The organism is Microvirga sp. KLBC 81 (assembly GCF_003075415.1).
Lineage (GTDB): Bacteria > Pseudomonadota > Alphaproteobacteria > Rhizobiales > Beijerinckiaceae > Microvirga.
Genome location: NZ_QDAH01000005.1, coordinates 1 through 57,671, shown reverse-complemented (window position 1 = coordinate 57,671; position 57,671 = coordinate 1). Strand labels below are relative to the sequence as shown.

At 63.0% G+C, this 57,671-nt stretch carries 50 protein-coding genes and 1 other RNA gene (1 of these 51 running past the window's edge); 5 read left to right on the top strand and 46 right to left on the bottom strand.

Annotated features, from left to right (window positions below; genetic code table 11):
* The 20 genes from DC522_RS05440 to DC522_RS05345 form a co-directional block, all read right to left on the bottom strand.
* On the bottom strand, positions 1 to 763 hold the 5' portion of the coding sequence (locus DC522_RS05440; protein ID WP_116527685.1) for an outer membrane protein assembly factor BamD. The gene continues 134 nt to the left of window position 1, outside the view; only the first 763 of its 897 coding nucleotides appear in the window; its start codon is at positions 761 to 763; its stop codon lies beyond the left edge, outside the window.
* A 178-nt stretch (positions 764 to 941) separates the two neighbouring features.
* Positions 942 to 1,886: a UDP-3-O-acyl-N-acetylglucosamine deacetylase gene (gene lpxC, locus DC522_RS05435; protein ID WP_116527684.1), complete on the bottom strand. Its 945-nt coding sequence runs from the start codon at positions 1,884 to 1,886 to the stop codon at positions 942 to 944.
* A 269-nt stretch (positions 1,887 to 2,155) separates the two neighbouring features.
* Positions 2,156 to 3,814 carry a cell division protein FtsZ gene (gene ftsZ, locus DC522_RS05430; RefSeq protein ID WP_116527683.1) on the bottom strand — a complete coding sequence of 553 codons (1,659 nt, stop codon included), beginning with the start codon at positions 3,812 to 3,814 and terminating at the stop codon, positions 2,156 to 2,158.
* Between the two features lie 102 nt (positions 3,815 to 3,916).
* On the bottom strand, positions 3,917 to 5,239 hold the full coding sequence (ftsA, locus tag DC522_RS05425; RefSeq protein ID WP_116527682.1) for a cell division protein FtsA: 1,323 nt from the start codon (positions 5,237 to 5,239) through the stop codon (positions 3,917 to 3,919).
* Positions 5,236 to 6,198 carry a cell division protein FtsQ/DivIB gene (locus DC522_RS05420; RefSeq protein WP_116527681.1) on the bottom strand — a complete coding sequence of 321 codons (963 nt, stop codon included), beginning with the start codon at positions 6,196 to 6,198 and terminating at the stop codon, positions 5,236 to 5,238. The genes ftsA and DC522_RS05420 overlap by 4 nt, the downstream gene beginning before the upstream one ends.
* Complete coding sequence (locus tag DC522_RS05415; protein ID WP_116527820.1) at positions 6,165 to 7,088, bottom strand: D-alanine--D-alanine ligase; 924 nt, start codon at positions 7,086 to 7,088, stop codon at positions 6,165 to 6,167. The genes DC522_RS05420 and DC522_RS05415 overlap by 34 nt, the downstream gene beginning before the upstream one ends.
* Positions 7,089 to 7,221: 133 nt before the next feature.
* Positions 7,222 to 8,136 (bottom strand): UDP-N-acetylmuramate dehydrogenase, encoded by a 915-nt coding sequence (murB, locus tag DC522_RS05410; protein WP_116527680.1) that lies wholly within the window; start codon positions 8,134 to 8,136, stop codon positions 7,222 to 7,224.
* 159 nt (positions 8,137 to 8,295) lie between these two features.
* Positions 8,296 to 9,711 (bottom strand): UDP-N-acetylmuramate--L-alanine ligase, encoded by a 1,416-nt coding sequence (gene murC, locus DC522_RS05405; RefSeq protein WP_116527679.1) that lies wholly within the window; start codon positions 9,709 to 9,711, stop codon positions 8,296 to 8,298.
* Complete coding sequence (murG, locus tag DC522_RS05400; protein ID WP_116527819.1) at positions 9,708 to 10,829, bottom strand: undecaprenyldiphospho-muramoylpentapeptide beta-N-acetylglucosaminyltransferase; 1,122 nt, start codon at positions 10,827 to 10,829, stop codon at positions 9,708 to 9,710. Before murG ends, murC begins: the two co-directional genes overlap by 4 nt.
* On the bottom strand, positions 10,826 to 11,968 hold the full coding sequence (locus tag DC522_RS05395) for an FtsW/RodA/SpoVE family cell cycle protein (protein ID WP_116527678.1): 1,143 nt from the start codon (positions 11,966 to 11,968) through the stop codon (positions 10,826 to 10,828). The genes murG and DC522_RS05395 overlap by 4 nt, the downstream gene beginning before the upstream one ends.
* A 2-nt stretch (positions 11,969 to 11,970) precedes the next feature.
* On the bottom strand, positions 11,971 to 13,362 hold the full coding sequence (gene murD / locus DC522_RS05390; RefSeq protein WP_116527677.1) for a UDP-N-acetylmuramoyl-L-alanine--D-glutamate ligase: 1,392 nt from the start codon (positions 13,360 to 13,362) through the stop codon (positions 11,971 to 11,973).
* 6 nt (positions 13,363 to 13,368) lie between these two features.
* Entirely contained in the window at positions 13,369 to 14,454 is a 1,086-nt protein-coding gene (gene mraY, locus DC522_RS05385; RefSeq protein WP_116527676.1) for a phospho-N-acetylmuramoyl-pentapeptide-transferase, read from the bottom strand.
* A gap of 5 nt (positions 14,455 to 14,459) precedes the next feature.
* A complete protein-coding gene (locus DC522_RS05380; protein ID WP_116527675.1) occupies positions 14,460 to 15,890 on the bottom strand; it encodes a UDP-N-acetylmuramoylalanyl-D-glutamyl-2,6-diaminopimelate--D-alanyl-D-alanine ligase in 1,431 nt (476 codons plus the stop codon).
* Entirely contained in the window at positions 15,887 to 17,353 is a 1,467-nt protein-coding gene (locus DC522_RS05375; protein ID WP_116527818.1) for a UDP-N-acetylmuramoyl-L-alanyl-D-glutamate--2,6-diaminopimelate ligase, read from the bottom strand. Before DC522_RS05375 ends, DC522_RS05380 begins: the two co-directional genes overlap by 4 nt.
* 2 nt (positions 17,354 to 17,355) lie before the next feature.
* Positions 17,356 to 19,119 (bottom strand): penicillin-binding protein 2, encoded by a 1,764-nt coding sequence (locus DC522_RS05370; protein ID WP_116527674.1) that lies wholly within the window; start codon positions 19,117 to 19,119, stop codon positions 17,356 to 17,358.
* A gap of 5 nt (positions 19,120 to 19,124) precedes the next feature.
* A complete protein-coding gene (locus DC522_RS05365; RefSeq protein WP_116527673.1) occupies positions 19,125 to 19,520 on the bottom strand; it encodes a hypothetical protein in 396 nt (131 codons plus the stop codon).
* The gene (rsmH, locus tag DC522_RS05360) at positions 19,517 to 20,566 is read right to left on the bottom strand and encodes a 16S rRNA (cytosine(1402)-N(4))-methyltransferase RsmH (protein WP_116527672.1); all 1,050 of its coding nucleotides are present in this window, start codon (positions 20,564 to 20,566) and stop codon (positions 19,517 to 19,519) included. Before rsmH ends, DC522_RS05365 begins: the two co-directional genes overlap by 4 nt.
* On the bottom strand, positions 20,563 to 21,060 hold the full coding sequence (gene mraZ / locus DC522_RS05355) for a division/cell wall cluster transcriptional repressor MraZ (protein ID WP_116527671.1): 498 nt from the start codon (positions 21,058 to 21,060) through the stop codon (positions 20,563 to 20,565). The genes rsmH and mraZ overlap by 4 nt, the downstream gene beginning before the upstream one ends.
* A gap of 311 nt (positions 21,061 to 21,371) precedes the next feature.
* An RNA gene (rnpB, locus tag DC522_RS05350) (RNase P RNA component class A) lies at positions 21,372 to 21,751 on the bottom strand.
* A 41-nt stretch (positions 21,752 to 21,792) separates the two neighbouring features.
* Positions 21,793 to 22,545 (bottom strand): transglycosylase SLT domain-containing protein, encoded by a 753-nt coding sequence (locus tag DC522_RS05345; protein WP_165820059.1) that lies wholly within the window; start codon positions 22,543 to 22,545, stop codon positions 21,793 to 21,795.
* Between the two features lie 329 nt (positions 22,546 to 22,874).
* On the opposite strand from DC522_RS05345, the gene DC522_RS05340 reads away from it, so the two are divergent.
* The 3 genes from DC522_RS05340 to DC522_RS05330 all read left to right on the top strand — a co-directional run bounded on the left by DC522_RS05340 (position 22,875) and on the right by DC522_RS05330 (position 24,742).
* Entirely contained in the window at positions 22,875 to 23,153 is a 279-nt protein-coding gene (locus tag DC522_RS05340; protein WP_116527669.1) for a glycine zipper domain-containing protein, read from the top strand.
* Between the two features lie 85 nt (positions 23,154 to 23,238).
* A complete protein-coding gene (locus tag DC522_RS05335; RefSeq protein ID WP_116527668.1) occupies positions 23,239 to 23,964 on the top strand; it encodes a TerB family tellurite resistance protein in 726 nt (241 codons plus the stop codon).
* Between the two features lie 4 nt (positions 23,965 to 23,968).
* Positions 23,969 to 24,742 carry an N-acetylmuramoyl-L-alanine amidase gene (locus DC522_RS05330; RefSeq protein WP_205769511.1) on the top strand — a complete coding sequence of 258 codons (774 nt, stop codon included), beginning with the start codon at positions 23,969 to 23,971 and terminating at the stop codon, positions 24,740 to 24,742.
* Positions 24,743 to 24,748: 6 nt separating this feature from the next.
* Here DC522_RS05330 and metH read toward each other — a convergent pair whose 3' ends face one another.
* The 5 genes from metH to DC522_RS05305 all read right to left on the bottom strand — a co-directional run bounded on the left by metH (position 24,749) and on the right by DC522_RS05305 (position 33,042).
* Positions 24,749 to 28,504: a methionine synthase gene (gene metH / locus DC522_RS05325; RefSeq protein ID WP_116527667.1), complete on the bottom strand. Its 3,756-nt coding sequence runs from the start codon at positions 28,502 to 28,504 to the stop codon at positions 24,749 to 24,751.
* A gap of 91 nt (positions 28,505 to 28,595) precedes the next feature.
* Positions 28,596 to 29,501, bottom strand: coding sequence for a methylenetetrahydrofolate reductase [NAD(P)H] (metF, locus tag DC522_RS05320; RefSeq protein ID WP_116527666.1), 906 nt, complete (start codon positions 29,499 to 29,501; stop codon positions 28,596 to 28,598).
* On the bottom strand, positions 29,501 to 30,514 hold the full coding sequence (locus DC522_RS05315; protein ID WP_116527665.1) for a metalloregulator ArsR/SmtB family transcription factor: 1,014 nt from the start codon (positions 30,512 to 30,514) through the stop codon (positions 29,501 to 29,503). The genes metF and DC522_RS05315 overlap by 1 nt, the downstream gene beginning before the upstream one ends.
* Before the next feature lie 155 nt (positions 30,515 to 30,669).
* Positions 30,670 to 31,551, bottom strand: coding sequence for a DMT family transporter (locus tag DC522_RS05310; RefSeq protein WP_116527664.1), 882 nt, complete (start codon positions 31,549 to 31,551; stop codon positions 30,670 to 30,672).
* 12 nt (positions 31,552 to 31,563) lie between these two features.
* Positions 31,564 to 33,042, bottom strand: a complete 1,479-nt coding sequence (locus DC522_RS05305; protein ID WP_116527663.1) for an AMP nucleosidase — start codon at positions 33,040 to 33,042, stop codon at positions 31,564 to 31,566.
* A 203-nt stretch (positions 33,043 to 33,245) separates the two neighbouring features.
* On the opposite strand from DC522_RS05305, the gene DC522_RS05300 reads away from it, so the two are divergent.
* Entirely contained in the window at positions 33,246 to 33,488 is a 243-nt protein-coding gene (locus DC522_RS05300; protein ID WP_116527662.1) for a hypothetical protein, read from the top strand.
* Between the two features lie 93 nt (positions 33,489 to 33,581).
* Here DC522_RS05300 and ettA read toward each other — a convergent pair whose 3' ends face one another.
* From ettA to pobA, 17 genes are all read right to left on the bottom strand, one after another.
* On the bottom strand, positions 33,582 to 35,234 hold the full coding sequence (gene ettA, locus DC522_RS05295; RefSeq protein ID WP_116527661.1) for an energy-dependent translational throttle protein EttA: 1,653 nt from the start codon (positions 35,232 to 35,234) through the stop codon (positions 33,582 to 33,584).
* 202 nt (positions 35,235 to 35,436) lie between these two features.
* Positions 35,437 to 36,780 carry an erythromycin esterase family protein gene (locus tag DC522_RS05290; protein WP_205769509.1) on the bottom strand — a complete coding sequence of 448 codons (1,344 nt, stop codon included), beginning with the start codon at positions 36,778 to 36,780 and terminating at the stop codon, positions 35,437 to 35,439.
* A 68-nt stretch (positions 36,781 to 36,848) separates the two neighbouring features.
* Complete coding sequence (locus DC522_RS05285; RefSeq protein WP_116527660.1) at positions 36,849 to 38,597, bottom strand: M14 family zinc carboxypeptidase; 1,749 nt, start codon at positions 38,595 to 38,597, stop codon at positions 36,849 to 36,851.
* Between the two features lie 13 nt (positions 38,598 to 38,610).
* Complete coding sequence (locus DC522_RS05280; RefSeq protein ID WP_116527659.1) at positions 38,611 to 40,488, bottom strand: ABC transporter ATP-binding protein; 1,878 nt, start codon at positions 40,486 to 40,488, stop codon at positions 38,611 to 38,613.
* A 60-nt stretch (positions 40,489 to 40,548) separates the two neighbouring features.
* Positions 40,549 to 41,811 (bottom strand): aminopeptidase, encoded by a 1,263-nt coding sequence (locus DC522_RS05275; protein ID WP_116527658.1) that lies wholly within the window; start codon positions 41,809 to 41,811, stop codon positions 40,549 to 40,551.
* Between the two features lie 77 nt (positions 41,812 to 41,888).
* Positions 41,889 to 42,995: a molybdenum ABC transporter ATP-binding protein gene (gene modC / locus DC522_RS05270; protein ID WP_116527815.1), complete on the bottom strand. Its 1,107-nt coding sequence runs from the start codon at positions 42,993 to 42,995 to the stop codon at positions 41,889 to 41,891.
* Positions 42,995 to 43,690, bottom strand: a complete 696-nt coding sequence (gene modB, locus DC522_RS05265; RefSeq protein ID WP_116527657.1) for a molybdate ABC transporter permease subunit — start codon at positions 43,688 to 43,690, stop codon at positions 42,995 to 42,997. The genes modC and modB overlap by 1 nt, the downstream gene beginning before the upstream one ends.
* Complete coding sequence (modA, locus tag DC522_RS05260) at positions 43,687 to 44,487, bottom strand: molybdate ABC transporter substrate-binding protein (RefSeq protein WP_116527656.1); 801 nt, start codon at positions 44,485 to 44,487, stop codon at positions 43,687 to 43,689. Before modA ends, modB begins: the two co-directional genes overlap by 4 nt.
* 55 nt (positions 44,488 to 44,542) lie before the next feature.
* Entirely contained in the window at positions 44,543 to 45,187 is a 645-nt protein-coding gene (msrQ, locus tag DC522_RS05255) for a protein-methionine-sulfoxide reductase heme-binding subunit MsrQ (protein ID WP_116527655.1), read from the bottom strand.
* Entirely contained in the window at positions 45,187 to 46,131 is a 945-nt protein-coding gene (msrP, locus tag DC522_RS05250) for a protein-methionine-sulfoxide reductase catalytic subunit MsrP (protein ID WP_116527654.1), read from the bottom strand. Before msrP ends, msrQ begins: the two co-directional genes overlap by 1 nt.
* Before the next feature lie 80 nt (positions 46,132 to 46,211).
* Positions 46,212 to 47,282, bottom strand: a complete 1,071-nt coding sequence (locus DC522_RS05245; RefSeq protein WP_116527653.1) for an ABC transporter ATP-binding protein — start codon at positions 47,280 to 47,282, stop codon at positions 46,212 to 46,214.
* A gap of 11 nt (positions 47,283 to 47,293) precedes the next feature.
* The gene (locus DC522_RS05240) at positions 47,294 to 47,974 is read right to left on the bottom strand and encodes an N-acetylmannosamine-6-phosphate 2-epimerase (protein ID WP_116527652.1); all 681 of its coding nucleotides are present in this window, start codon (positions 47,972 to 47,974) and stop codon (positions 47,294 to 47,296) included.
* 1 nt (position 47,975) lies between these two features.
* Positions 47,976 to 48,839, bottom strand: a complete 864-nt coding sequence (locus DC522_RS05235) for a carbohydrate ABC transporter permease (protein ID WP_116527651.1) — start codon at positions 48,837 to 48,839, stop codon at positions 47,976 to 47,978.
* Positions 48,836 to 49,807, bottom strand: a complete 972-nt coding sequence (locus DC522_RS05230) for a carbohydrate ABC transporter permease (protein WP_245443983.1) — start codon at positions 49,805 to 49,807, stop codon at positions 48,836 to 48,838. The genes DC522_RS05235 and DC522_RS05230 overlap by 4 nt, the downstream gene beginning before the upstream one ends.
* A gap of 22 nt (positions 49,808 to 49,829) precedes the next feature.
* On the bottom strand, positions 49,830 to 51,080 hold the full coding sequence (locus DC522_RS05225) for an extracellular solute-binding protein (protein ID WP_116527650.1): 1,251 nt from the start codon (positions 51,078 to 51,080) through the stop codon (positions 49,830 to 49,832).
* A gap of 154 nt (positions 51,081 to 51,234) precedes the next feature.
* Positions 51,235 to 52,113, bottom strand: a complete 879-nt coding sequence (locus DC522_RS05220; protein ID WP_116527649.1) for a protein phosphatase 2C domain-containing protein — start codon at positions 52,111 to 52,113, stop codon at positions 51,235 to 51,237.
* A 69-nt stretch (positions 52,114 to 52,182) separates the two neighbouring features.
* Positions 52,183 to 53,352 carry a 4-hydroxybenzoate 3-monooxygenase gene (pobA, locus tag DC522_RS05215; protein WP_116527648.1) on the bottom strand — a complete coding sequence of 390 codons (1,170 nt, stop codon included), beginning with the start codon at positions 53,350 to 53,352 and terminating at the stop codon, positions 52,183 to 52,185.
* Positions 53,353 to 53,488: 136 nt separating this feature from the next.
* On the opposite strand from pobA, the gene DC522_RS34650 reads away from it, so the two are divergent.
* Positions 53,489 to 53,653, top strand: a complete 165-nt coding sequence (locus tag DC522_RS34650) for a hypothetical protein (RefSeq protein ID WP_165820058.1) — start codon at positions 53,489 to 53,491, stop codon at positions 53,651 to 53,653.
* On the opposite strand, the gene DC522_RS05210 is transcribed toward DC522_RS34650, so the two are convergent.
* The 4 genes from DC522_RS05210 to DC522_RS05195 are packed head-to-tail and all read right to left on the bottom strand — an operon-like array spanning position 53,650 to position 57,577.
* Complete coding sequence (locus tag DC522_RS05210; protein ID WP_116527813.1) at positions 53,650 to 54,714, bottom strand: 3-carboxy-cis,cis-muconate cycloisomerase; 1,065 nt, start codon at positions 54,712 to 54,714, stop codon at positions 53,650 to 53,652. The genes DC522_RS34650 and DC522_RS05210 overlap by 4 nt on opposite strands.
* Positions 54,715 to 54,732: 18 nt before the next feature.
* Positions 54,733 to 55,938 (bottom strand): 3-oxoadipyl-CoA thiolase, encoded by a 1,206-nt coding sequence (gene pcaF / locus DC522_RS05205; protein WP_116527647.1) that lies wholly within the window; start codon positions 55,936 to 55,938, stop codon positions 54,733 to 54,735.
* 2 nt (positions 55,939 to 55,940) lie between these two features.
* Positions 55,941 to 56,729, bottom strand: coding sequence for a CoA-transferase subunit beta (locus DC522_RS05200; RefSeq protein WP_116527646.1), 789 nt, complete (start codon positions 56,727 to 56,729; stop codon positions 55,941 to 55,943).
* Between the two features lie 2 nt (positions 56,730 to 56,731).
* Positions 56,732 to 57,577 carry a CoA transferase subunit A gene (locus tag DC522_RS05195; protein ID WP_116527645.1) on the bottom strand — a complete coding sequence of 282 codons (846 nt, stop codon included), beginning with the start codon at positions 57,575 to 57,577 and terminating at the stop codon, positions 56,732 to 56,734.
* Positions 57,578 to 57,671 lie beyond the last annotated feature (94 nt).

Genomic DNA, 57,671 nt, shown 5'->3' with positions numbered 1-57,671 from the left:
AATTGTGGCCGAGAACGGCGGCGGCAGTCTGCGCCTCGCTGACGATGCCCATGGCCATGTAGGCCTCGGTGAGACGCTCGAGCGCCTCTTCCGTGTGGCGGGTCGTCTGGTAGCGCGAAACCACGGTGCGGAAGCGGTTGATGGCGCCGGAATAGTTGCGCTTCTGGAGGTAGAAGCGGCCGACCTCCATCTCCTTGCCGGCGATCTGGTCGGCGGCAACCTGGAGCTTCTTCTTCGCGTCCGCCGCATATTCGGAGCTCGGATAACGCTGGATCAGGTCCTGCAGCGCGGAAATAGCGCGCTCGGAGGCAGCCTGATCGCGGGTGATGTCCGGAATTTGATCGTAATAGGACGACGCCAGCAGATACTGGGCATAAGCCGCATCCGCAGTGTTCGGATGCTGCTGCAGGTAGCGCTTGGAAGCGGTGATCGCCTCCTCGTACATGCCGCCCTCGTAATTGGCGTAGGCTTCCATGATCAGCCCCTTACGCGCCCACTCGGAATAGGGATACTGGCGGTCGAGGCTGTTGAACTTCTTGGCCGCGCCTTCGAAATCCCGCTTCTGGATTCGGGCGAGACCGTCGTTGTAGATCTCTTCGGCCGGAACGTCGGCGACGATCTCCGGCTTATAGGTTTCGCTCTTGTCGAAGGGGTTGATCGACGACAGGGTATCGCAGCCAGCGAGCGCCAGGCCGCAGGCGCCAACCAGCAGCGCGCGCCCAGCAGCGGCTCTCAAGCTCAAGTAAGCCTTCGCGAAAGACATGGCTTCGCGGTCCTCCAAAATCCGTGCTCGGTGATTTTCTAGCGATGCACCAAGGTTCTTTAACCTATGCGGGGGGCAAGAGCCAACCCCATCCGAGAGGCTTTACCCAGCTGGATAAGGCAAAGCCGCCCGAAACCATGCGGCCAATAGGCGCTCGATGATCTTTACAAGAAAAGTCTTAATGGACTTCGGGAGCGAAGGCCGTCATGGCCGCGCTGCTGACCTCCGCATAGCCCGTCTCGCGGCGCGGAATGGCATCCACGATGGCGTAGTTCGAGCGGCTCGAGAAGAGGGCCTCGAGCACGGAGAAGTTCAGGCGGTGGCCTCCGCAATAGGAGCGGTAGGTGCCGAGCAGCGGCAGGCCGGCGAGCGACAGATCGCCGACCGCATCGAGCAGCTTGTGACGCACGAACTCGTCGCTGTAGCGCAGGCCTTCCGGGTTCATGATGCCATCATCGCCGATGGCGACCGTGTTCTCGAGCGAGGCGCCGAGAGCAAAGCCGGCGCCCCAGAGCTTCTCCACGTCGCGCATGAAGCCGAAGGTGCGGGCACGGGAGATGTCGCGGCGGAACACGGAAGGCGAAAGATCCACAGCCTTGCGCTGACGGCCGATCACCGGGGTGGGAAAATCGATTTCGACGTCGAGGCGGAAGGCGCGCTCGTTCGGGAGAAGCTCGGCGAAAGCCCTGCCCTGGGTCACGCGAACGGGCTTGAGAACCTTGAGATAGCGGCGGGTCGCGTTCTGGACGGCAATGCCGACCTGATCGATCGCGTCGATAAAGGGGGCCGAGCTGCCGTCGAGGATCGGCACTTCCGGCCCGTCGATCTCGACGAGGACGTTGTCGATTCCGAGGCCCGTCAGGGCAGCCATCAGATGCTCGATGGTGGCCACTGCCCCGCTCTCGCGATCACCGATCACGGTGCAGAGCTCGGTCGCGGTCACCGTCAGGTGGCGGGCATCGATGAGACGGTCGAGGCCGCCCGGCAGGCCCGTGCGCAGGAAAGCAATGCCATGGTTCACCTCCGCCGGGTGGAGGATCATCTTCACCTCATCCCCGGAATGGACGCCGATACCTACGAGCGTGACGGCGGCGCGGAGCGTGGTTTGATGACTTTGCTTCATTATCTTTGAACCTCGAACATGATCGCCGCTTGGAAGAACCGCTGCGCGATGCGTTCGCTGCAAATTACTTTGACGGGCGGGATCGAAATGGAACCAGCCCTTTCGACATGGGCAACATAGTCTCCACCTCAGGCTAGGCCAAATCACGCTTTTTTACGATCTGTTACAAACTCGGCAATTCTTAAACCTTTGTTAATAAACGGCTTTACGCAGAAAGGCCCCAGCCGCGCGTGCGGCCAGGGCCTCGCTTTGTAACAGTTCTAACAGGCTTAGTTGGCCTGGCGACGGAGGAAGGCGGGAATCTCCAGCTGATCGTCCTCCATACCCCTCTGGGCGGGAGCCGGACGCTGAGCCTGCGGAGCCGGACGGCGGGCATACTCGGCATGCACCGGCGACATCTGCTGGCGCGGAGCCTCCTGGCGGGGAGCCTGCTCCACAGGAGCGTGCTGGGGTTCCTCGCGGCGGCCGAAGCCCATGGTGGCCAGACGCTGGATCAGAGACGGCTTGTGCTCCTGAACCGGGTCGATCTCGCCACGGCTGGCGCGGATCTGATTCTGGGCCGGGATCGGCAGCTCATCGATCCGCGGCATCCGGGCCGGACGCATGGCGCGCTCGGCCTGCGGCGGAATGAACGAGTCTTCCATCGCCGGCTCTTCATAGACCGGCTGCTTGGGAGCCGGCTCGTAAGCCATGGCAGGCTTGGGCTGGGCCGGGGTAAGAACCACGTCGTCGCGGATCACCGGCTGGGGAGCCGGTTCCATGACCTGAGGGGCCGCGGCGGTCGGAGCCGATGCGGAGTCGGTCAGGATCGGAGCCGCCTTCACCGGTTCGGCTTGGGCGGTGGCGCGAAAGGCGGGGCCGGCCGGGGTCTGCGTGGCACGGGCCCGGGCCTCGGCACGCAGGCGCTCGGCCACCTCGGAGATCCGCTGCTCGGTGGCAGAGAGATCGCCGCCGTTCTCCATGATCGCCTGATCGATGCCGGTGGCCACCACGGAAACGCGGATGATGCCTTCCAGGCTCTCGTCGAAGGTGGCGCCGAGGATGATGTTGGCATCCTGGTCCACTTCCTCGCGGATGCGGGTGGCTGCTTCGTCGAGTTCGTAGAGGGTGAGGTCGTTGCCGCCGGTGATCGAGATCAGCAGGCCGCGAGCGCCCTTCATCGACACGTCGTCGAGGAGCGGGTTGGCAATGGCGGCCTCGGCGGCGCGGATCGCGCGCTTCTCGCCGGAAGCCTCGCCCGTGCCCATCATGGCCTTGCCCATCCCGCGCATGACGGAGCGCACGTCGGCGAAGTCGAGGTTGATGAGACCTTCCTTCACCATCAGGTCGGTGATGCAGGCCACGCCCGAGTAGAGAACCTGATCGGCCATCGCGAAGGCATCCGCGAAAGTGGTCTTCTCGGTGGCGACGCGGAAGAGGTTCTGGTTCGGGATGACGATGAGGGTATCGACCGCCTGCTGCAGCTCGGCGATGCCGGCCTCGGCCAGACGCATGCGGCGCACGCCCTCGAACTGGAACGGCTTCGTGACGACGCCGACCGTCAGTATACCGAGTTCGCGGGCAGCGCGAGCCACGACAGGAGCAGCGCCCGTGCCGGTGCCGCCGCCCATGCCGGCGGTGATGAACACCATGTGAGAACCGGCGAGCTGGTCGCGGATCTCGTCGATCACCTCTTCAGCGGCCGCGCGGCCCACTTCCGGCTGCGATCCTGCGCCGAGGCCCTCGGTGACCTGAATGCCCATCTGGATCACGCGCTGAGCCTTGGAGGAGGCAAGCGCCTGTGCGTCGGTGTTCGACACCACGAACTCGACGCCCTCCAGACCCGACTCGATCATGTTGTTCACGGCGTTGCCGCCGGCGCCACCGACACCGAAGACAGTGATGTGCGGCTTGAGTTCCCGGATGTCCGGAGTGTGATTGATTGCCATGACCTGTGCCTCTTTGGCCTTTAAACTGACAGCGTTTGGCCGACGCTTACCCTGGTTGACTTGAACTCCCGCGATGACCCGCCGCGTCACCGCGTTACGCATTTAAAAACTATCGCGAATCCACCGGCCCACCCGCGAGAAGTAGCCGTCAGTTCCCGTACTCTGAAACAAGCCGCTCGAGCGCGGCTCGAAATACTCGATGTGCGCCACCTGGGGATAAACCAGGAGGCCGACCACCGCCGAAAAGGCAGGGCCCTTTGCCGCCTCAGGCAGACCCTTGATGCCGAGCGGACGCCCGACACGAACCTGGCCCTGCAGAATGCGGCGTGCCGTTTCCGGCAGCCCGACAAGCTGGCTCGCGCCACCCGTCAGCACGACGCGCCGTCCGGCTTGGGCCGCGAAGCCCGCGCTCTTCAGGCGATCGCGCACGAGTTCGAGGATCTCCTCGACCCGCGGCTTGATGATGCGAACGAGGTGCGACTTCGGCAGATGGTTCGGAACGTCCCGTTCGTCCTCATCGACCTGCGGCACCGCGATCATGTCCCGGTCATCCGCGCTCGACGTGATTGCGGAACCGTAGAATGTCTTGAGCCGCTCGGCAGCGGAGACGCGGGTCGTGAGACCGCGCGCGATATCCATGGTCACGTGGTGGCCGCCGACGGCGATGGCATCCGTGTGCACGAGATGCCCGTTGGAGAAGATGCCCACGCTCGTGGTGCCCGCACCCATGTCGACGACGGCACAGCCCATATCGGCTTCATCATCGACCAGAGCCGAGAGGCCCGAAGCGTAGGGAGACGCGATCACCGCCTCGATGCCGAGGTGGCAGCGCTCGACCGCGAGCATGAGGTTGCGCGCAGCCGCGGCTTCCGTGGTGACCACATGCAGATCGACACCGAGCTGCTCGCCGATCATGCCTGCGGGATCCACGATGTGATTCTGCGCATCGAGCGAGAAGCCCGTGGGCAGCGCATGCAGAACCGCCCTGCCCCGGCGCAGATCGTATGAGGATGCCGCATCGAGCACACGATGAACGTCTCCGTTGTTCACCGCGCCGCGCACAGGCACATGCGCCTCGAAGTGCTCGGAGGCGAGACGGCCGCCGGTGAGGCTCACGATCACCGATTGGATCTCGACCTTCGCCATCCGTTCGGCCGCGTGAACGGCCTGGCGGATCGCGCTTTCCGCCGCTTCCAGATCGACAACGACGCCGCCCTTCAAGCCCGCGGAGCGATGATGACCGATGCCGAGGATGCGCGCCACATGGGTGCGGCTGCGCAGGGATTCCACTTCATCGGACGGCTTCAGCTCCGCCACGACGCAGACCACCTTGCTCGTTCCGATATCGAGGACCGAGAGAATGGCGCTCTTGCGCGCGGACAAAGGCTTGAGACGCGGCGTTAGCCCGTGACCGGAGAGACTCATGTATCGACCCCCTTGCCGCGCATTGGTTTCTTCTTGAGCGACTCGGCGCGGGCCAGAGCCGCCTCTTCCGTGAGGCGCACCACGACCCGATCAGCCATACGCAGATCGATCGCGAGCACGTCTTTTTCCAGGATCTTCTGTTCGTTCTCGAGCTTCACGAGACGGGCCAGCGCGTCGGCCGCGCCCTGCTCCGGCAGGCGCACGTCCATGCCGTTGTCCATCTTCAGCGTCCAACGGCGGCCCGACACGAGCGTGCCCGCGCGGATGCGAGTCCTCAGAGGACCAGCGGCGTCGAGAAGCGCGAGATATTCCTTGCTGCGGGTATTGGCGTTCTCGCCCACCACGAAGGGCAGATCGACGAAGCGCTCGTCCTGCATCAGATCGATCACGGTGCCGTCGGCGGCGATGATGAAGAGCTCGCCGTTGTTCTGCCAGATCGCATAGGGCTCGCGTTCGGTGAGCGTGATCACGAGCTCGTTCGGATAGAGCTTGCGCACGGTGGCGCTCTCGATCATCGGCACGTGTTCGAGGCGCTCACGCAGCGTGTTCACGTCGAGGAAGACCAGCGACAGCCTGGAACTAAGACCCGCCGCAGCCAGCACCTCGGTTTCGCGCATCTGTGCGATGCCGGAAATCGTGACCTGCTCGAGACCGAGGCCAAGGGCGCGCGCCAGGGCATGATGCGGCTGTCCGTTCTCGCGGATGAAAGCGTCGAGATGGCCACCCTGCCAGAGACCCAGGGTCACGACCCCGGAGAAGAACCCGAGAGCGAGCCAGGTGCCGAGATAACGAGGGATACGCTTCTCGATCGGAGCGCCCGAGGACCGCCGCCGGACGCTCTTCGAGGAGCCGAAAAACTTTCTGATTTGGGGCGGCTGCCTGTCGGAGGCAGCGCGCGTCGCAACAACGCCGGCCTGATAGGCCGTCATCGATTGCAGGTAGCGTCCTCCACCATCCATTGCACAAGCTCGCCAAACGAATAGCCCGCGTGGGCTGCCAGTTCTGGCACCAAGCTCGTCTCGGTCATGCCGGGTTGCGTGTTGACCTCCAGGACCACGAGTTCCCCGGTTCCTCCGGGTGTGTCGTCGTACCGTAAGTCGGCGCGGCTGATTCCCCTGCAGCCGAGCGCTTGATGCGCCGTTAACGCCAACTCTTGGACCTTTTGGTAAATATTCGGTTTAATTTCTGCCGGCAGGACGTGAATGGACCCGCCCTTCACATACTTTGCGTCGTAGTCGTAGAAGACCCCGGTCGCAGGGCGGATATCGATGACCCCAAGGGCCTTGTCGCCCATGACCGCGCAGGTGAGTTCGCGGCCCGCAACATATGATTCGACAAGGATTTGGTCGCCGAACGCCCAGTCTTCCCGGAGCAGCTCCTGGGGCGGGTGGGTGCGGTCCTCGCGGACGATGATGACACCCACCGAGGAGCCCTCGTTCACCGGTTTGACCACATAGGGAGCGGGCAGGACGTGGCTTTTGGCCGCTTCCAATCTGTTAACGACCACGCCCTTCGGCACCGGCACGCCGGCGGCGGCCATGATGATCTTCGCCTTGTCCTTCTGCATGGCGAGCGCCGAGGCCAGGATGCCGGAATGGGTATAGGGAATCCTTAACACCTCCAGGAGCCCCTGGATGGTGCCGTCCTCCCCGACGCGGCCGTGAAGGGCGTTGAACACCACATCCGGGGCTGTCGCCTGGAGCACGGTGGCGATGTCGGGCTGCACGTCGATGGGGGTGACCTTGTACCCCCGCTCCTCCAATGCCTTGCAGCAGGCCCGGCCGGAAGCGAGGCTCACCTCGCGCTCCGCGGACCAGCCGCCATAGAGAACGGCAACGTGCTTCGCCATGACATGCTCCTCGAGCTGCGCCCGTGTCCAGTGAAGCATCCGGGCGTTAACAAAGTGATTCGCGCTGCATTTCCAGGCGAAGTGGACACCGGTTCGCCGTGAAGGAAATGCAGTCCGCCTTAACCTTTACGCGTTACGCGCGGCCGACCCGCTTGATTTCCCACTCGAGCTCGACGCCCGACGTTTCGCGAACCCGGCGGCGTACTTCCTCACCGAGCGCCTCGATGTCCGCGGCCGACGCCGAGCCGTGGTTGATGAGGAAGTTGCAGTGCATCTCGGAGACCTGGGCATCCCCGATCCGAAGGCCCCGGCATCCGGCGGCGTCGACCAGTTCCCAGGCCTTGCGACCTGGAGGGTTCTTGAAGGTGGAGCCGCCCGTGCGGGTGTTGACCGGCTGTGTCGAGGAGCGTGCCTCGGTGATGGCGTTCATCTCCGCGAGGATCTCATCCGGGTTGCCGGGCCGGCCCTCGAAGACAGCTTCCGTGAAGATCACATCCTCCGGCACGCTCGAATGGCGATAGGTGAAGCCCATCTGAGCATTCGTGAAGCTCACCACCTCACCGGTGCGGGTCACCCCCTTGGCCTCAACGAGAACATCCTTCGTCTCGCCGCCATAGGCGCCGCCATTCATGCGAAGCGCGCCACCGATGGTGCCGGGAATGCCACGCAAGAAAGAAAGGCCCGCAATGCCCGCTTCTGCCGCCGCACGCGCCACCTTCACATCGGGAGCACCGGCACCTGCGCGCACGCGAAGACCCGGCTCGACGGAGACTTCAGAAAAGCCTTTGCCCAGGCGGATCACGATGCCTTCCCAGCCGCCATCGCGGATGAGCAGGTTGGAGCCGAGACCCACGACGAGCACAGGGATGTGCCGATCAAGATGCTGCAGGAAGTAAGCGAGATCGTCCGTATCGACCGGCGAAAACAGCACCTGCGCCGGACCGCCTGTACGAAACCACGAGAGCGGCGCTGTCGGCGCATTCGCGTCCAGCTTGCCCCTGAGTTCGGGCATGGCCGCTCTCAGTTCGGCTGTGATATCAGAAAACATGGACACCCCCTCAGCCCTCATCCTGAGGAGCGAGCTTGTCTCGCGTCTCGAAGGACGAGGGCGTTTCCAGAGACCACTGGAAGCGGTTTCCTCGTCCTTCGAGACGAGCGCATTGCGCTCTCCTCAGGATGAGGAAACCTGGAGCCATTTCGCGATTCATCAAGCCGCCTTCTCGCCCAACGCTTCGAGTTCACCCGGCAGCGAATAAGCCCACTGCGTGATGTTGCCGGCGCCAAGGCAGATCACGTAGTCGCCCGGTTTCGCCACCCCCCTGATGAGACCCGCGAGATCCTCCGGCTTTTCGAGCGCCATCACGTTACGATGGCCGCGCGCTTTGAGGCCGGAGACGAGGCTGTCGCGATCGGATCCCGGGATCGGCTGCTCGCCCGCGGCATAGACCGGCGCGACGATCACCGCATCCGCATCGTTGAAGCAGGTGCAGAACTGATCGAAGAGAGACGACAGGCGCGAGTAGCGGTGCGGCTGCACCACGGCGATGACCTGACCGTCCGTCGATGCGCGTGCGGCCTTGAGCACCGCGGCGATCTCGATGGGATGGTGGCCGTAATCGTCAAACACGGTGACGCCGTTCCACTCGCCCGTGCGCGTGAATCGGCGCTTCACGCCGCCGAAGCCTGCGAGCGCCTTGCGGATCGCATCGGGCGAAACGCCGAGTTCATGCGCAACGGCGATGGCTGCCGTGGCATTGAGCGCATTGTGCGCGCCGGGCATCGGCAGAACGAGATCTTCGAGTTCGAGACGGAAGCCTGGACGACGGTCACGGATCATCACGCGGAAGCGGTTCTGACCTCCGCGCGAGTCCACGTCCATCAACCGCACATCGGCCTGCGGGTTCTCGCCATAGGTGATGATGCGGCGATCCTCGATGCGACCCACGAGATCCTGCACGGTCGGGTGATCGATGCACATCACCGCGAAGCCGTAGAACGGGATCGAGTCGATGAAGGAGCGGAACGCGTCCTTGATCGCATCGTAGGTGCCGAAGTGATCGAGATGCTCGGCATCGATATTCGTGACGATGGCAACGTCCGCCGGCAGCTTGAGGAAGGTGCCGTCTGATTCGTCAGCCTCCACCACCATCCACTGGCCGTCGCCCATGCGGGCATTGGTGCCGTAGGCGTTGATGATGCCGCCGTTGATCACTGTCGGGTCAAGGCCGCCTGCATCGAGCAGAGTCGCGACGAGCGATGTCGTCGTGGTCTTGCCGTGCGTGCCTGCCACGGCGACACATGACTTGAAGCGCATGAGTTCGGCGAGCATTTCCGCGCGACGCACGACGGGCAGGCGCTTCTCGCGGGCGACGATCAACTCCGGGTTGTCGCGCCTGATCGCGGTGGAAACCACGACGATCTCGGCATTCTCCACGTTCTCGGCCTTGTGGCCAATGAAGGTCCTGATGCCTTTGTCGGCAAGGCGCTTGACGTTGTAGTTGTCGGCGGCGTCCGAGCCCTGAACCGTGTAGCCCAGATTGTGCATGACTTCGGCGATGCCCGACATGCCGATGCCGCCGATACCGATGAAGTGAATGGGACCTAGCTTCGGCGGCAGTTTCATGAAGGCATTCCGTTCTTGTTAAGATGTATCAGGTTGAGGACAGCGTGAGCCAAGCGCTCGGCCGCATCCGTGATGCTGGCGCTATGTGCAGCGGCAGCGGCTTTGGTCAAGCGGTCAGGCTCTTGAAAATAGGAACGAATCTCGCTCGCCAGGCGCTCAGGGGTGAATTCCGTTTGTGGGCAAACGATGGCAGCGCCCAGATCGCCAAGGGTTTTGGCGTTGGCGGCCTGGTCCTGATCGAGCGAGCCCGGCAGCGGCACGAGGATCGAGGGGCGACCGATCACCGCAAGCTCCGCGACCGTCGAGGCGCCGGAGCGGGAGATGACGAGATGCGCGTCTCCCAAGCGCTTCGGCAGGTCCCTGAAGAAGGGCTCGGCCTCAAACTCCACGCCCAGACGCTGGTAATGCGCGCGTACCCGCTCCAGGTCCTCTCCCCTCGCCTGCTGGGTGATGGTGAGGCGCGCGCGCAGTTCCGGCGGCAGCAACTCGATCGCGGGCGGAACGACATCGCTCATCACCCGCGCACCCTGGCTGCCGCCCACGACGAGAAGGCGCATCTTTCCGCCCGGCTCGAGCGTGGAGTAGGCTTGCTGAGAGGCTTTCAGCACCGCCGGACGGATCGGGTTGCCGGTCTGGATCACATGGCCCGGGACATTCTCCGGGATGCCCTTGATATTGGCAAAGCCGGTCGCGATCACCGTGGCGCGACGTGCGAGCAGCCGGTTTGCGCGGCCCATCACGCCATTGGCCTCGTGGATCACCGTCGGCACTTTAAGGAGCGATGCGGCAACGACCGGCGGCACGGTGGGATAGCCGCCGAAGCCGACAACCGCATCCGGCTTCAACTTGCGAATGACGCCCATGGCTTTCAGAGTCCCCTGAGCGAGCAGCAGCGCGGCCTTCGCAATCTGCGGCACGGAACGGCCCGAGGGTGTGGCGGACGGAATCTCGATGATCTCATCCGCCGGGAACGAGCCGGCATAGGCATTGGCGCGCTTGTCGGTGGCAAGCACCACGCGACACCCGGATGCCTTCAGCACATTGGCGAGCGCCTCCGCCGGAAAGAGATGGCCGCCGGTGCCGCCGGCGGTGAGAAGGACGAGGGGCTTTTTTGTCACCGCTGCCAATCCTGGTTGAAATGCTCCATCATCTCCGCGCGCGGACGGCGGCGGGTGAGCGCGATGAGGAAGCCCATGCCGAGCGCCAGCGACAGCAGCGAGGAGCCGCCATAGGAGATGAACGGGAGCGTCATGCCCTTGGCGGGCATGAGATGCACATTCACCATCATGTTGATGGCAGCCTGCAATCCGAACATGAGGACGAGGCCCGTGGCGGCGAGACGGCAGAAGGTGTCCTCGTTTCGCTTGGCGAGCATCAGGCCGCGCAGCACGATGAAGGCGAAGAGCACAAGCAGACCAAGGCACACGATGATGCCGAACTCTTCCGCCGTCACGGCGAAGAGGAAGTCGGTATGCGCGTCGGGAAGGATGCGCTTCACCGTGCCCTCGCCCGGGCCGCGCCCGAGCCAGCCGCCGCGCGAGAAGGATTCCATGGCCGTATCCACCTGGAACGTGTCTCCCGAATCCTTGTCGAGGAAGCGCTCGATACGGGCACGCACGTGCGGCAGGAACTCGTAGGCCGCGACGATGCCGACAAGACCCGCACCACCAAGGCCCATCACCCAGAACCAGTGCAGGCCCGCGACGAAGAACAGACCGCACCACACGATGGTGACCAGCATGGTCTGGCCGAAATCGGGCTGCAGGATGAGCGGGATGATCGTGGCCGGCAGGAGCATCAGCGCGAGTAGCGCGCCCGGCATGTCCTTGCGCCGCGCCCCCTCGGAGAAGGCCCAGGCGGCAAGAACGACGAAGGCCGGCTTCACGAATTCGGAGGGCTGAATGCCGAGCGGACCGATCATGATCCAGCGATGAGCGCCTTTGATTTCAGGCCCGAACTGGAAGGCGAGCCCGATCAGCACCATGCCGCCGAGATAAACCAGCAGCGCCAGGCGACGGATGTGGCGCAGGGACAGGAACGAGACCGGCAGCATGATGAGGAGCGCCGGAATCAGAAACAGCACCTGACGGTTCACGAAGTGGAAGGTCGAGAGCCCCAGACGTTCCGCGACGGGCGGACCGCCCGCCATGAGAAAGACGAGGCCTGCGAGCATGAGAATGGCAAGCGCCGCCAGCAGCAGCCGGTCGACGGTCCACCACCAATCGCTGAAAACCGAGCGTTCCGCGCGCGACACCATCTTCAAGCCCCCTTGGCTTCAACGCCCGGCAATGCCCGGACCAATTCGCGGAAATGGTTTCCGCGCACTTCGTAATTGGGAAATTGATCGTAGGAGGCACAAGCCGGCGACAGGAGAACGACCGAAGGGCCGTTCATGGCCGCCGCATCGGCGGCTGCCTGCTCTACCGCTTTGTCGAGCGTGCCGCTGGGGACATAAGCAACGTCGTTCCCAAGCGTCTTTGCGAATTCTTCCGTTGCCGCGCCGATCAGATAGGCTTTGCGGATCTTCGGGAAATACGCCCGCAACGGCTCGATGCCGCCTTCCTTCGCCTTGCCGCCGAGGATCCAGAGAATGTTGTCGAAGGACTTGAGCGCCTTCTCCGTGGAGTCGGCATTGGTGGCCTTGGAGTCGTTGATGAAGAGCGCCGAACGAATACGCCCGACTTCTTCCATGCGGTGAGGAAGGCCGGGAAACGTAGAAAGACCAGACCTGATCGTTTCTCCAGAGACACCGAGCGCCATGGCGACAGCAAAAGCCGCTGCTGCATTCTGGGCATTGTGAGAGCCGCGCAGTGAACCGATGCCTGCCAGATCAGCCACGGCGACCGCATCGGAGGGGGTGACTTGAACCAGGGTGGTACCGTCAGCAAAGAAACCTTCCGCATCCATCGGCTCGATGGAGATGCGTGTCACTTTCACGCCTTTTGCAGCGCAGGTGTCCGCAATCGCACGGCTCAAGTCATCATCGATTCCGATGACCGCCTGCTCGGCCTTAGCGACTAGCCGCTCCTTGATGGCTGCATAATCCTCCATCGTCCCATGCCGGTCGATATGGTCTGGCGACAAATTGAGGAGGACACCGATTGTCGGCGCCAGCGACGGTGCGAGGTCGATCTGGAACGAGGAGCACTCGATCACGTGGATGCGGCTGTCGGACGGCGGCTCGAGCGAGAGGATCGCGGTTCCGATATTGCCGCCCATCTGCACATCGCGGCCTGCTTCACGCAGGATATGCGCGATGAGGGCGGTCGTCGTCGACTTTCCGTTAGTGCCGGTGATCGCAATGAAGGGTGCGTTCTGCGCAATCTTCGCACGCTCGCGGCAGAAGAGCTCGATGTCGCCGATGATCTCGACGCCTGCCTCCTTCGCGAGCTTCGCCGACCAGTGCGGTTCAGGGTGCGTCAGGGGAACGCCGGGCGAGAGGACAAGTGCCGATACCTTCGACCAATCGATCTCTCGCAGATCGCCCGTCTCGATACCCTTGGCGGCAGCTTCCGTCATCTTCGCCGGATTGTCGTCGCAGGCCACGACACGCGCCCCGCCCTCTTTCAGGGCAAGCGCCGTCACGAGCCCCGATCCGCCCAGGCCGAAGAGAGCGACTGTTTTGCCGGAGAAGGTCGTGACGGGCGTCATCGGATGTTACCGCAGCTTGAGGGTCGAGAGGCCGACGAGGGCGAGCACCACGGCGATGATCCAGAAGCGGATGACCACCTGAGGCTCGGTCCAGCCCAGCTGCTCGAAGTGATGGTGGATCGGCGCCATCTTGAAGACGCGCTTCCCCGTGAGCTTGAACGAGGCCACCTGGATGATCACGGACATGATCTCCAGCACGAAGAGCCCGCCGACGATGGCGAGCACGATCTCGTGCTTCGTCGCCACCGCGATGGTGCCGAGAAGGCCACCGAGCGCGAGCGAACCCGTGTCGCCCATGAAGATCTGCGCCGGAGGCGCATTGAACCAGAGGAAGCCAATGCCGGCACCGATCAGCGCGCCGCAGATCACAGCGAGCTCGCCGGTGCCGGGCACGAAGTGGATCTGCAGGTAATTGGCGAAAACCGCATTACCGGCAAGATACGCGATGAAGCCGAAGGTTCCGGCCGCGATCATCACCGGCACGATGGCAAGACCGTCGAGACCATCCGTGATGTTCACCGCATTGCCTGCGCCGACGATCACGAAGCCCGCGAAGACGATGTAGAACCAGCCGAGATTGAAAATAAGATCCTTCGAGAAGGGCAGCGCGAGCTTATTCGCGAGACCGGGAGTCGCCATGTAGGATATGGCGATGCAGGCGACAGCCGCGATGATTGCCTCGATGGCAAGACGCGATTTGCCGGAAAAACCCTTGTGCGACTGCTTCGTGACTTTCAGGTAATCGTCGTAAAAGCCGATGGCGCCGAAGCCGACGGTCACGAACAGCACGATCCAGACATAGTGGTTTTCGAGATTGGCCCAGAGCAGCGCCGAGACCAGCACGCCCGCCAAGATCATCAGGCCACCCATGGTCGGCGTGCCGCGCTTTGTCAGCAGGTGCGATTGCGGCCCGTCCTCCCGGATCGGCTGTCCCTTGCCCTGGCGTACGCGCAGGAGCGAAATGATCGACGGCCCGAACAGGAACACGAAGAGCATGGCTGTCGCCGTCGCGCCCCCGGTGCGGAACGTGATGTAGCGGAAGATATTGAGGGGGCTGAAATAGGGGCTGAGCTCAGCCAACCAGGTCAACATTCGGTTTATCCTTTCAGCGCGTTCGCCGTTGGGCTCGCGCCGTAACGTTCTTTCAGAGCCTTGACGACCAAAGCCATCTTCATGCTGAGCGATCCCTTGACGGTCACCGCATCGCCGGGACGGATCGCGGCGCAGACCGCATCGACGAGCTCGGCGGAGGTTTCCGCATGAGCCGCCACCTTCGCCTCCGGCAGGCGCTCGACGAGATTCTTCATCAGAGGCCCTGCCGCGAAGACGAGATCGATGTCGTTGGCCTCGATCGCCTCTGCGAGCCCCTCGTGAAGGGCCGGACCTTTCTCGCCCAGCTCCTTCATGTCGCCCAGCACAGCCAGACGCCGAGCCTGGCCGTTCAGTTCCACCGCGCCGAGATTGGCAAGCGCCGCACGCATGGAGGCTGGATTCGCATTGTAGCTCTCGTCAATGAGCAGCGCCTCGTCTCCGTCGATGGAGAGCATCGTCCGCTCGCCGCGCCCCACGGGGGGCTTCAGATCGGCAAAGGAAACAGCAACCTGCGCCAGATCCACGCCAAGCGCATGGCATGCGGCAAGCACGCTCAGGGAGTTGAGGGCGATATGCCGTCCTGCCGTGCCGATCCTGTAGCTCAGAAGCTGGCCGAAGACGCGGGCCTCGACGAGCGACTGGTCGGGCTTCACGACGATCCGCTCGGCGCGGATATCGGCAGCCTGATGCTCGCCGAAGGAGATCACACGGCCTGCGGCGGAGGCGAGCGCGTGCGCCTTCATGCGCTCGAAATACGGGCTGTCGCGGTTGATCACCGCCGTGCCGCCGGGTTCGAGACCGGAGAAGATCTCGCCCTTGGCATCGGCGATGCCCCAGAGCGACGGAAAGAACTCGATATGCACCGGCTCGATGGTGGTGATCACGGCCACATGCGGGCGAACCATCGCGGTGAGCGGCAGGATCTCGTGGGCGTGGTTCATGCCGATCTCGAACACACCGAATTCGGTCTCGCGCGGCATCCGGGAGAGGGTGAGCGGAACGCCCCAATGGTTGTTGTAGGAGGCGACTGACGCGTGTGTCGCGCCCTGACGGTAGAGCGCAAGGCGCATGGCTTCCTTCGTGCCGGTTTTGCCGACGGAGCCCGTGATCGCGACGATCTTGGCATCCGTGCGCTCTCGCGCCGCACGGCCCAACTGGCGCATGGCCTCGAGAACATCAGGCACGACGATGAGCTTGCCGGATGCGAAGGCAGGAGCCTTTTCCTCGGACACGACGGCACCCGCAGCGCCCCTCTCGAGAGCGACCGGCACGAAGTCGTGACCGTCATGCACATCGCCCTTGATGGCGAAGTAGAGATCGCCCGGCTCCAGCGTGCGCGTGTCGATGGAAGCGCCGGTCGCCTGCGCGACGTCGCCGCCAACGCGAGCGCCGGTGGCGGCTACGATCTCATCCAAGGTCCACAAGGGTGAACTCATCCCTGCCTCTCCGCAATAGCCGCCCGGACCTCGTCGTGGTCCGAGAACGGCAGGGTCCGGTCGCCGATGATTTGGCCCGTTTCATGGCCTTTGCCCGCCACGACCAATATATCGCCCGGTTGGAGCTCTTTCACGGCGGTGCGGATAGCCAAAGCCCGGTCTCCGATCTCCCGGGCGCCGGGAGCGCCTTTCAACACCTCGGCGCGGATCGCCGCCGGATTTTCGGAGCGAGGATTATCGTCCGTGACGATGACAATATCCGCCTTGTCGGCGGCGATGCGGCCCATGAGCGGACGCTTGCCTTTGTCGCGATCCCCGCCGCAGCCGACGATGCAGACGAGACGGCCTTTGGTGAAGGGACGCAGGGCATCAAGCACATGGGCCAGGGCATCGGGCTTGTGCGCGTAATCGACGATGCAGATCGCACCATCGACCTCGCCCACCTGCTCAAGTCGGCCCGAGACGCCTTTCAGCGTCTTGAAGCCCTCAAAGACTTCAGCCGCCCTGCCCTCGCCTTCCACGGAGAGCACGAGGCCGGCAGCGACGAGCGCATTCTCGACCTGGAAGGCACCGAGAAGCGGCAGGGTCGTTTCGAACTCCTTGCCGACCGCTTCGATGGTCAGAGCCTGCTTGAAGCCATCCGGGCGCGCTTCGACAAGACGCAATGTCTCGCCCATGCTTCCGGTGGTCAGCATTGTCAGACCGCGATCGCGCACACCGTGCCGGAACACATCAGCATAGGGGCCGTCAGCATTGATGATGGCGGGAGCATCGGCGGGCAGAAGCGTATCGAAGAGGCGCAGCTTCGCGGCGGCATAAGCCTCGGTGGTGTTGTGGTAATCGAGGTGATCGCGACCGAGATTGGTGAAACCCGCAGCGCTCAGGCGAACGCCGTCGAGGCGGCGCTGATCGATGCCGTGGGAAGAGGCCTCCATGGCCAGACGAGTCACGCCATCTTTTGTGAGCTTGTCGAGCGTCTGATGCAGAGAGATCGGATCAGGCGTCGTGAGCGAGCCATAGGCTGCACCATCCGACGTGATCACGCCGAGCGTGCCGAGGCTTGCCGATTTGTAGCCGAGCGACGCGAAGAGCTGGCGTGTGAAATCGGCCACCGAGCTCTTGCCGCTCGTGCCTGTGACCGCAACCACCTTCTCCGGCTGCTGCGGATAAAACCGGGATGCTGCGAGCGAGAGAGCCTCCCGCACGTCACCTACGCGGACATACGCCACATCGGCAGCCAAGGCGGAAGGACGCTCCGCCTCTCCCACAATGGCAACCGCGCCGGCGGCCGCTGCCTGCGGCACGAAGCTCATGCCGTCCACCTTCGTGCCCGGCACGGCGAAAAACACGCTGCCGGGCCCGACCTTACGGCTGTCGGAGGCGATGCCGGTCACTGACAAGGATGCTTCCGGAAAGCCCTTGGCCTCCGGAAGCAGATCGCTCAATTGAATGGGGTTCGTCATGGTCACCGGGTGCCCCATGCGTTGAGGCGCGACATGAGTGGGAAGGGTTGCGCCGGCGGCTCGAACCGAGGTGGAACTCCCAGGAGCGGCGCGACGCGTTCGATGATGTTTCCTGTCACGGGACCTGCATTCCAGCCGGCTGTCGAGAAGCCATAGGTGCCCTCGACCGCCTGCGGCTCGTCCATGATGGTCAGGAACACATATTTCGGCTTGTCCGCCGGAACAACGGCCGTGAACGTGGTGAAGTTCTTGTTCTTGGCATAGCGGCCGTTGATCACCTTCTCGGCCGTGCCGGTCTTACCGCCGACGAAGAAGCCCGCGATCGACGCTGAACCCGCCGAGCCTTCCGGGGTCGAGGCATTGAGGCGCATCACATAGCGCATGGCCTCGCTCGTCTCAGGCTTGAGTACCTGCAACGCGTTCTGCCGTGCCTCGGCCTCGGCGCGTTTCAAAAAGGTCGGCTTGATCAGCACGCCGCCATTGACCAGCGCTCCGACGGCCATGAGCGCTTGGAGCGGCGCGACGGCAAGGCCGTGGCCGAAGGCGATGGTCATGGTGTTGAGCTCGCCCCAGCGGGGCGGAATGATCGGCAAGGCGTTTTCCGGCAGCTCCGTTTCGAGGCGGGACAACTGGCCCATCTTGCGCAGGAACGTCTTGTGGCCCTCGACGCCGATGCCGAGCGCCATGCGCGCCGTGCCGATATTGGACGAGTGAACGAACACTTCCGGTGTCGTCAGAATGCGGCGCGTGGGGTGATAGTCGCCGATGGTGAACCTTCCGTAGCGCAGACCGGACCGGGCATCGAAGGTCGAGTTGATGTTGTACTTTCCGGAATCGAGCGCCATCGCCACGGTGAGCGCCTTGAAGGTGGAGCCCATCTCGAACACGCCGACATTGATGCGGTTGATCCGATCCTTGTCGAGCGCGTCGACAGGGTTGTTGGGATCATAGTCGGGCAGCGAGACAAGGGCAATAATCTCGCCGGTGTTCACGTCCAGGATGGCCCCGGCAGTGGCCTTCGCCTTGAACTTCGCCATGCCCTTCGCAAGCTCGTCACGCAGAGCATGCTGCACGCGCAAATCGAGCGAGAGCTGAACGGGCTTCAAGTCGGCGGCGGAGATGTTGAAACCCGCACCGTTGAGATCCTGCAGGCCCATGCTGTCGATGTATTTCTCGATGCCGGCGATGCCGACATTGTCCACATTGGCAAAGCCCAGCACGTGAGCCGCAGCCTCGGCATTCGGATAGACACGCTTGTTCTCGGGCAGGAACCCCACACCCGGAATGCCGAGGCGATGCACCTCGGCCTGCTGGCGCGGCGTGATCTCGCGCTTGACCCAGACGAAGCCCTTCTTGGTGTTGAGCTTGTTGCGCAGCTCCGTGGCATCGAGATCGGGCAGAACAGCGGTGAGCAGCTCCACCGCCTCGTCCTTGTCGATGATGTTGCGCGGCTCCGCGAAGACGGAGACCATCTTCACATCGGTGGCAAGGATTTCTCCATTGCGGTCCACGATGTCGGGACGAGCCGCGGAGATTTCTGAAGACGCCGCGCGCCGCACCTCGCTCGTGTTCTCGCTGGTCACGGCGAGCTGAACGAGACGGCCACCGATCACACTGAAGAGACCGACGAAGCAGAAGGCGGCGAGTCCGACACGGGACGTGCTCTTGTCGAGACGCAACCGGAACAGTTCTCGCGCATACGAGAGAATTCCTGTCTTGGGCGGAGGGCTCTTAGCCTTCAGTTCGAGTTGAGGCTCGTGCAACACGGGGCTTACCGGTTCGGGGTTTGGGTCGATGGGATACGGGCTTGGTTGCTCTTGTCCTTCGGCGTTGCCGTCGGTTCGAGCAGGCCAAGCGCTTCGAGCTTACGGCCGATCTCATCCTCGCGCGTCGGACGGTTCGGCAGATCGGACAGACGCGCCAGTTGCTGGATCTTCAGAGCCTGAAGATCGAGATGATGATCGGCAGCGGCCTGCAGGCGGTCCGGGCGGTCCAGATATTGCCACTCTGCCTGCAGCACGGCGATGGCTTCGCGCTCGCGCTGCACCTTGGATTTCAGCTTCGCCACCTGCTCGGCATAGTAGAGCGTGTCGTACTTGATCGAATAGGCATAGCCCGCCGAAGCGATGAGGGCGGAGATCGCGACGAAATGGAGCAGCTTGGTCATCGCCGCCCTCCCTTTTTATCCGCCGTCTGCGGCAGTTCGGCTAACATCGTGATGGCGCTGAGCGGTTCCTGCGGAGGCTCGCTCGTGCGCGCCCCGGCCCGCAGCTTGGCCGAGCGCGCGCGCGGGTTACGCGCCATTTCCTGCTCGCCCGGACCGACCGGGCCTTTCGTCACCGCGTGAAATGTCGGCTCCGGCGCAGCCATTGTCGGCATGTGGCGCGAGCCGCTCGGCATGCGTCCGGTGCGAGCCGCGAAGAACTGCTTCACGATCCGGTCTTCGAGCGAGTGGAAGGTGACAACCACGAGCCGCCCGCCGGGCTTGAGAATGCGCTCGGCGGCGTGCAGCGCGCGCACCAGTTCGCCCAGTTCGTCATTGACCGCGATACGAAGCCCCTGGAACACGCGAGTTGCCGGATGAATGCCGCCCGGCTCCTGACGGATCAGCGAGGCGACGAGATCGGCAAGCTGACGCGTCGTCTGGAACGGCTCCCGACGACGTGCCTCGATAATGGCGCGAGCGACCGCGCGGGCACGGCGCTCCTCGCCGTAATGATAGAAGATGTCGGCAAGCTCGGCCTCGGAGGATTCATTGATGATGTCGGCCGCGCTAGGGCCTTGCCTCTCCATGCGCATGTCGAGCGGGCCATCGCTGCGGAACGAGAAACCGCGCTCGGCCTGATCGAGCTGCATGGACGAGACGCCGATATCGAGAACGACACCATCGACGCTGTCGAACCCTTGAGTGCGTGCAATCTCGTCGAGATCGCCGAAGCGTCCCGGCACCAGCATCAAGCGCTTCTTGAATTTGGCCGTCAGCGCAGCACCGCCCGCAATCGCATCCGGATCGCGGTCGACGGCAATCACTTTGTTCTGAGGATGAGCATCGAGAATGGCGCGCGTATATCCGCCCGCGCCGAACGTGCCATCGATGAAGAGGCCGCCCCGCGTCACATCGAGCGCATCGCACACCTCCGCCAGGAGCACAGGAACGTGACGGGTCGGTCCGCCAGCGGCTCCGGCTCCTGGGCCGTCGCCGCGTCCCATCATTGCTCCCGCACTCCTGGTGAGGTGTTCTGCACCATACGTGGCTCCACAACCCGGGCTCCCAGCGCCTTCTTCAGGTCTCGTACCTTCGTGCGCGCCCCCTCCAAGTGCGCACGGAAACGCTCGGGCTCCCAAATCTGGAACTTGTGACCGAGTCCGACGAACGTCACCGTATCGCCAATCCCGGCATGTACTTTCACTGAGTCCGTCAGGATGACACGCCCCTCCGGATCGACCTTTAAGATTTCGCTGGTCCCGAACAATGCGGTCGACAGCTGATCCCGTTCGTCCGAATAGGGCGACAGCGTCGACAAGAACGCATCGATTTCGTTCAGAAGCGTGTTGCCACCTGCGTCCAAGGCCTGCGCATCGAGCGCGGGATGAACGTAGAGACCCTCGAATCCATCCCTGGCCAAGACGGCCCGAAAGGATGCGGGGATCGAGACGCGACCCTTCGAATCCAACCTGTTGGTGAAATTGGACACGAAGCGGTTCATTGGCCGCAGCTCGCAAGCTCCCGATTGTCAGCCCCCCGGCAGACCTGGACGGCCTGCCACCCGCAGCCGGTGATAACGCTACTGTCCGAAACGAGATGTCAGCGTTTCTGATGCGCTTGACGTCCCCTTCGGAAGACACCGTCGACGGGATGATTTGGGATAACATGGGATAATATGGTCGTCAACGGAACGAGGGTGGGACGCAGGCCTTGCAACCTGCACCCTCCATGAGACGCATTTAGGGTTAATGAATCGTAAGCAGACCAATGGTTTGGTCCGCTTTGTCGCAGTTTGGGGCCTGTGGAAAAGAAGGGGTCAGCCGGCCTGTAAGCCGGGTTCTGTATGGCCCAAGGTCTAACCCTTGAACGTGGCGGCCATTCCTCTGGGACGATCATTGCTGACCGCCTCAAGCAACCAACCCGGACGACCAGCCTGGAAGCAGGCCTGGCGCGAACGCCTGTCGTCCCTATTCGGTTTTGCTCCTGGTGGGGTTTACCGTGCCGTCCGCATCACTGCGTCCGCGGTGCGCTCTTACCGCACCCTTTCACCCTTACCCTGCCAAGCAGGGCGGTTTGCTTTCTGTGGCACTATCCCTGGGGTCGCCCCCGCCGGACGTTATCCGGCACCTTGCTTCCATGGAGCCCGGACTTTCCTCCCCGAGCAAGCTCGAAGCGGCCGCCCGGCCAGCTGACAGAGGGGATGTGGTGTGAAAGGCAGGCCTGCGTCAAGGCCTTAAGACGCATTCGCCGCGGCCGTGAGCACCTTGACCTTCGCACAGTAAGCCCGTGAGGCACCGGTCATCGTCGTCGTGCGGAGGCCGAACTGATAGCGCAGGATCGTGCCGCAGGTGTCCCCGCCGGCAAGCTTGTGGGCGATCGCGAGATATTTCAGCCCAAAACGCAGATTGGTTTCCGGATCGAGCAGGCCAGCGGCATCGCCCTTGTACCCCAGGGACTGAGCCGTGCGGACATTGATCTGGGTGAGACCCACATTCGGGCCATTGCGGGCACCGGGATTGTAGCGGCTCTCGACCCGCACCACCGCATCGGCCAGCTCGTAGGACAAGCCGTTCTCGGAGGCATAGCGAGCAATCAGAGGCTTCAGGGCATTGGCCTTGACGGCATCAGCCCGCTCGGAGCGGGAGCGAACGTGGAGCTCTACCGGCAGAGAGGCGGTTTCCTCGACATTGGCCTCATGTGCCGCCTCCTGGGCAGCCGCCGCAGAAGCCTTTGTCTCGGCCTTCGCAACAACTTCCTTAGCCTTCTTGTTGTCCGTGCTTTTTCCGGCCTTGCCGGACTTTGCGGCCTTGGCGGCTTCCGCAGCCTCGGCAGCCTCCTGCTCCTCTTTGAGCGCTGCCTCAGCCGCCCCTTGCTCTTCGAGCTGAGCACGCACGAGCCGTTCAGCATCCTGCGGGGAGATCAGGCTGTTTTCCGCCCTCGCCTGTGACCCAAGGGCAAGTGCAACTGCGCCAAGAATCGCGACCACCAACGTTCTCAAATAATGCTGCCAAGTCATACAAAAACTCCAAATGGCATAGGTCGCGGGGCCGCGGTGGGTGGAGTCCAAATAAGGCAAAGTTGTGACTTAACAAGTCGCAATCGTGTTCGACGAATGCTCAAGCTCGACACTGATTCTTCGTAGAACCAAGGCGCAGAAAGGCGGGAAATAGCCTCAACGCCTTAACAAAAAATTTTTCTACAGCTCATTTGAGGAACAAGGAACTTCTTCCCCAAGTCAGGAGTTGGCGTCAGCGTAAGGTCAAGCTAAGGATTAAGCTGGGCAGCCTACAGCCCGCTAGATACAGGGAAGCCTCCATGAAGAAGATCATTACAGCGATTGCCGCGGGTGCTCTCACCCTCTCGATGGCAGCCTGCACCACTCCCGGCGAGCGTGCAGTCGGTGGCGCCGCCGTCGGCGGTCTGGCTGGCGCGGCTATCGGTGGCGCAGCAACCGGTCGTGCAAGCGGCGCTCTCGCCGGTGCAGCTATCGGCGCTGCTGGCGGCGCTGTCGTGGGTGCAGCAACGGCTCCTCGCGGCCCGGCCTGCCCGTACGGCACGTATCAGGACATGTACGGCAACATCTACTGCCGCTAAGACAGTCCTTGAATCTGAATTCAGGGGCCGAGGTCTTCTCGGCCCCTTTCCTTTTGCCTGTTGTTGAGCGTACCACTAGATCAAGATGATTCAGTCGATTTGGGGTAAGCTCGGTGGTGCCGGTATCGGCCTGGCGCTCGGAGGGCCGATTGGCGCTCTCCTGGGCGGCGTTGCCGGCCATGTGCTCATTGATCGCGAGGGCGCTCCGTTCGGAAAGCCGCCGCGCGATGTGCTGTTCACCATGGGCCTCGTGGCCCTCGCCGCGAAGATGGCCAAGGCCGATGGCGTGGTCGTCGACGTAGAGGTCAAGGCCTTCGAGCAGATCGTGGAGGTGCCGGAGAGCGAACATCCGCGGGTCAAACGCCTCTTCGAACTCGCAATGCAAACCTCTGAGGGGTTCGAAGCTTACGCCCAGCAGATCGGCACGGAGTTCAAGGAAGAGCCCGCCCTGCTGGAGGACGTGCTCGACGGCCTCTTCCACATCGCCAAGGCCGACGAGGCCGTTCACGAAGCCGAATATCTTTACCTCAAGAACGTGGCGGGGATCTTCGCCCTCCCGGAAGCGGAGTTCGAGCGCATCGCCGCGCGCCACGTGAAGCGGGCGGACGATCCTTACCTTATCCTCAAGGCTGACAGGGCCATGAGCAACGAGGATCTGAAACGGCACTATCGCAAGATCGTTGCCGAGAACCATCCCGACCGGGAGATCGCCCGCGGCCTGCCGCCGGAGGCGGTGAAGATCGCAACGGAACGGCTGGCCGCGATCAATGCCGCTTGGGAGCGCATCGCCACCGAACGGAACCTCAGGTGAGAGTATGAGCGTGTCGCTTTCCCCCGAAAGCCCTGTTGCCGCGAAGGTGTTTCCTTCACCCAATCACGGGGAGCGGAAAGACGGACAGCGCCCGAACATGCTGATCCTGCACTACACGGGCATGCCGGACGAGGGCGAGGCCCTGCAATGGCTGTGCAATCCGGTCTCCCAGGTCTCGGCGCATTATTTCGTCTTCGGCGACGGACGCGTGCTGCAGCTCGTACCGGAGTCTCGCCGCGCCTGGCATGCGGGCATGTCCAATTGGAATGGCGAGACGGATATCAATTCCTGCTCCATCGGGATCGAGATCGCCAACCCCGGCCATCCCGGCGGCCTCCCTCCGTATCCCGACGTGCAGATCGAAAGCGTGATCGCGCTCGCGAAGGACATCGTAACCCGCTGGCGCATTCCGGCGACCCGCGTGCTCGGTCATTCGGATGTCGCGCCCGGCCGCAAGGTCGATCCCGGCGAGGTCTTTCCCTGGAAGCGCCTGCACGAGGCCGGCATCGGCCATTGGGTGTCGCCAGCCAGCTTGAGCGACGGACGCTTTTTCTCGCGTGGCGATCAGGGCATGCCCATCGAAGCGCTTCAGGCGATGCTCGCCATGTATGGTTATGGCCTGAAGATCAATGGCGTGTTCGATGAAGACACGGAAAAGGTGGTCGCCGCGTTCCAGCGCCATTTTCGCCCCGAGCGCGTGGATGGCGTGGCGGATGCCTCCACCATCACCACCCTGCGCGATCTGATCGCGAGGCGGCCTTCTGCGGCCGCCGCCTGATCAATCCTACTCCGCTGCCATCGGCCTGTAGCTTGCCGGATCGTAGTTGAGGATTGGGCCGAGCCAGCGTTCAACCTCCTGTACGCTCATGCCCTTGCGCATCGCGTAATCCTCCACCTGATCGCGCTCTACCTTTGCCACGCCGAAATAATAAGCCTCCGGGTGCGCGAGGTAGAGACCCGAGACGGAAGAGCCCGGCCACATGGCGTAGGACTCGGTGAGGCTCACGCCGATACGGCGCTCCGCTTCGAGCAGATCAAAGAGCGTTGCCTTCTCGGTGTGATCGGGCTGCGCAGGATAGCCGGGAGCCGGACGGATGCCACGATATTCCTCACGGATCAGCTCTTCGTTGTTAAGGTTCTCATCCGGCGCGTAGGCCCAGAACTCCTTGCGCACGCGCTCATGCATGCGCTCGGCGAAGGCTTCTGCGAGACGATCCGCAAGTGCCTTCACGAGGATTGAGCGATAATCGTCGTTCGCACGCTCGAACTTCTCGGCAATGCGCACTTCCTCGATGCCTGAGGTCACCACGAAGGCGCCGATCCAATCCGGCTTGCCGCTTTCAGCGGGCGCGATGAAATCGGAAATGCAAAGGTTCGGTTTGCCGTCACGCTTGGAGAGCTGCTGACGCAGGCCATGGAAGGTGGCGAGCGTCTCGCTGCGGCTCTCGCCCGTGTAGAGGCGAATGTCGTCGCCCACCGCATTGGCAGGCCAGAAGCCGATCACGGCCTTCGGATTGAACCAGCGCTCCTCGACGAGCTGCTTGAGCATCGCCTGGGCGTCCTCCCAGAGCTGGCGCGCTGCTGGACCCTGCTGCTCGTCTTCGAGGATCGCCGGAAAGCGGCCCTTCAGCTCCCAGGTCTGGAAGAAGGGCGTCCAATCGATATACGGGACAAGCTCGCCGACATCATAGCTGCGGAACACCCGCGCGCCCGTGAAGGTAGGCTTGGGCGTGGAGTAAGAATCCCAATCGAGCCTCAGCCTGTTAGCGCGGGCCTTCTCGATCGGCAGGCGCTGCTTGTCGGCCTCGGAGCGCGCATGAGCATCGGCGACCCTGCGGTACTCGCTGCGCAGCGTCTCGATGTAAGCCTCGCGCATATCAGGCGAGAGCAGCGACGAGACGACACCCACCGCGCGGCTTGCATCCGTCACATAGACGGCCTGCCCTTTATGGTAGTTGGGGTGGATCTTCACCGCCGTGTGCACGCGGCTCGTGGTGGCGCCGCCAATCAGGAGCGGAATATCGAAGCCCTCCCGCTCCATCTCGCTCGCCACGTTCACCATCTCGTCCAGCGAAGGCGTGATGAGGCCGGAAAGGCCGATCACATCCACCTTCTCCTTGCGCGCGGTCTCCAGGATCTTTTGGGCCGGCACCATCACGCCGAGATCGATGACCTCGTAATTGTTGCAGGCGAGAACCACGCCGACGATGTTCTTGCCGATATCGTGCACGTCGCCCTTCACGGTTGCCATCAGCACCTTGCCGGCAGCGGAGCGCTGGTCGAGGCCCGAGGCCTGCTTCTCCGCCTCCATGAAGGGCATGAGATAGGCCACGGCCTGTTTCATCACGCGGGCGGACTTCACCACCTGCGGCAGGAACATTTTTCCGGCGCCGAAGAGATCGCCGACCACGTTCATGCCGGCCATCAGCGGCCCTTCGATCACGTGCAGCGGACGCTCGGCACACTGGCGCGCCTCTTCCGTATCCTGCTCGATGAACTCGGTGACACCATTGACGAGCGCATGCTCGATGCGCTTCTCGACGGGCCAGGAGCGCCATTCGAGATCAGCCGCCTTCGAGGCACCGGCTCCATCGCCCTTGAAGCGAGGTGCTGCTTCCAGCAGACGCTCCGTCGCATCGGGACGGCGATTGAGCACAACGTCTTCGCACAGGTCGCGAAGCTCGGAATCAATCTCGTCATAGACCGCAAGCTGGCCCGCATTCACGATGCCCATGTCCATGCCAGCCTTGATGGCATGGAAGAGGAACACCGAGTGCATCGCCTCGCGCACCGGTTCGTTGCCGCGGAACGAGAACGAGAGGTTCGACACACCGCCCGAGATATGGGCATGCGGCAGCGTCTCACGAATGATGCGCGTTGCCTCAATGAAGGCAACGCCGTAACCGTTATGCTCCTCGATGCCGGTCGCGACAGCGAACACGTTCGGATCGAAGATGATATCTTCCGGCGGGAACCCGACCCTCTTGGTGAGGATCTTGTAGGCACGGCTACAAATCTCGACCTTGCGCTCCAGCGTATCCGCCTGACCCTGCTCGTCGAAGGCCATGACGACAACGGCTGCGCCATAGGATCGGCAGATCTTCGCGTGCTCGATGAAGGCTTCCTCACCCTCCTTCATGGAGATCGAGTTCACGATGGCCTTGCCTTGGAGACACTTGAGACCGGCCTCAATGACGTGGAACTTGGACGAGTCCACCATCACCGGCACGCGGGCAATGTCGGGCTCGGCAGCAACGAGGTTGAGGAACTCCACCATCGCCTTCTCGGAATCGAGCAGGCCCTCGTCCATGTTGACGTCGATCACCTGCGCACCGTTCGCCACCTGATCGCGCGCCACATCGAGCGCAGCAGCATAATCGCCATTGGTGACGAGCTTGCGGAATTTGGCGGAACCCGTGACGTTCGTGCGCTCGCCGACATTCACGAAGGGAATGTCGGACGTGAGCGTGAACGGCTCGAGGCCCGAGAGGCGCATCAGGGGCGCCATCTTCGGCAATTGCCGCGGAGCCTTTCCGGCAACGGCCTCGGCAATGGCGCGGATATGCGCGGGCGTAGTGCCGCAGCAGCCGCCGACCACGTTGACGAGGCCGGCATCCGCGAATTCCGCGATCATGCGAGCCGTGGCCTCGGGACTCTCGTCGTAGAGGCCGAACTCGTTCGGCAAGCCCGCATTGGGATAGGCACACACGAAGGTATCGGCGATCTTGCCGATCTCCTGAATATGCGCGCGCATCTCGCGCGCGCCGAGCGCACAGTTGAGGCCGATGGAGAACGGCTCCGCATGGCGCACCGAATACCAGAAGGCGGTCGGTGTCTGGCCCGAGAGCGTGCGGCCGGAGAGATCCGTGATCGTCCCCGAGATCATGACCGGGAGTTTCACGCCCTTCTCTTCGAAGACCTGCTGCGTGGCGACGATGGCGGCCTTGGCGTTCAGCGTGTCAAAGATGGTTTCGATGAGGATGATCTCCGCCCCGCCATCGACAAGTCCCCTCACCTGCTCGGCATAAGCATCGCGCACCTGATCGAAGGTCACGGCGCGATAGCCCGGATTGTTGACGTCCGGCGAGATGGAAAGCGTGCGGTTCGTGGGGCCGATGGCTCCTGCCACGAAGCGGCGGCGACCATCCTCCCTCTCGACGATCGACGCGGCCTCACGTGCGATCCGCGCGCCCTCATAGTTCAACTCATAGACGATCTCCTCCATCCCGTAATCGGCCTGGGCAATGGAGGTGCCGGAGAAGGTGTTGGTCTCGACGATGTCGGCGCCGGCCCGGAAGTAATCGAGATGCACGTTGCGCACGGCATCCGGCTGCGTGAGGATCAGGAGATCGTTGTTGCCCCTGACATCCTGCTTCCAGTCCTTGAACCGCTCACCCCGGAAATCCTCCTCCGAGAAGCGCGAGCGCTGAAGCTCCGTACCCATGGCGCCATCGAGCACGAGAATGCGCCTGGAGGCTGCTTCACGAAGTGCCCGGAGGATTTCTGCTCCATTGGCAGGACGAGGTTCAAAAACGGTCATTGCAGTCTCTTTCAATCCGGCCGGATTGTCGTCCGGCCATCCATGCAGCGCATGGCAAATACAAATGCCCGGCTAAGCCGGGCATGAAAACTTAAGCCGCCACCTTCACACTCTGATCGCGCAACCCGAGGAGATGGCAGATCGCATAGACGAGATCGGCGCGGTTCATGGTGTAGAAGTGGAACTCGTTCACGCCGCGATCGACGAGGTCGATCACCTGCTCGGCCGCAACGGCGGCGGCCACGAGCTTGCGGGTCTCCACATCGTTGTCGAGCCCTTCGAAGCGGGCCGCGAGCCAATCGGGAACGCTGGCGCCCGTCTTGGCAGCGAAATTCGCCGTCTGCTTGAAGTTCTGCACGGGCACGATGCCGGGCACGACGGGAATGCCGATGCCGCGCGCGCGAACGCGGTCGAGATAGCGGAAATAGTGATCGTTATCGAAGAAGAACTGGGTGATGGCGCGATCCGCGCCGCAATCCACTTTCGCCTTCAAAACATCGATGTCTGCGTCGAGCGAAGCGGCTTCGGGATGCTTCTCGGGGTAAGCGGAAACCGAAACCTCGAAATCGCCGATGGCCTTGATGCCGGCCACGAGATCACAGGTCTGCTGATAGCCACCAGGATGCGGCTCATAGGCCGTCCCGATGCCGCTCACCGGATCGCCGCGCAAGGCCACGATGTGGCGCACGCCTGCATCCCAATAGGAGCGGACGACGTCATCCACCTCATCTTTGGTCGCCGCCACGCAGGTCAGGTGCGCGGCGGGCTTGAGGTGCGTTTCCTTCACGATGCGCGAGACCGTGGCATGCGTGCGTTCGCGCGTGGAGCCGCCCGCGCCGTAGGTCACGGAGACGAATTGCGGATTGAGCGGCGCGAGACGCTGGATCGACGCCCAGAGAGTCGTTTCCATCTCCGGTGTCTTCGGCGGGAAGAACTCGAAGGACACATTGATGGGCGAAGAGGCTTGCCTGCTGGGACGAAGGGCCATGGGCGACATCAGGCAACCTCTTTGTTGGGCTCGGAGAGAGGCCAATCCGTCGCGACACGGCGGTCCTGTCCAAGCCAAAGGGAAACGGTCAATTGGTCATCGCCCTTCCTGGGCGGTGCAATTTCTTTCGTGAGCGTGCAATCAAGGCCCGCCCCATCGAGCCAGCCTGCGACCTGCGACGGCGCGAAGCCGAGACGGCGATGAGCCTGCGCCTCGCGCAGGAACTCCAGCTTATGCGGCGCGAAATCCACCACGAGGATGCGCCCGCCGGGAGCAACAAGACGCGCCGCCTCGCGGATCGCGCGGGCGGGATCGTCGAGGTAATGCAGCACCTGATGGATGATCACGAGATCGAAGGTGTCGCGCGGGAACGGCGGCGCATAAATATCACCCTGTCGCAGCTCGATGCCGCGCAGGCCCGCCTTTTCGAGATTGGCGCGCGCAACGGAGAGCATCGCGTGGCTCGCATCCAGACCGACCGTGCGGCTTGCGCGCGGCGCAAGGAGCTGCAGCATGCGGCCGGTGCCTGTGCCGAGATCGACGAGGTTGCGGATCGGCCTCTGACCGAGGGCGTCGAGCACCGCGGCCTCGACCACGGTTTCCGGTGCGTGGAGCGAGCGCAGACGATCCCATTCGGGAGCAAGCCGCGAGAAGTAAGCCTGGGCTGCCTGAGAGCGCTGGGCGCGCACGGCCTCAAGGCGGGTACGGTCCTCCAGCAATTGCGGATCGGACCGGTCCAGGCTCTCGAGCGTCGGGCGGATGATCTTCAGGGCCGTGCCGCGGTCCGTGAGCCGGAAGAAGGCCCATGCCCCTTCCCTGTGCCGCTCCACGAGCCCCGCTTCCACGAGCAGCTTCAGGTGACGGGAGATGCGCGGCTGGGACTGGCCCAGAATGTCGGTGAGGTCGGAAACGGAGAGTTCGCCCTCTGCCAGCAGGGCCAGAATGCGCAGGCGCGTCTCTTCGGCGGCTGCCCGGAGGACATCCAGCGTCAAATCCAGAGATGGAGCTTCCTTGTCAGCCATGAGCCAAAACTCGCTCTTACATATAAAGATATATTTATATCTTTTTTGAAGCAAGAGCAAGCAAGGGCTTAAAGCCGCTCCACAGCCGTGAAAGCGGCTCTCTCTGGCTTAGCCATCTTTTTCGACAGGAAACCGGATCACGCGCCCAAGATGCTCTAGGTCTTGGATTCCCTGACCTTGGCTTTGTTGGCTGCAACCACGAGGAGGAAGACGGCCCCCGCGACGAACCAGGCCGAGAGGGCAATGGGCTCCCGGTTCAGGACGGCCGCGATGAGGAGCGTCACGAAGGTCTGAAGCAATTGCACCTGGCTGACATGGGCGATGCCGCCAAGCGCCAGCCCGGCATTCCAGGCGAAGAAGCCGAGATATTGGCTCATGAGAGCCACATAGACGAAGCCGATCCAGCTCCAGGCCGGGACGGCTGAAGAATCCTCCGGCATGGTCCAGAGCGCCACGGGCACCGTAACCGGCAGGGCCACGACCAGCACCCAGGAAATGACCTCCCACCCGGCCATCCCTTTGCGCACGAGCTTGCCGGAGATCACATAGCCCAGCGCCGAGGAGAGTGCCGCCGCGAGGAGAAACAGATCCCCCTGCCCCAGCGAGCCGCCGCCCTCATGCAGCGTGAAGCCGATCACGAGGCCCGCGCCAGCCAAAGCAGCAAGCCAGAAGGTCGGGCTCGGCCGCTCGCCGGCAATCAGCGTGCTGATGGCGGAGGTCGCGAGCGGCAGGATGCCAAGCACGACACCGCCATGGGAGGCCGGAACGGTCTTCATGGCGAGCGCCGTGAAGCCCGGGAAACCTCCAGTGAGACAGAGCGCCACGAGCGCCATGGTCAGAGCAAGCCGCGGCGTCGGCCATGGCTTGCGCAAGACGAGCAGCGTCATCAACGCGAACAGGCCCGCGAGCGCCGCCCGCCCCGCAGTGACGAAGAGCGGGCTCAAATGCTCGACAGCGATATGGGTGAAGGGCAGCGTGCCGGCGAATATGCACACGCCGACAAAGCCCAAGACAAGGCCGAAGGTGTCGCGAGACATGGAAGGCGCGGCTTAACGGAACGGAGGCTCGTCGAAGCTGCGAAGCTTTCGCGAATGCACGGAGGCCCGCTGGCCACGCAGGATATCGACGGCGGCAAGGCCAATCATGAGATGCTCGCTGACTGCACGCTCATAAAAGGCATTGGCAGCGCCCGGCAGCTTGATCTCGCCGTGCAGCGGCTTGTCGGATACGCAAAGCAGAGTGCCATAGGGCACGCGCAGGCGATAGCCTTGCGCAGCGATCGTGCCGCTTTCCATGTCCACTGCGATGGCGCGGGAGAGATTGATCTGCCGCCGCTCCTGGCTCCAGCGGAGCTCCCAGTTGCGATCGTCATAAGTCACGACCGTGCCGGTGCGCAGCCGGCGCTTCAGCTCGTCGCCGCGCTCGCCCGTGACCTGCACGGCGGCCTCCTGCAGGGCGACCTGGATCTCGGCAAGAGCCGGCACTGGAATTTCCGGCGGCACGGCGCCGTCGAGAATGCGATCGCGGCGGAGATAGCCGTGAGCAAGAACATAATCACCGATCGATTGCGACTGACGAAGTCCACCGCAATGGCCCACCATGAGCCAGCAATGCGGGCGCAGAACCGCAAGATGATCCGTGATGTTCTTCGCGTTCGACGGGCCGACGCCGATATTGATGAGGGTGACGCCCTGCCCGTCCTTTCGCATCAAATGATAAGCCGGCATCTGGAAGCGATGCCAGGGTGAAGACGCGATCAATTCCTCGACAGCCCCTTCGTCCAAACCGCGCTCGACGGCAATGCCGCCGGGCAGCACGAGTTTGCTGTAGGGCCCGTCCTTATGCGCCAGCTCCTTGACGGCCCAGCGAATGAACTGATCCACGTAGCGGTGGTAGTTGGTGAGCAGGATCCAGGGCTGCACCGAGCGCCAGTCGCTGCCGGTATAGTGCACGAGGCGGCGCAAGGAATAGTCGACGCGCGCGGCGTCGAAGAGCGAGAGCGGGCGCGGCTCGTTCTCGTGGAAGATCCAGGTGCCGTCGGCAATCTCATCGCCGACCTTGGCGAGAAGCGGCGTCGGGAAATGTTGCGCGAGTTCAGCGGCCGAATGCGCGCCGCGGCCCAGTTCATCGCCGCGCTCGAAGATGTAGGGATAGGGAATTTCCTGATCGCTGATGCCGACCTCGAGAGTGGCCCCATAATCGCGCACAAGATAATTCAGCTGTTCCAGCAGATAGTTCTTGAAAAAGGACGGCTGTGTGATGGTCGTTGCATAGACGCCAGGCCCCTGGAACTTCGCATAGGCGCGCTGCTTCACCGGCGGGAGGGAGCTCGCCCGGTAATCGAGTCTCAGCTCGGGATAGCGGAAGCGGGAGCGCTCAAGCGGCGTGGGAGGCGTGCCTGTGGAGAAGAAATGCTCCAGGCAATGGCGCTGCGCCTCGACGGCGCTGTCATGGAGCTGGATCAGCCGCTCGACGGCTTCTTCGGGCGTTGCAACGGGTTGAAAAGCTGCAGTTTGATCGGCTGGCACGTGAACGTCTCTACCTTTTGTCTCGTGCCTCAAGGGTCATACACGCTTTAGGCGACGAACCCAAGCCTTGCGGAGCCCGAAACGAGTATTAGACGCAAAAAACCCCGAAAGGATCCATGCCTCCGTATCGGAAGCCGGCTGCACCCCTTTCCGATTACGGATGCTGGGATAATTTAACTCCGGGGGCGAATGGGAGGAATGCCATGCGTCGTGCAATTGCTCTTGCCCTATCTCTCAGCTTCATCACTGCCGGACCCGCTCTCGCCAATCAATGCCCAAGGGACATGGCTGCCATCGACAAGGCCATGCAGACGGCCCAGCTCTCGTCGGCTGACAAGCAGAGGGTCATGAACCTGCGGCAGAGAGGCGAGGCTGCCCACAAGGCCGGCAATCACGAGGAATCGGAACGGCTTCTCGACGAGGCCAAGAGGATTCTGAAAATTTAGGATACCAGAGCCAGAATAGGAAAAGGGCTCCCGCATGGGAGCCCTTTTCGCCTTAATATCCGTTCAATCGGCCTGGAACGGAGCGGTGCCTTCTTATCGCGTGAACTTCTTGTACTTGATCCGGTGCGGGATCGTGGAATCCGTACCGAGGCGGCGCTTCTTGTCCTCCTCGTAATCCGCGAAGTTGCCCTCGAACCATTCCACATGGCTGTCGCCCTCGAAGGCCAGGATGTGGGTGGCGATGCGGTCGAGGAACCAGCGATCGTGCGAGATGATCACGGCGCAGCCGGCATAATCCTCCAGCGCCTCTTCGAGCGCGCGAAGCGTATCCACGTCGAGGTCGTTGGTCGGCTCGTCGAGCAGCAGCACGTTGGAGCCGGACTTCAGGATCTTGGCGAGATGCACGCGGTTGCGCTCACCGCCCGAGAGCACGCCGACCTTCTTCTGCTGATCGCCGCCCTTGAAGTTGAAGGCCGAGCAATAGGCGCGGGCGTTGATCTCGCGCTTGCCGAGATAAAGCACCTCGTTGCCCCCCGAGATTTCCTCGTAGAGCGTCTTGTTGGCATCGAGCGAGTCGCGGCTCTGGTCGACATAGCCGAGCTTCACGCTCTCGCCGATGGCGATGGTGCCCTCGTCCGGCTGCTCCTGACCCGTGATCATGCGGAACAGGGTCGTCTTACCGGCGCCGTTCGGGCCGATGACACCGACGATGCCGCCCGGCGGCAGCTTGAAGGACAGGCCGTCGATGAGGAGCTTGTCACCGAAGGCTTTCTTGAGGTTGTCGAACTCGATGACGTTGTTGCCCAGGCGCTCGGCGATCGGGATAACGATCTGAGCCGTCGTCGGGCCCTTCTCGTTGGCCTTGGCCACGAGGTCCTCATAGCGCTGGATACGGGCCTTCGACTTGGCCTGACGGGCCTTCGGCGAAGCGGACACCCACTCGCGCTCGCGCTCGATGGTGCGCTGGCGAGCCTCCTCCTCACGGCCCTCCTGCTCGAGGCGCTTCTGCTTCTGCTCGAGCCAGGACGAGTAGTTGCCCTCGTAGGGAATGCCGCGGCCACGGTCGAGCTCGAGAATCCAGCCCGTCACGTTGTCGAGGAAGTAGCGGTCGTGGGTGACGATGAGGATCGCGCCCGGGTAATTGCGCAGATGCCCCTCCAGCCAGGCGGTCGTCTCGGCATCCAGGTGGTTGGTCGGCTCGTCGAGGAGCAGCAGTTCCGGCTGTTCCAGCAGCAGCTTGCAGAGCGCAACGCGACGGCGCTCGCCGCCCGAGAGCTTGTCCACGGCCCAGTCGTCCGGCGGGCAGCGAAGCGCGTCCATGGCCTGATCGACCTGGGAATCGAGATCCCAGAGGCCCTTCGCCTCGATCTCGTCCTGGAGACGGGTCATCTCGTCCGCCGTCTCCTCCGAGTAGTTCATGGCGATCTCGTTGTAGCGGTCGAGCAGCGCCTTCTTGGCGGCCACGCCCTCCATCACGTTCTCGCGGACATTCTTGGTGGGGTCGAGCTGGGGCTCCTGCGGCAGGTAGCCGACGCGGGCGCCCTCGGCCACCCAGGCCTCGCCGGTCCAATCCGTGTCGATGCCGGCCATGATGCGGAGCAGGGTCGACTTACCCGCGCCGTTGACGCCGAGCACACCGATCTTGGCGTCCGGGTAGAAGGAGAGATGGATATTGTCCAAGACCTTCTTGCCGCCCGAATAGGTCTTGGAGAGGCCACGCATGTGGTAGATGAACTGTCGGGACACGGGAAAAGCCCTGTTGATAGACGGTTGAAAGGATTGGCCGTCAGTTAGCAGGGGCAGCCTGCCGGGGCAAGGCGGGGGAATGACGCCTGCCCCCTCGGGCTGTCATCCCGGAGGGCGTCAGCCGATCCGGGACCGTCATAAGGCGCCATTCTCATCCGACGATCCCGGATCCCTCTACGCGGCCTCGGGAATGACGGGGTCATCAAAGCCCGAATGGATAGGTCTCCGGCATGCCTTTCCCATGGGCATGGGTGAGCGGCGTCACCGCCTTGGTGTCCTCGAACCAGACGAAGGCGTCGAATTGTTCGGCCAGAATGGCCTCGAAATAGTGGCTGTAGAGTTCCGTCTCCGGCCGGTAGACCACGCCGATGGCCCGCTCCAGGCGCGGGCGGGACAGGGCGTTCTTCAAGTCATCCTGAAGGTTCTCCCGCCAATCGGTGAGGAAGCGGTTGAGTCCGGTCTCCCTGAAGATCCGCTCGTGGCTGTCCGGCCGGGCCGGAAGCACGGTCTTGACCCGCATGGGCTCGTCCCAATCGTCGGCGGCCGCCACGGTGCCGCGGTCGGTGCCGAAGCCGATGAGCACGGCCTCCTCGCGATAGGCCTTGCGGCAAAGCTCGCCAATGTTGAACTCGCCCTGCCAGCCCATAGCGGTGGCTGCAGCATTGCCGATATGGGAGTTGTGCGCCCAGATCACCGCCTTGGCATTGTCCCGTCGGGCGAGCAGGCTCTGGAGCGTGTCGAACATGTGCCGGTCGCGCAGGTTCCAGGACTCCGTCGCGCCCTCGTACATGATCCGGTAATAGTGCTCCGCCGCGTGGACGATTTTGGCGTTCTGTACCGCGTCGAAGAACTGCTCGCCGCCATGGGTCTCCAGATACTCCATACGTCTGTCGAGAATATCCTGCAGCTGGCGCAGCAGTTTCTCATCGCAGGGTTTCTTCTGCCCGGTGAGGACGGCTCGGCCGTAGCGCGCTGGGTCCGATTGCCAGGGGCTCAGGCAGCCATAGCGCCCCCTCGCCTCCTTGGCGGCATCCGGATCGACCTTGTCCAGATAATCGAGCACCGCGCGGATCGATGAATTGAGGCTGTAGACATCGAGCCCGCGGAACTCTGCGCGATCATCCTCGGCGTGTTCCTTGTTGTGGGCGCGCATCCAGTTCACGAAATCCGCCACCTCCTCGTTGCGCCACATCCAGGTGGGAAAGCGCTCGAAGGCGACATCGTCGGTATCGGGAACATGCCGATGGCGCACATACGCATCAATCCGCGCCGCATCGGGCCAGTCGGCCTCCACGGCCACGATGTTGAAGCCATGATGCTCGATGAGCCGCCGCGTGATGGCAGCGCGGGCCCGATAGAATTCGGACGTACCGTGGGTTGCCTCGCCGAGCAGCACGACCTTGGCGTCGGCGAACCGGTCAAACATGGCGCCAAAGGCTTCCTCGTCTTCGATTGGAGGCAGGGGCTCGCCGTGCTCGCGCACGACGCCGATCGCCTCCCTGACCGAGGCTTCATTCTCATTCTGCTTCCAGGAAAACCGGGCCATTGTCGCACCTCAAGGAAGGGAGGAGATTTCTCCACTAACGGCGGCTCAGGTCTCCTGTTCCGGCAGGCTCAGACGGCGGTTTCCATCATGATGGCAAAGGCTTGCTCGGCCGCGATCACCGTCGCCATCTGCACCGTGTGAGCGAAGCGGTAAGCCTCGCCGTAGATGGTCTCGTCGGGAAACTCGGTGATCAGCGTGAGCGGCGTGGGATGGCGCTCCTGCGCCATCAGCAGGCAGGGCACGTCGTTGATCATCTCATAGGGCGTCGCGCCGGAATGAATGGCGCAGAGCTCAAGCTGACGGCGCGTGAAATCGGCCAGCCCCGGAACGGCCGACAAGCCTCGCGTGACCGCTTCGATCAAGGTTCGCGCCGTCACCTCCCAGGATGGGTGATAGCGCAGGATAAGGAGGAAGCCTTTTGGAAGCGCCCAGTGCTCGAAGCCGCGTGGCAGATAACCCGTGAAGGGCCTTGTCCATTCATGGGCCGGGTAGCCGTGGAGGTTGATGTGCAGTTGGGCGCCCGACAACTCCAATGCCTTTCGCCGCGCACCGATCTCATAGACCGGCTCTTCCGGTCCATATTCCAGATCGTTTCCGAGAGACGTGTAACGCGCCGCATGGTGCATGTGACGCGGGTTATTCCCGCAGAGTCGCCCATGCAGGGCGTACCCATCCGGGTTCTCGACCGGGATGAAGGCGATGTTGGAAGCTGGGTTCGCGAGGAGTCGCCGCACCGCCCTGAAGGCGCCGACGGGACCGGAGGTCTCATTGGCATGCTGTCCGCTCGTGATGAGAACGGCGGGACGCGTGCCAGGCCGATAGAGGCCGCGCACAGGCCTCCCCTCACGTGAGACCGATCCAAAAACCTCGCCCGGCAAAGCAGCGAGTTCCTGCTCGATCTGGGCGAGTCCAGGGGCAGAATCTGCTATTTCCAGATCCTGCCCGGGCCGTGCGTCATTTTGGGGAGACATGAAAGCTCGTAAGGCTACGCGCACATGAGGATCGCCCCGGCCTGCTTGGACATCCGGCACGATCTGCCCCGGCATCAGACGACGGTCGTCGAGCGATCTGCCTGATTGATGGTGAAACCATTCGAGAACGGAGAAATAGAGTTCCTCGTGCAATGCCTCTCGCGTGCTCATCACCTCGTCGCCATAGCCCAGAGGTCGCTCGATGCCTGGAATCGTGACATCGATGGCAATCGTTTCCGCGTAAGGCTCCTGCAGCGGCCAGTTGTGGATCATCAGAGCATACATCACCGCATGAAAGACTTGCTCGATCTCCGTTTCCAACGGCCCGTCCCTGCCTGGCGCTCCATCGAGCAATGCCGGTGCTTTGAGCCAGCCCGTGCATGCGAGGTCTGCTTGCCCCAGATGATTTGCGCGGAGACGGTTTGGCGCGAATACCGCATGCTCGACCACACGGCCGTCACGATATTCGCATCGCACCTTGTAGGTGAGGTCCGCATCGCCCTCCTCGAACGCGACCTCTACCCCATCCAGCAAAGCTGGCAGCGGATAGGCTTCCGATAGAAAGCGCATGGGGTCGGCACCCTCATGCACCGGATAGCGAATGGCGACATGCGACAGGTCGCTGGTGTCGATCTCCTCGAGGAAGGCATGAACGAGGGGCTTGTAAGCGCTGCGGATGCGCGCCTTGACCCCCGCTTCCAAAAGCCGCTCCTCGGCCCGGCGGCGAGGTTCCTCATCCTCGAAGAGCCACACCTCGATCGTGTCTCCGCGATGATCGCCATTGCTCCATTCTCGAACAAGGCGGGCGAGCGTGCGTTCGAAGCGCTGGTCGAGGAGAACTGTCATCCCGTCAATCCGCTCACGCCGCTCCCCGCAGCGCTTCCGCCTCAAGCGCCACCCAATGGCCGGGCTCCACCTCGCGTATGCGATGAATGAGCGGCTCCTGCCCCACGGGCCGCACCGGGCTCGGAATCTCGCCTTCGATACGCGGCGGAATGCGGGAATGGAGCGGGTCTGCGATCGGAACGGCGGAGAGGAGCTTGCGAGTATAGGAATGCTGCGGGTTCTCGAAGATCGCCTGGCGGGTTCCAAGCTCGACGATCTGGCCGAGATACATCACGGCGACACGATGGCTGATCTTTTCGACGACTGCCATGTCATGCGTGATGAAGAGATAGGACAGCCGCCTCTTCTCCTGCAGCTCCATGAGCAGATTGACGATCTGCGCCTGGATCGACACGTCGAGCGCGGAGACGGATTCATCCGCGATGATGAGCCGTGGATCGCTCGCGAGAGCCCGCGCGATGCACACGCGTTGGCGCTGACCGCCGGAGAACTCATGCGGATAGCGCTTGGCGTGCTGCGGCTGGAGCCCGACATGCTCCAGCAATTCATGCACACGATGCTCTATGGCCTTGCGATCCTTGATGAGGCCGTGCACCACGATGGGCTCGGCGATGCTGTAGCCCACCGTATGGCGCGGATCGAGGGAGGCGAAGGGATCCTGAAAGATATATTGGATGTCCTGCCGCAAACGGCGGCGTTCCGCATGGCTCATGGAGGCCATGTCGCGCCCATCGAAGCGCACCGTGCCGCTCGTCGGCTCGATGAGCTGCTGGAGCGTGCGGCCGATGGTGGATTTTCCGGAACCGGATTCGCCCACCAGCGCCAGGGTCTCGCCGGGGTAGATCTCGAATCTCACCTCCTCTACTGCGTGGACGCGATGGGTCACCCGACCGAAGAAGGATTTGCCGACATCGAAACGCGTGGTGAGTTTTTCAACCTGAAGCAGTGGCTTCGCATAATCGGCGGTCTTCTGCTCGCGCACCTCGCCGACTTCTTTTGGTGCGCCGCCATCCAGCACCATGACCGGCATGCGCTTCGGATAGGGCTGCCCCTTGAAGCTGCCCAGACGCGGAACGGCGGAGAGCAGCGCGCGGGTATAGGGATGCCGAGGTGCAGCGAAGATCTCGCGCACGGGCGCCTGCTCCACCTTCTCGCCCTTCCACATCACCACCACATCGTCCGCCATCTCGGCCACCACGCCCATGTCATGGGTGATGAAGATGACGGCTGTGCCCATCTCGGCTTGCAGGTCGCGGATGATGTTGAGGATCTGCGCCTGGATCGTCACGTCGAGCGCAGTGGTGGGCTCGTCCGCAATGAGGAGCTTCGGGTTGCAGGCCAGCGCCATGGCGATCATCACGCGCTGGCGCATGCCGCCCGAGAGCTGGTGCGGATAGCGCTCCAATAGCCTGTCCGCATCTGGCAGGCGCACCTTCTGGAGCAGCTCTTTCGCCCGCAAATGTGCTTCACGGACGGTCAGCCTCTCATGAAGAAGGAGGGCCTCTTCGATCTGGTCGCCGATGGTGAAGACCGGGTTGAGAGAGGTCATCGGCTCCTGGAAGATCATGGCGATGTCGTTGCCGCGGATCGCCCGGAGCTGATTGTCGGAGGCCTTCGCGAGATCGACGGCCTTCCCCTCGTCATGACGCAGCAGAACCTCTCCGCTGACGATCCGCCCGCCCGAATAATCGGTGAGGCGCATGATCGCCAGCGACGTGACGGATTTTCCTGATCCGGATTCACCCACGACGGCCAGCGTCTGTCCCGGCTGAACATCGAAGCTCACATTCCTGACCGCGCGGAAGGCTCCCGGCCCCTTTCCGAACTCCACGGAAAGATTGCGAACGGAGAGAAGCGGCTGCGACGAATGGGAAAAGGTGCGATCCGGCATCAATGAACTCATCAAAGTGGCACCGGCCCTGTCGGGCCGGCGTTGAATCTTGTCTTCCAATCAGGCGACCCACTCGCCGCCGCGCATCAGCGGTTCGGCCCTGCCGTCCTGGGTGATGCCATCCACGTCCACCTGGTCGGAACCGATCATCCAATCGATGTGGATGAGGCTCTTGTTGGCGCCGCGCGAGGCCAGTTCCTCCTCGCTCATGCTGCCGCCCTCGCGGATGCACTTGCTGTAGGCCTGGCCCAGAGCGATGTGGCTCGAGGCGTTCTCGTCGAACAGCGTGTTGAAGAAGAGAAGGCCGCTCTGCGAAATCGGCGATGAGAAAGGCACGAGCGCCACCTCGCCAAGACGGCGCGCTCCCTCATCCGTGTCGAGCACCTTCGCCAGCACAGCCTCGCCAGTGCGGGCCTTCGCTTCCACGATGCGGCCGCTCTCGAATTTCACCTGGATGTCCTGGATCAGCGTGCCGTTATAGGAGAGCGGCTTCGTGCTGGTGACATATCCGTCCACGCGGTCCTTGTGCGGCGTGGTGAAGACCTCTTCGGTCGGGATATTGGCGTTGCAGACGATGCCGTTCTTCGCCTTGGCCGAACCGCCGTTCCACTCGTGCCCGTCAGCCAGACCGACGCGCAGATCCGTGCCGGGGCCGCTAAAATGCAGCGCGGCATAGTTCTTCTCGTTCAGCATCCGCGTGCGTGCCTGGAGGCCGGCGTTGTGCTTCTCCCAGGCCGCAATCGGGTCCGGCGTGTCGACGCGGGAGGCGGAGAAGATCGCGCTCCAGAGCTTGGCGACCGCCATATCCTCCGGATCGTCCGGGAACACGGTCTTCGCCCAGGATGGCGTTGCGGCGGACACGATGGTCCAGTTGGTATCGAAGCCTGCGATCAGGTTGAGGGCCGGCATATAGGCCTTGGAGCGGGCGCGGTTGGCGCGGGAGACCTTTTCCGGATCCTCCTTGGCAAGCAGCGACGGATCCTCGCCGACGACGGCGAGCCGTGCCGCGCCGTTCCTGTAGGCAGCCGCCATGCCCTCGTATAGCCAAGCGGAGGCCGCATCGAAGCTCTCGTCGCGGCCATGGCGGAAGCGCATGAGAGTCGCTTCCTCGTCCGAGAAGATCGTGGTCACGAGCGAGGCCCCCGCCCTGTAGGCATGTTCCGTGATGCGACGCACCAGGGGAACCGCATCGAGCGGGGCGGTCATGATGACCTCCTGACCGGGCTTCAGCCCAAGGCCCACCCGCACAGCGACCTCGGCGAGGCGGTCGAGGAGCCCGGCGTGGGCTTCGGCGTCGGACGGGCTGCGGAATTGCTCGTTCATAATGTCATCTCTCGAAAGGCAAAGATTGAGGGAAGGCTACACGCCTTAAGGGCAGGCGCAACCTCCTTGGCTGCAACTCACATATTCTCAGGCATCGCCGAGCCAAGGGCCTCCTGGTCGAAAGCAATGCTCTTGATGATGGCCTGGACAGGCAAACCCGTCTTAAGGCCAAGCCGCTCCACGGATTTTCGGGTTACGCTGGCGACAAGGCTGTCGCCACCGCAATCGACAGTCACATCGACGCTGGCGCCGACCGGCTCCTCAATAGCCGAAATGATGCCGGGCAGGACATTGAGAGCACTCAGGCCCTCAGGTGGATCGAGGGAGAGAATAATGTCTCTTGCGCGGAGGCGCACGCGCACGGATGCACCGACGGGAAGATCAAGACGGGAGACCGTGAGGGTCCCGGCAGCAGCCTGCAGAACGGTCAGTCCATAAGCCTCCTCGTGTCGAAGCACGCGGGCCGTGACCAAGGCACCCGTTTCAGCCGGACCGGTGTGAGGAAAGAGCCTCGCGTGCCTCAAGATATCGGAGGCGGGCCCAAAGGCCGTCACCTGCCCGTCGTTCAGAATCACGACGGAGGTGGCAAGCCGCGCGATTTCCGGAACGGAATGGCTCACGAGAACCATCGGCACATTTCCCTCGTCCCGCAGCCGCTCGATATAGGGATAGATCTCGGCCTTTCTCTCCTCATCGAGCGAAGCCAGAGGCTCGTCCATCAACAACAAATGCGGATCGGAGAGAAGCGCACGACCGATGGCGACACGCTGTTTCTCACCGCCTGACAAGGTCGAGGGCCAACGGCTCAGGAGATGCCCAATGCCAAGCAGATCGATGAGCGTGTCAAAATCCGCATCGCGCTCACGCCTCGGCGTGAACCAGCGCCCGAACAGAAGATTCTGACGCACGTTCAGATGCGGGAAGAGGCGCGCTTCCTGGAAGACGTACCCGATCCTTCGCCTGTGCCTCGGCACGAAGACGGCTTGTGCCGTATCGACGAGAACGCGTCCTTTCACAGAAACGCGTCCCGCGCTTGGACGAATGAGACCACCGATGACGTTGACGAGCGTCGTCTTGCCGGACCCGGAGGGGCCGAACAGAGCCGTCAGCCTCCCTTCCGATTGGAAGCGCGCATCGAGCCGGAAACCGCCCTGCTCATGATGAAGATCGATATCGATGATCATCACGCGAGGAACCTCCGCCTGACGCGGCGCGCCATCCATTCAGACATCCAGAGCGCTGCAATGGAGATGGCGACAGACACGAGCGTCAAACGCAATGCACCACCCTCACCTCCGGGAACCTGCGTGAAGGCGTAGATGGCGGATGGAATGGTCTGCGTCTCGCCCGGAATGTTGGACACGAAAGTGATGGTGGCGCCAAACTCCCCCATTGCCTTCGCGAAGGACAGAACCATGCCGGCGATGATGCCGGGCAGGATCAGCGGCAGAGTGACGAAAAGAAACACCCAGGCATGATGCGCGCCCAACGTGCCTGCGGCGTCTTCGAGCTTACGATCCACCGTCTCGAGCGACAGACGAATGGCGCGCACGAGCAAGGGAAAGCCCATGATGGCGCAGGCGAGCGCCGCGCCCGTCCAGCGGAAGGACAGCACGATGCCGAACTGCTCGGCGAGAAAAGAGCCGATAGGACCACGCCGCCCGAAGCCGAGGAGAAGGGCATAGCCGACGACCACGGGCGGAAGAACCAGCGGCAGATGAACAAAAACGTCGAGCGCCTGCCGCCCCCAGAAGCGCCCGCGCTCCAGCGCATAGGCAACAGCAATGCCAGGAAGAAGACTTGCCGTCATCGCAACGAGCGCGACCTTGAGGCTCAGGCGGACCGCCGTCCATTCTTCAGGAGAAAGCCAGTCCGTCACGAGCCCGAACCTGGTGTTGCCATGACACCGAAACCCTGCTTCTCGAAGAAGGGTTTGGCTTGCGAGGACCGTAGAAAGTTCAGGAAGGATGCTGCATCCGGATTGGCAGCATCCTTCGTCAGCGCTGCCGGGTAAACGATCGGCGGATGCGTGCTCTCTGGAAAAGTCGCAACGATCTTCACGTTCGGATCGGACACGGCGTCGGTCTTGTAGACGATGCCGAGAGGCGCCTCGCCCCGTGAGACGAGAAAAAGCGCAGCGCGCACATTCTCCGTCTGCGCAATCCTGTCCTTCACGCCGGCCCAAGCACCGAGCTTTTCGAGAGCGGCCTTGCCATACTTGCCAGCGGGAACAGCTTCCACCTGTCCCATGGCGAGGCGACCATCGCCGAGCGCAGACGCGAGATCGAGACCGGGCTGGAGAGAAACCTGCACGCTCGTGTCGTTCGGCGCGATGAGCACGAGGCTGTTGCCCAGCAGGTTGATGCGAGTCTCGGGCTGGATCAGGTTCTTCAAGGCTGCATGATCCATCCAGTCGAGATCGGCGGAAAAAAAGATATCCGCAGGCGCTCCCGCTTCGATCTGCTTGGCGAGCGCGTTGCTCGCGGCATAGGAGATCACGGCCGCCTTGCCGGTCTCTCGCTTCCAGGCCGCGGCTGCATCATCGAGAGCATTCTTGAGGCTCGCGGCGGCAAAGACCACGACGTCCTTGGCCTGTGCGGGGGTAATGAAGCAGGCAAAAGCAAGCCCGAAGACCAGCGCCTTGAACGCGCTCCGTCCGGATCGTGCTGTCTGCATAGCCTGCTCCTCAAGCCCTCTTGGCCCCGGCATCCTAGCGAACCGGGCTGCGGCTTCAAGCGGGGCGACGCCGGGGCTCGCCTCTCCTCCCCAGGGAGCGGACGAAACGATAGCCGAGCAGCACGGCCACGATGGCCGCGTAGATCAAGGGCTCCGGCGGCCAGGACTTGACCACGAGGATGAAGTGCAAAGCCGCCCCGATGGCAGCAGGATAAACCAGGCGATGCAGCCGCGCCCAAGCCTGCCCGCCCATGCGCCGGATCGCGGCATTGTTGGACGTGAGGGCCAGCGGCACGAGAATGACGAAGGTCGCCATGCCGATGGTGATGTAGGGCCGCTTCACGATATCGGCCCAGATCGCTGCAAAATCCAATCCCTGGTCGAGCACCAGATAGGTCACGAGGTGCAGGAGCGCGTAGTAGAAGGCGAGGAGCCCGAGAGCGCGGCGATAGCGCAGGAGGTTGATGGAAAACAGCTGGCGCAAGGGCGTGACCACAAGCGTCGCGATGAGAAAGCGGAACGCCCAGAGACCCAGCGCCTGCTCCAGGTAGCGCATCGGATCAGCGCCGAGCTGATCGGCGATGCCCGCATAGAAGAGCCACACCGCCGGAATGAAGCCGACGATGTAGACGAGAATCCTCGGCACCTGAGGCAGCGCGAAGCCCTTCTTCGCGCCTTGAACGGAAACTCGATCCGCCATCAATAGTATTTCCGCAAGTCCATGCCGTTATAAAGGCTCGCCACCTGCTCGGCATAGCCGTTGAACATGAGCGTGGGACGTCTCTTCGTGAACAACCCGCCCTCCCCGATCCGCCGCTCGGTCGCCTGGCTCCAGCGCGGGTGGTCCACATTCGGATTCACGTTGGCATAGAAGCCGTATTCGTTGGGCGCCTGCTTGTTCCAGGCGGTCTGCGGCTGCTTCTCCACGAAGCTGATGCGTGTGATCGACTTGATGCCCTTGAAACCGTATTTCCAGGGCACGACAAGGCGGATCGGCGCGCCGTTCTGGTTCGGCAGCGTCTCACCATAGAGGCCAACCACCAGGATCGTGAGCGGGTGCATGGCCTCGTCCAGCCGCAACCCTTCCCGGTAAGGCCAGTCGAGCACGGGGAAGACCGAGCGCAGCCCCGGCATTTCGTCGGGACGATTGGCTGTTTCGAAGGCCACGTATTTCGCGCTGCCGAGCGGCTCCACGCGCTTGATGAGATCCGCCAGCGGGAATCCGACCCATGGGATCACCATGGACCATCCCTCGACGCAGCGCATGCGGTAGATGCGCTCCTCCAGGGTCGAGGACTTGATCAGGTCCTCGATGCCGATCTCCTGAGGCTTCGATACCAGCCCGTCGACCTTCACCGTCCAGGGAGAGGTCTTGAGCTTTCCCGCATTCTTTGCCGGATCGCTCTTGTCGACGCCGAACTCGTAAAAGTTGTTGTAGCTCGTCACGTCCTCACGGCTCGTGAGCTTCTCATCTGTCGAGAAAGGACTCTTGGCGGCCGACAACGGCGCAGCTTCCAATCCCTTCGGCAGGGCTGCGGCCAAGGCAAGCCCGGCGGCCCCGACCATCCATTGCCGCCGGTTGAGATAGACCTCCCGAGGCGTGATCTCGGAGGCAAGGATATCGGAGGAGTAGCGGATCAACACGGCGAAACCTCGTTTAAAACCCACATGATAGGGGTACACCCGAGAATGCCAACGGTGCCTTCACGTTTCCGTGTGGAATCTCACGCCGTGGCGATGCGCTTGCCCTGCTCGTCGAAAAGGTGAGCCTGATGGGCAGCCGGCTTCAGGGCCACGGCCTCACCCGGTTTCAACGCACAGCGCTCCCGCAGCACGACCGTGAGATTGCCGCCCTCCGCCTTCACGAGCAGCGTGGTGTCGGACCCTGTGGGCTCCACCACGGAAACGGTGGCCGGGATGGAATTCGGGGTTCCAGCCGGCGCAATCTGAAGATGCTCGGGCCGGATGCCATAGGTGATTTCGGATCCAAGGCTGACAGGAAGCTTGATGTCCAACGGCAGAACGGCGCCGCTCGGAAGGACAAACCCGTCCGGACCGTAGCGCCCCTCGATGAAGTTCATGGCCGGCGAGCCGATGAAGCCTGCCACGAAGCGGTTGGCCGGACGGTCGTAGAGCTCCAGCGGCGCGCCGATCTGCTCCACCACGCCGTCATGCATCACCACGATCTTGTCGGCCATGGTCATGGCCTCGATCTGGTCGTGGGTGACATAGATCGTGGTGGTCTTCAGCCGCTGGTGCAGTTCCTTGATTTCGGCACGCATCTGCACGCGCAGCTTGGCGTCGAGATTGGAGAGCGGCTCGTCGAACAGGAACACCTGCGGGTCGCGCACGATGGCCCGGCCCATGGCGACGCGCTGGCGCTGGCCGCCGGAAAGCTGGCGCGGATAGCGATCGAGAAGCGATGCGAGGCCGAGCGAGCTTGCGGCCTCCGACACGCGTTTTTTCTGCTCAGCCAGGCTCACGCCTTTCAACTTGAGCGAGAACGCCATGTTCTCCGCGACCGTCATATGCGGGTAGAGCGCATAGGACTGGAACACCATGGCGATATCGCGATCCTTCGGCGGCACGTCGTTGAGGACGCGAGGGCCGATGCGGATGTCGCCGCCGGTGATATCCTCCAATCCCGCAATCATGCGCAGCAGCGTCGACTTTCCGCAGCCCGAGGGGCCGACCAGAATGACGAATTCGCCATCCTGGATGTCGATGTCGACACCTTTGATGATCGAGACGGGGCCGAAGGACTTTCGGACATCGCGGATCGAGACATTGGCCATTCTGTTCTCCCTCAGGCGTTCCAGGCTTGCGTGGCCCGGACGAATTTCTTGGTGATCTCGCGCGGATTGGTGATGGCCGTTCCCACCACCACCGCATGGGCGCCGCGCTTGAAAGCCTCTGCGACGAGATCAGGCGTATCGAAGCGGCCCTCGGCGACGACCGGCACCGGGAGAGCGGCGACCAAGGCCTCCAGCAGTTCCAGATCGGGTCCTTCGCCTCTGCGCGCGATCGTCTCTTCCGTGTAGCCCGAAAGCGTCGTCGCCACATAGGTTGCGCCGCAAGCGTGCGCCGCCTTGGCTTCGACCAGCGTGGCGATATCGGCAAAGACTTCCTTCCCGAGCTCATCTCGGATGCGAGCGATCAGGCGCCCCACCGGCTCGCCGTCGCGCGGGCGCGCGGTGGCGTCGATGCCGATGATGTCGGCGCCTGCCTTCGCAATTCGTGCGGCATCCCTAAAGCCGGGCGTGATGTAGACCGGGAAACGGTCGTCCCACACCTTCGAGATGCCGATGATGGGCAGAGCGGTCATAGCACGGATCGCCGCGATATCCTCCACGCCGTTGGCGCGAATGCCCTGCGCGCCGCCCGCCTCCGCCGCGCGGGCCATGGCGGACATGTGGACGGGCCCGTGCAGCGGATTGTCCGCACGGGCCTGGCATGAAACGACGAGGGCGCCTTCCGGGATCAGCATGCTACTTCACCGCTCCCGCGGTCATGCCCTGGATGAACTGACGCGACAGGGCGATGTAGAGAAGCGTGATCGGCGCCGCCGCAATGGTGAGGCCGGCAAACAGCATGCCCCAATCCGTGGTGTACTCGCCCATGAAGGTGGTGAGGCCCTGCGGCAGCGTCTTGTAGGCGTCGGTCTGGATGAAGACGAGCGGAAAGAAGAAGTCGTTCCAGATCGGCACCGCATTCTGAATGGCGGCGATCGCCATGGGCGGGCGCGCCAGCGGCAGCATGACGGACCACATGATGCGGGGCTCCGACGCACCATCGATGCGGGCCGCATCCTCAAGCTCAGCCGGAAGGGAGCGCAGGAAGCCCGCCATGATGAACACGGCAGACGGCAGGCCGATGGCCGTGTAGGTGGCGATCAGGCTCCAGCGGCTGTCGAGAAGGTTGAGATCGCGCAACAGGATGAAGAGCGGAATGACGGCGAGCTTCAAGGGCAGCATCAACCCCGCCAGGAAGAACAGCAGGATGAAGGTGTTGGTGCGTGATTCATACCGCGCCACCGCATAGCCCGCCATGGTGCCGAGCACGAGGATCAGCAGGATCGAGATGCCGGTCACGATGATCGAGTTGACGAAATAGGTCGGCATCGCGGTTTCGCCGAGCACTTTGGCGAAGTTATGCACCTGCGTGAAATCGGGCAGCGCGAAGGGGTGCTCGAAGATCTCGCCCGTCGTCTTGAAGGCGGAGAGCACCATCACCACGACCGGATAGAGCATGATGAACGAATTCGCGATCAGGATCACCTGCGCCAGGAAGGCGAAGGAGATCGGCTGCCGCGAAGACGAAGAAATAGGGGAAGATTTGGCCAAGGCGGTCAAAACTGGATCTCCCGACGGCGCAGCCACAAGGTGAGAATAGACGCGAAGACGACGATGAAGAGGAAGATGAGCGTGGCGAGCGCAGAGCCCAGCCCGAAGTTCTGGATGCTGGCGCTCTGGTTGCCGAAGGCGGTGCGGTAGAAGACGAGGCCCAGCACATCGGTCGAGCCGAAAGGCGAACCGTCGAGGCCTACCATCACATAAGGAATCTCGAACCAGTTGAACGCGCCAATGAAGAGCAGCGTGAAGAGAATGGTAGTGCTGGGGGCCACCAGCGGCCACACGATATTCCTCAGCAACTGCCACTCACTGGTGCCGTCAAGCCGCGCCGCCTCGATGATCTCGGAGGGAATGCGCTGCATGCCGGCGAGATAGACGAGCGTCGGGAAGCCGACGAAGTGCCAGGCATTGGCGAGGAAGAGCGCACCGAGCGCGGTCGAGGAATCGCCAAGCCAGGGCTTCGCCCATGAATCGAGGCCGACCGAATAAAGCGCTTGATTGATGACGCCGAAATTCGGATTGAGGAAGAGCTTCCAGAGGAAGCCCACGATGATCGTCGACAGAACCACCGGCACGAACACCGCCACCCGGTGGAAGCGGAAGCCGAAGGGCTCCTTGTAGAGGAGCCAGGCGAGGAAGAACCCGCCGCCGTTCTGGATGATCATGAGTGCCACGAGCGCGTAAGTATTGTGCAGGAACGCGTTCCACACGGTCGGCGCCATGGTGGCGCCGAAGAGCACTTCCTTGAAATTCGCCAACCCCACGAACTCGCCGCGCGCCAGCCCGCGCCATTCATAGAAGGCGTAGGCGAAAGCCGAGAGGATCGGATAGACCACGAACAGCGACATGAACACGACCGGCGGGACGACGAGAAACGCCACCCAGCTGAGATGCTTCAAAGTGCGGGCCTGTTTGGGCGAGACGGGCATGGGACAAGCTTTCGGATAAGAGCGGCGGATGAGATACATCCGCCGCTCTCAGGTCAGAGACTTACTTCTGGAACGGCTTGTAGTAAGTCGCGATGCCCTTGTTGATCTCGGCAGCTGCCTGCTCAGGCGTCTGCTGGCCGGCGAGCATCTTCTGCACATTGGATTGCAGCAGCACCGAGCCGCTCGGCTCCTGATAGCGGAAGCGCACGAGCATCAGGTAGGACATGGAGTTCTCGGCGAGCTTCGCCACTTCCTGCGTGATCGGGTCCTCGATCTTGATGCCCTTGATCGGCGACAGGTTCTTCAGGGTGTTGGTGAAGGCCGTGCCGTATTCAGGCGTCGCGAGATAGCGCACGAACTTCAGAGCGGCGTCCTTCTTCTCGCTTTTCGCGTTCACCGCATAGCCGCCGTCATAGTAGGTCGCGACGAGCGCCTGGTCGCCTGCCTTCAGGACCGGCGCCGGGAACACGCCGAGATCGAGCGTGGGGTTCTGGTTCTTGAAATTCGCAACCTCATAGGAGCCGCCCGCGAACATGGCCGCGCGGCCCGCCACGAAGAGCTGCTGCGAGGACGGATAATCGACGCCGGTGAAGTTCGGCGAGAAGTACTGGCTGATGTCCTTCAGCTTGGCGAGAGCGTTGACGAAGCGCGGATCGGTGAAGTTCGCCTTGCCGGAGACGATGTCTTCCTCGAACTGCTTGCCGAGCATGGAGGACAAAAGACCGCCGACGATGGTCTCGTTCTGCCATGCGGTGGCCGTGCCGTTGGCAAACGGCGTGATGTTCTTGGCCTTCAGGGTCTGAGCGAGCGTCATCAACTCGTCCCAGGTCTTCGGCGGGTTCACGCCGTTATCCTTGAAGATCTTCTTGTTGTAGACGACGAGCTGCGCCTGCATGGCGAAGGGAACGGCATAAACCTTGCCGTCGGCGCGCAGCGTCTCGGCGGCGAGGGCTGCATCAGGGAAGTTCGCGAGCTCCGGCACGTTCTGCTTGTCGAGAGCGAGCAGGTAACCCGGGGTCGCGATCGTCTCCAGGTTGCCATAGGCGCGAACCTGGATCACGTCCGGCCCGCGGCCGGCGGCGAGCGCGGTGGAGAGGATGGTCTGGTAGTTCTCGGGCGCATAGGTCTCGAACTTGATCGAGATGTTCGGCTCCTTCGCCTGGAACTTCTTGATGGCGTCCTGGTAGAAGGCCTTGTCCTCCTGGCGCCAGCTCCAGAAGGTCAGCTCGGTCTGCTGGGCCATGGCGGCGGTGCCTGAGAACAGGATGGTGCCGGCGGCAACGCCCATCAGAATGCGTCGGGTCAGTGTCATTGTCGGTTCCCTCAGTGTTGAAATCCTAGAGCATCGGACCCAAAAGTGGGAACCACTTTTGGGGTTGATCCGATGCCCCTTTCTTGAAGAGCACATCGTGCGGAAAACCGGGTCCACTTTTCACCGACGTGGACCTTCGGTTCCGTACGATGCGCTAACCGCTTGTCTCGGCTGCGATCACGAGCACTGTCGCATCATCATGCGTTTTCACACGCGGATAATCTCCCGACCGGAGATCGCTGCGCTCCAGCGCCCGCAATTCGTCGATCAACTCCTCTCCCCTCCCCTTGGCCAGAGCGGCATGGAGGGATCGATCCGTGTAAGCTGAAAAGATATCCACGAGGCGCATGAAGCCGTCGGTCGCGAGCACGATCACCTCGCCCGCCTGTACCTGCGCCTCGAACCGCAGCTCACGTCCGGCCCAGGGCAGGGATGGGCTCACGACCCAATAGCCATCCGGCCGATTGAGCCTGGTGCGGTTCTCCAGAACCTGGCGCCTCACCGCCTCCGGCATCTGTCCCGGCTCGTGGCCTCCAGCCTCCAGAGCGGCGAGCGTCTTCCTCTCGAGGGGCTTCGCCCGCTCGTCCGTCCAGCGCACGATGCCCTGCTCCGCAGGCACGAGAGCCACCACGTCCCCAAGGAAGAAGCCCTCGACCATCAGATTTCCAGCTTCAGCCTCGCGAGCCTGAATCAAGGCCAGGCATGCCGAGGGAGCATGGTGAACATGGTGGCCGGGAAGATGGGCTGTGACAGCCTGGAACATGCCCCGAACCTCGGCTTCGAGCCGCCTCAGGTGGTCCGCTCCAGGGCGCTGCTCGCCTACCAATCTTTCCAGAGTCTCGCCGATGACGCCCGCGAGCCAAGCCGCATCGCTGCCCCCCTTGGTCAGCTGCTCCGTCGAAAGACCTGTGGCGCCATCGATGATCCAGGCCGAATGGCCGTGCAGGCCCAACCCGTCCTCATTGATACGGGAGCCGCTCAAGGATTGCCGGTACAAGGACCGGAAAAGGGTTCTAGGGCCAGTCAGGGTCACCCCTAACTGGTCTCATATTGGTCGCCCCGTGTCCATACTGGTCTTAAGGGCTGTTCACACCCCATAGGGTTAGAGGGGCAACCCGGTGTAGTTCTCGGCCAGGGACTTGGAGGCGGCCTCGGAGGAGACGAGATAGTCGAACTCCGTCCGCTGCATCCGACGGCCGAAGGTGTCGGTGTCGGGGAAGGTGTGGAGAATCGAAGTCATCCACCAGGAGAACCGCTCCGCCTTCCAGACCCGGGCCAACACCCGGGCCGAATAGCCGTCGATCCCGGCGGACGAGCGCTCCTGATAGAACTCGGTCAGCGCCTCGGCCAAGGCTCCGACATCGCTGGCGGCGAGGTTCAGCCCCTTGGCTCCCGTAGGCGGCACGATGTGAGCGGCATCGCCCGCCAGGAACAGGCGACCGAAACGAAGCGGCTCGGCCACGAAGCTGCGCAACGGCGCGATGGACTTCTCGATAGAGGGACCGGTGACGAGCTTTTCCGCCGTTTCTTCGTCAACGCGCCGACGCAGCTCATCCCAGAACCGGTCGTCGGACCAGTCTTCGACTCGTTCGCCGGAGGGAACCTGCACATAATAGCGGCTGCGGCTGGGAGACCGCATGGAGCAGAGAGCAAATCCCCGCGCGTGGTGAGCATAGATCAGTTCGTCCGCCACGGGCGGGCGATCCACCAGAACACCGAGCCAGCCAAAGGGATAAACACGCTCATACGTCGTCAGCGACCCCGCCGGAACGCTGGCGCGACACACGCCATGAAAGCCGTCGCATCCGGCAACGAAATCGCAGGCGATTTCCTGCGTAACGTCGTCCTTCACGAAACGGACCTTCGGTTTGTCCGTGTCGAAGTCGTGAATCGTGACGTCACCGGCCTCGTAGATGGAAACCTCTCCGGACGCATCGCGCGCATGCATGAGATCGCGTGTCACTTCCGTCTGGCCGTAAACCGTGACTGTCCGCCCGATCAGCTCGCGGAAGTTGAAGCGGTGCTTGTCACCATCGAAGCAGAATTCGACACCATCATGCACAAGGCCATCGGCATGCATGCGCTCGCTGACCCCTGCCTTTTCCAGAAGCTCGACGGTGCCCTGCTCCAGCACTCCGGCCCGGATACGGCCGAGCACGTAGTCCCGGCTGCGCCGCTCGACGATGATCGTCTCAATCCCCGCTTCATGCAGAAGCTGCCCGAGCAGAAGCCCCGCGGGGCCTGCGCCGATGATCGCAACCTTGGTGCGCATTGTCGTTTCCTCCTGCATGACGTCGTGTGCGACGCCCCTTGTTCGTTCTTGCTCGTCCCCTGCCCCTCAGACCGCGCATCTCAGGAAGCGAACCGCCCCTTGGTTTGCGGCGTTCACCGGAAAAGGAGATGATGCGATGGCTGAAGACAGGAAAAATCCTGGTGATGAAGATGCACCTGGCACCAAGCAAACGGGTGAAAACATCTGCCCCACCTGCAGCGGCTCCGGCCAGTTGAACCAGAGGCCTTGTCCTGATTGCGGGGGAAGCGGCAGAGTGACGGTCATCGTCGGCGATGCCTAATGCTCAGCGTTTGCTGACGGCGAAAAGCTCATGGTGCTGACGAGCGCCTGCGCCTTGTTCAAACCGGCGGCTGTTGCCATCACCATCTGAGGCAGCACGATCCATTCCAGGGCCCACGCGGCGCCCGAGCGCTCATTCTCATGCACGAGCGCCTGATGCAGCGTGCCGAGCAGGCCAGCATTGTAGCGCGCCAAGGTGACGAGCAGCTCGGCCTGCACCGGATTGGACTTGTGCGGCATGGCGGAAGACCCGCCGCCGGAAGCAAGGCGCACTTCGCCGACCTCGTTCTGCACCATCAGGGCGACATCCTGCCCGATCTTGCCGAGGGTTCCCGACAGAAGCGAGAGAAAGGCCGCGAACTCGCCGATGCGGTCCCGTTGCGAGTGCCAGGACGGTGCATAGCCAAGACCTAAAGTCTCAGCCATGGCATCGGCGACTGCATCGCCATGATCCTTCATCTCGCCGCGCGTACCGATGGGGCCGCCGAGCTGAACCACGAGAAGGCGCGGCGCGAGATTGTCGAGACTCTCGGCGTGCCGTTCCAGCGGCTGCAGCCATGTATTGATCTTGTGCCCGGCAGTGAAAGGCAGCGCACGCTGCATGCGCGTATGAGCCATCAGCTTCACCGCACCATCCCGCGCACGCAAATTGCGAAGAGCTGAGACCAGTTCAGTGATACGGTTTCCGAGAATCTCGATGATGCTCTTCAGTCGAACAATAAGCGCCGTGTCGATGATGTCCTGGCTGGTCGCGCCGAGATGGACAGCCTTGGCGTGAGGCTCCCCGACAGCAGCCCGGAGTTGCTTGACGAGTTCAGGAACAACAACACCATCCTGAGCAAGCCCCTCCGCCAGTTTCGGCCAGTCGGGACGGAACGAATGGCTGGCCTCCGTGATCCTTTGCGCGGCTTCCTCATCGATCAACCCGACTTGAGCCTGAGCCCTCGCGAGTGCGGCTTCGACTTCGAGCATCGCCGAGAGTTCGGCTTCGTTGGAGAAGATAGCCCCCACGGCCTCATCGCCAACGAGAGTCTGCAGCAAGGAAAAGGGAAATGCCTGCATGGCGAAGCTCCTCAGCAATCAGACCGCCTCAAGGGCAATCGCGATGCCCTGCCCCACGCCGACGCACATGGTGGCGAGCGCACGCTTCTTAGCCATGAGCTTCAGCTCCAGCGCCGCCGTGCCGGTGATGCGAGCCCCCGACATGCCGAGCGGATGACCGAGCGCAATCGCACCACCGTTCGGATTGACGTGCTCCGCATCCTCCGGGATGCCGAGCTCGCGCAGCACGGCAATCCCCTGGCTCGCGAAGGCCTCGTTCAGTTCCACCACATCGAAATCCGTGGGCTTCAGCCCAAGCCGCGCACACAGCTTGCGCGTGGCCGGCACCGGGCCGATGCCCATGATGCGCGGCGGCACGCCCGCCGCGGCTCCGCCGATCACCCGGGCAATCGGCTCGAGGCCATATTTCCGCACGGCCTCCTCCGAGGCGATGATGAGGGCCGCCGCGCCGTCGTTCACGCCGGAGGCGTTGCCGGCCGTGACCGTGCCGTCCTTGCGGAACGGCGTCGGCAGCTTGGCGAGCTGTTCCAGGGTGGTGTCGCCGCGCGGATGCTCGTCCTTGTCCACCACCACCGGGTCGCCCTTGCGGCGCGGGATCGTCACCGGCACGACCTCCTGCGCGAAACGCCCCTTTTCCTGCGCGGCGGCCGCCTTCGCTTGAGAGCGCAAGGCGAAGGAATCCTGATCCGCGCGGGAGACGCGATAATCCTCGGCCACGTTCTCGCCGGTCTCGGGCATTGAGTCGACACCGTATTGTTGCTTCATCAGCGGGTTGATGAAGCGCCAGCCGATTGTGGTATCGTAGATCTCGGCAGCACGGGAGAACGCCGACTCCGCCTTGGGCATGACGAAGGGGGCGCGCGACATGGATTCGATCCCGCCCGCGATCATCAGATCCGCCTCGCCGGCCTTGATAGCGCGCGCTGCGGTGATCACCGCATCCATCCCTGAGCCACAGAGGCGGTTGATGGTCGTGCCAGCCACGGAACCGGGCAGCCCTGCCAGCAGCAGCGCCATGCGGGCGACATTGCGGTTGTCCTCGCCAGCCTGGTTGGCGCAGCCAAAGATCACGTCATCGACGGCCTCGAAGTCGATCCCAGCATGGCGCTCCATCAGGCTTTTAAGCGGAATGGCCGCGAGATCGTCGGCACGGATGCTCGACAGAGCACCGCCATAGCGGCCGATGGGCGTGCGTACATAAGCGCAGATGTAGGCCTCACGCATTGTCAGCTCCCCTTCCTGCCGCCATGGGCCCGTTCGGTTCGCGCCTGGAGCTCGCGCAAGGTGGTGAGCTCGAGTTCAGTGGGCGGCGGCGTCTCTTCGAGCCGCTCGGAGAAGCGTACCTTCCAGCCGCAGGTGTCCTGCACCTGTTCGCGCGTCACGCCCGGATGCATGGAGACGACCGTGAATTCCTTGGTCTCCGGATCGGGCTTCCAGAGCGCGAGATCGGTGATCAACAGCGTCGGTCCCTCGGTGGTGATGCCGAGACGCTGGCGGTGATTCCCACCCTCGCCATGGCCGAAGGAGGTGTAGAAATCGATTGTCTCCACCATGCCGCGCGTGGCCTGCTTCATGGTGATGAACACTTGTTTGCAGGAGGTCGCGATCTCGGGCGCGCCGCCGCCGCCGGGCAGGCGCACCCTGGGCTTGTGATAATCACCGATCACGGTGGTGTTGATGTTGCCGAAGCGGTCGAGCTGGGCAGCCCCCAGGAAGCCGATGGAGATGCGCCCGCCCTGCAGCCAGTAGCGGAACATCTCCGGCACCGAGACGGTGGTGAGCGCCGTCTCGCACAGCTCGCCGTCACCGATGGACAACGGCAAAACATTCGGCGCGGTGCCGATAGTGCCGCTTTCATAGATCAGGGTGATGTCCGGCGCATGGGTGAGACGGGCCACATTGCAGGCCGCCGACGGCGCACCAATACCGACGAAGCACACATCGTCGTTGGACAGAGCGCGTGCCGCCGCAATCGTCATCATCTCGTTCGGCGTGAAATCGGAGATCGTCGTCATGCTCACAGCCCTTTCACGCGCTCGGCGAAGGCTTCAGGGCCTGCCTCGAGAACATTCTTCCTCATCCATGTCATGAAGAGATCGCGGTCGGCCGACACCTTGTCCCATTCGAGATAGGCCGCATTGTCGCGCTCGTAGTAACCATGGGTATAGGACGGGTGCGCTCCTCCCGGCACATGGGCGATGGATGTGATCGTCCAATGAGGCAGCACGCAGAGGTTGGGGTGCAGATCGTCGAAGTCGTCCACGATCTCCTCCACCGTCACCACGGCGCGCCTGGAGGCCAGCACCACCTCCTTCTGCACGCCGATGATGCCCTCGACCAGCACGTCGCCACGCTTGCTCGCCTTCTGCGCATGGATGAAAGCGACATCGGGACGATGCGCCGGCACAGCGGCGAGTTCCTCGCCCGTGAACGGACAAGTGATGCTGCGGATCTCAGGGTTCACGTCCTTGAGTCCTGCGCCGCGATAGCCGCGGAAGATGGCGCAGGGCAGCCCGGCGGCTCCCGCTTCATAGGCATTCGCCATGGCTGCGTGACTGTGCTCCACCGTCTCGATGGAACGCGGCCAGCCGTTCTCGATGGCGTCGCGCATGCGGCGCAGCAGACCGACACCCGGATTGCCGGCATAGGAGAAGACAACCTTCCTCACGAGGCCCATGCCGATCATCTGGTCATAGATGATGTCGGGCGTCATGCGGATCAGCGTGAGATCCTTGCGCCCCTGGCGGATCGCCTCATGGGCGGCCGCATGAGGAATGAGATGGGTGAACCCCTCGAAAGCGACGGTATCCCCATCCCTGAGGTTGTCCCTGACAGCGTCGTGAAGGCTTTGAAACTTGGCCATGCTGCTCACAATCAGATATCGAAAAACACGGTTTCCTTCTCACCCTGCAGATGGATGTCGAAGGTATAGGTCGGCACGCCGTTCTCCTCGCCGC

Coding starts and splice junctions, on each gene's coding strand:
- lpxC (WP_116527684.1), bottom strand. CDS start 1,886: ATGAAGCAAAGTCATCAAACCACGCTCCGCGCCGCCGTCACGCTCGTA.
- ftsZ (WP_116527683.1), bottom strand. CDS start 3,814: ATGGCAATCAATCACACTCCGGACATCCGGGAACTCAAGCCGCACATC.
- ftsA (WP_116527682.1), bottom strand. CDS start 5,239: ATGAGTCTCTCCGGTCACGGGCTAACGCCGCGTCTCAAGCCTTTGTCC.
- DC522_RS05420 (WP_116527681.1), bottom strand. CDS start 6,198: ATGGATGGTGGAGGACGCTACCTGCAATCGATGACGGCCTATCAGGCC.
- DC522_RS05415 (WP_116527820.1), bottom strand. CDS start 7,088: ATGGCGAAGCACGTTGCCGTTCTCTATGGCGGCTGGTCCGCGGAGCGC.
- murB (WP_116527680.1), bottom strand. CDS start 8,136: ATGTTTTCTGATATCACAGCCGAACTGAGAGCGGCCATGCCCGAACTC.
- murC (WP_116527679.1), bottom strand. CDS start 9,711: ATGAAACTGCCGCCGAAGCTAGGTCCCATTCACTTCATCGGTATCGGC.
- DC522_RS05395 (WP_116527678.1), bottom strand. CDS start 11,968: ATGGTGTCGCGCGCGGAACGCTCGGTTTTCAGCGATTGGTGGTGGACC.
- murD (WP_116527677.1), bottom strand. CDS start 13,362: ATGACGCCCGTCACGACCTTCTCCGGCAAAACAGTCGCTCTCTTCGGC.
- mraY (WP_116527676.1), bottom strand. CDS start 14,454: ATGTTGACCTGGTTGGCTGAGCTCAGCCCCTATTTCAGCCCCCTCAAT.
- DC522_RS05380 (WP_116527675.1), bottom strand. CDS start 15,890: ATGAGTTCACCCTTGTGGACCTTGGATGAGATCGTAGCCGCCACCGGC.
- DC522_RS05375 (WP_116527818.1), bottom strand. CDS start 17,353: ATGACGAACCCCATTCAATTGAGCGATCTGCTTCCGGAGGCCAAGGGC.
- DC522_RS05365 (WP_116527673.1), bottom strand. CDS start 19,520: ATGACCAAGCTGCTCCATTTCGTCGCGATCTCCGCCCTCATCGCTTCG.
- rsmH (WP_116527672.1), bottom strand. CDS start 20,566: ATGATGGGACGCGGCGACGGCCCAGGAGCCGGAGCCGCTGGCGGACCG.
- mraZ (WP_116527671.1), bottom strand. CDS start 21,060: ATGAACCGCTTCGTGTCCAATTTCACCAACAGGTTGGATTCGAAGGGT.
- DC522_RS05340 (WP_116527669.1), top strand. CDS start 22,875: ATGAAGAAGATCATTACAGCGATTGCCGCGGGTGCTCTCACCCTCTCG.
- DC522_RS05335 (WP_116527668.1), top strand. CDS start 23,239: ATGATTCAGTCGATTTGGGGTAAGCTCGGTGGTGCCGGTATCGGCCTG.
- DC522_RS05330 (WP_205769511.1), top strand. CDS start 23,969: ATGAGCGTGTCGCTTTCCCCCGAAAGCCCTGTTGCCGCGAAGGTGTTT.
- metH (WP_116527667.1), bottom strand. CDS start 28,504: ATGACCGTTTTTGAACCTCGTCCTGCCAATGGAGCAGAAATCCTCCGG.
- metF (WP_116527666.1), bottom strand. CDS start 29,501: ATGTCGCCCATGGCCCTTCGTCCCAGCAGGCAAGCCTCTTCGCCCATC.
- DC522_RS05315 (WP_116527665.1), bottom strand. CDS start 30,514: ATGGCTGACAAGGAAGCTCCATCTCTGGATTTGACGCTGGATGTCCTC.
- DC522_RS05310 (WP_116527664.1), bottom strand. CDS start 31,551: ATGTCTCGCGACACCTTCGGCCTTGTCTTGGGCTTTGTCGGCGTGTGC.
- DC522_RS05300 (WP_116527662.1), top strand. CDS start 33,246: ATGCGTCGTGCAATTGCTCTTGCCCTATCTCTCAGCTTCATCACTGCC.
- DC522_RS05290 (WP_205769509.1), bottom strand. CDS start 36,780: ATGGCCCGGTTTTCCTGGAAGCAGAATGAGAATGAAGCCTCGGTCAGG.
- DC522_RS05285 (WP_116527660.1), bottom strand. CDS start 38,597: ATGACAGTTCTCCTCGACCAGCGCTTCGAACGCACGCTCGCCCGCCTT.
- DC522_RS05280 (WP_116527659.1), bottom strand. CDS start 40,488: ATGCCGGATCGCACCTTTTCCCATTCGTCGCAGCCGCTTCTCTCCGTT.
- DC522_RS05275 (WP_116527658.1), bottom strand. CDS start 41,811: ATGAACGAGCAATTCCGCAGCCCGTCCGACGCCGAAGCCCACGCCGGG.
- modC (WP_116527815.1), bottom strand. CDS start 42,995: ATGATCATCGATATCGATCTTCATCATGAGCAGGGCGGTTTCCGGCTC.
- modA (WP_116527656.1), bottom strand. CDS start 44,487: ATGCAGACAGCACGATCCGGACGGAGCGCGTTCAAGGCGCTGGTCTTC.
- msrQ (WP_116527655.1), bottom strand. CDS start 45,187: ATGGCGGATCGAGTTTCCGTTCAAGGCGCGAAGAAGGGCTTCGCGCTG.
- DC522_RS05245 (WP_116527653.1), bottom strand. CDS start 47,282: ATGGCCAATGTCTCGATCCGCGATGTCCGAAAGTCCTTCGGCCCCGTC.
- DC522_RS05240 (WP_116527652.1), bottom strand. CDS start 47,974: ATGCTGATCCCGGAAGGCGCCCTCGTCGTTTCATGCCAGGCCCGTGCG.
- DC522_RS05230 (WP_245443983.1), bottom strand. CDS start 49,807: ATGTATCTCATCCGCCGCTCTTATCCGAAAGCTTGTCCCATGCCCGTC.
- DC522_RS05225 (WP_116527650.1), bottom strand. CDS start 51,080: ATGACACTGACCCGACGCATTCTGATGGGCGTTGCCGCCGGCACCATC.
- pobA (WP_116527648.1), bottom strand. CDS start 53,352: ATGCGCACCAAGGTTGCGATCATCGGCGCAGGCCCCGCGGGGCTTCTG.
- DC522_RS34650 (WP_165820058.1), top strand. CDS start 53,489: ATGGCTGAAGACAGGAAAAATCCTGGTGATGAAGATGCACCTGGCACC.
- DC522_RS05210 (WP_116527813.1), bottom strand. CDS start 54,714: ATGCAGGCATTTCCCTTTTCCTTGCTGCAGACTCTCGTTGGCGATGAG.
- pcaF (WP_116527647.1), bottom strand. CDS start 55,938: ATGCGTGAGGCCTACATCTGCGCTTATGTACGCACGCCCATCGGCCGC.
- DC522_RS05200 (WP_116527646.1), bottom strand. CDS start 56,729: ATGACGACGATCTCCGATTTCACGCCGAACGAGATGATGACGATTGCG.
- DC522_RS05195 (WP_116527645.1), bottom strand. CDS start 57,577: ATGGCCAAGTTTCAAAGCCTTCACGACGCTGTCAGGGACAACCTCAGG.